At 64.2% G+C, this 57,251-nt stretch carries 52 protein-coding genes and 1 pseudogene (1 of these 53 running past the window's edge); 32 read left to right on the forward strand and 21 right to left on the reverse strand.

What is annotated here, in order from left to right; translation table 11 throughout:
- From GA0061098_RS33100 to GA0061098_RS33110, 3 genes are all read left to right on the forward strand, one after another.
- Positions 1-315 (forward strand): transposase (locus tag GA0061098_RS33100; protein WP_143109032.1); only part of this gene is annotated, 315 nt, incomplete at its 5' end.
- 451 nt (positions 316-766) lie between these two features.
- Positions 767-1,465 carry a cysteine hydrolase family protein gene (locus GA0061098_RS33105; RefSeq protein WP_091965634.1) on the forward strand — a complete coding sequence of 233 codons (699 nt, stop codon included), beginning with the start codon at positions 767-769 and terminating at the stop codon, positions 1,463-1,465.
- Between the two features lie 10 nt (positions 1,466-1,475).
- Positions 1,476-3,143 carry a regulator gene (locus GA0061098_RS33110; protein WP_091965635.1) on the forward strand — a complete coding sequence of 556 codons (1,668 nt, stop codon included), beginning with the start codon at positions 1,476-1,478 and terminating at the stop codon, positions 3,141-3,143.
- Between the two features lie 52 nt (positions 3,144-3,195).
- Here GA0061098_RS33110 and soxA read toward each other — a convergent pair whose 3' ends face one another.
- Genes soxA through GA0061098_RS33145 form a run of 7 tightly spaced genes read right to left on the reverse strand, consistent with a single transcriptional unit; the run spans position 3,196 to position 9,182 of the window.
- Complete coding sequence (gene soxA, locus GA0061098_RS33115; protein WP_165637754.1) at positions 3,196-3,975, reverse strand: sulfur oxidation c-type cytochrome SoxA; 780 nt, start codon at positions 3,973-3,975, stop codon at positions 3,196-3,198.
- Positions 3,972-4,289, reverse strand: coding sequence for a thiosulfate oxidation carrier complex protein SoxZ (gene soxZ / locus GA0061098_RS33120; protein ID WP_091965637.1), 318 nt, complete (start codon positions 4,287-4,289; stop codon positions 3,972-3,974). Before soxZ ends, soxA begins: the two co-directional genes overlap by 4 nt.
- Positions 4,289-4,756, reverse strand: coding sequence for a SoxY-related AACIE arm protein (locus tag GA0061098_RS33125; protein ID WP_091965638.1), 468 nt, complete (start codon positions 4,754-4,756; stop codon positions 4,289-4,291). The genes soxZ and GA0061098_RS33125 overlap by 1 nt, the downstream gene beginning before the upstream one ends.
- Before the next feature lie 8 nt (positions 4,757-4,764).
- Positions 4,765-5,217: a sulfur oxidation c-type cytochrome SoxX gene (gene soxX / locus GA0061098_RS33130; RefSeq protein ID WP_091965639.1), complete on the reverse strand. Its 453-nt coding sequence runs from the start codon at positions 5,215-5,217 to the stop codon at positions 4,765-4,767.
- Entirely contained in the window at positions 5,210-6,481 is a 1,272-nt protein-coding gene (locus tag GA0061098_RS33135; protein WP_091965640.1) for an NAD(P)/FAD-dependent oxidoreductase, read from the reverse strand. Before GA0061098_RS33135 ends, soxX begins: the two co-directional genes overlap by 8 nt.
- A 52-nt stretch (positions 6,482-6,533) precedes the next feature.
- Complete coding sequence (locus tag GA0061098_RS33140) at positions 6,534-8,720, reverse strand: xanthine dehydrogenase family protein molybdopterin-binding subunit (RefSeq protein WP_091965641.1); 2,187 nt, start codon at positions 8,718-8,720, stop codon at positions 6,534-6,536.
- Between the two features lie 12 nt (positions 8,721-8,732).
- A complete protein-coding gene (locus GA0061098_RS33145) occupies positions 8,733-9,182 on the reverse strand; it encodes a (2Fe-2S)-binding protein (RefSeq protein WP_165637755.1) in 450 nt (149 codons plus the stop codon).
- Between the two features lie 332 nt (positions 9,183-9,514).
- Here GA0061098_RS33145 and GA0061098_RS33150 point away from each other — a divergent pair, with 332 nt between their 5' ends.
- Positions 9,515-11,131, forward strand: coding sequence for a B12-binding domain-containing radical SAM protein (locus GA0061098_RS33150; protein ID WP_091965643.1), 1,617 nt, complete (start codon positions 9,515-9,517; stop codon positions 11,129-11,131).
- Positions 11,132-11,316: 185 nt separating this feature from the next.
- A complete protein-coding gene (locus tag GA0061098_RS33155; protein ID WP_091965644.1) occupies positions 11,317-13,512 on the forward strand; it encodes a hypothetical protein in 2,196 nt (731 codons plus the stop codon).
- 38 nt (positions 13,513-13,550) lie between these two features.
- On the opposite strand, the gene GA0061098_RS33160 is transcribed toward GA0061098_RS33155, so the two are convergent.
- Positions 13,551-14,939 carry an MFS transporter gene (locus GA0061098_RS33160; RefSeq protein WP_091965645.1) on the reverse strand — a complete coding sequence of 463 codons (1,389 nt, stop codon included), beginning with the start codon at positions 14,937-14,939 and terminating at the stop codon, positions 13,551-13,553.
- A 173-nt stretch (positions 14,940-15,112) separates the two neighbouring features.
- Here GA0061098_RS33160 and GA0061098_RS33165 point away from each other — a divergent pair, with 173 nt between their 5' ends.
- Positions 15,113-16,174 (forward strand): isocitrate/isopropylmalate dehydrogenase family protein, encoded by a 1,062-nt coding sequence (locus GA0061098_RS33165; RefSeq protein ID WP_091965646.1) that lies wholly within the window; start codon positions 15,113-15,115, stop codon positions 16,172-16,174.
- Positions 16,175-16,476: 302 nt separating this feature from the next.
- On the opposite strand, the gene GA0061098_RS33170 is transcribed toward GA0061098_RS33165, so the two are convergent.
- Both GA0061098_RS33170 and GA0061098_RS33175 read right to left on the reverse strand, forming a co-directional pair.
- Entirely contained in the window at positions 16,477-16,752 is a 276-nt protein-coding gene (locus GA0061098_RS33170) for a hypothetical protein (protein WP_091965707.1), read from the reverse strand.
- Positions 16,753-16,766: 14 nt separating this feature from the next.
- The gene (locus GA0061098_RS33175; RefSeq protein WP_091965647.1) at positions 16,767-17,198 is read right to left on the reverse strand and encodes a pyridoxamine 5'-phosphate oxidase family protein; all 432 of its coding nucleotides are present in this window, start codon (positions 17,196-17,198) and stop codon (positions 16,767-16,769) included.
- 1,199 nt (positions 17,199-18,397) lie between these two features.
- On the opposite strand from GA0061098_RS33175, the gene GA0061098_RS33180 reads away from it, so the two are divergent.
- The 4 genes from GA0061098_RS33180 (at position 18,398) to GA0061098_RS33195 (ending at position 22,352) form a co-directional block, all read left to right on the forward strand.
- Positions 18,398-19,978, forward strand: coding sequence for a coiled-coil domain-containing protein (locus GA0061098_RS33180; RefSeq protein ID WP_129591004.1), 1,581 nt, complete (start codon positions 18,398-18,400; stop codon positions 19,976-19,978).
- A gap of 62 nt (positions 19,979-20,040) precedes the next feature.
- Positions 20,041-21,084, forward strand: a complete 1,044-nt coding sequence (locus tag GA0061098_RS33185) for a TAXI family TRAP transporter solute-binding subunit (RefSeq protein ID WP_091965708.1) — start codon at positions 20,041-20,043, stop codon at positions 21,082-21,084.
- Positions 21,081-21,710: a hypothetical protein gene (locus tag GA0061098_RS33190; RefSeq protein ID WP_245323769.1), complete on the forward strand. Its 630-nt coding sequence runs from the start codon at positions 21,081-21,083 to the stop codon at positions 21,708-21,710. The genes GA0061098_RS33185 and GA0061098_RS33190 overlap by 4 nt, the downstream gene beginning before the upstream one ends.
- Before the next feature lie 24 nt (positions 21,711-21,734).
- Entirely contained in the window at positions 21,735-22,352 is a 618-nt protein-coding gene (locus GA0061098_RS33195) for a DsrE family protein (RefSeq protein ID WP_245323772.1), read from the forward strand.
- Between the two features lie 60 nt (positions 22,353-22,412).
- Here GA0061098_RS33195 and GA0061098_RS33200 read toward each other — a convergent pair whose 3' ends face one another.
- Complete coding sequence (locus tag GA0061098_RS33200; protein ID WP_091965650.1) at positions 22,413-23,156, reverse strand: SDR family NAD(P)-dependent oxidoreductase; 744 nt, start codon at positions 23,154-23,156, stop codon at positions 22,413-22,415.
- 147 nt (positions 23,157-23,303) lie between these two features.
- Here GA0061098_RS33200 and GA0061098_RS33205 point away from each other — a divergent pair, with 147 nt between their 5' ends.
- From GA0061098_RS33205 to GA0061098_RS33220, 5 genes and pseudogenes are all read left to right on the forward strand, one after another.
- Positions 23,304-24,074, forward strand: coding sequence for a methyltransferase domain-containing protein (locus GA0061098_RS33205; RefSeq protein ID WP_091965651.1), 771 nt, complete (start codon positions 23,304-23,306; stop codon positions 24,072-24,074).
- A gap of 198 nt (positions 24,075-24,272) precedes the next feature.
- Positions 24,273-25,274 (forward strand): DctP family TRAP transporter solute-binding subunit, encoded by a 1,002-nt coding sequence (locus GA0061098_RS33210; protein ID WP_091965652.1) that lies wholly within the window; start codon positions 24,273-24,275, stop codon positions 25,272-25,274.
- Positions 25,275-25,429: 155 nt separating this feature from the next.
- Positions 25,430-25,903: pseudogene (locus tag GA0061098_RS46400) on the forward strand (TRAP transporter small permease); the annotation flags it as partial.
- Between the two features lie 261 nt (positions 25,904-26,164).
- Positions 26,165-27,406, forward strand: coding sequence for a TRAP transporter large permease (locus tag GA0061098_RS46405; RefSeq protein WP_430649285.1), 1,242 nt, complete (start codon positions 26,165-26,167; stop codon positions 27,404-27,406).
- Between the two features lie 241 nt (positions 27,407-27,647).
- Complete coding sequence (locus tag GA0061098_RS33220; protein ID WP_091965654.1) at positions 27,648-29,576, forward strand: alkyl/aryl-sulfatase; 1,929 nt, start codon at positions 27,648-27,650, stop codon at positions 29,574-29,576.
- Between the two features lie 182 nt (positions 29,577-29,758).
- On the opposite strand, the gene GA0061098_RS33225 is transcribed toward GA0061098_RS33220, so the two are convergent.
- Both GA0061098_RS33225 and GA0061098_RS45295 read right to left on the reverse strand, forming a co-directional pair.
- A complete protein-coding gene (locus tag GA0061098_RS33225; RefSeq protein WP_091965655.1) occupies positions 29,759-30,829 on the reverse strand; it encodes a glycosyltransferase family 4 protein in 1,071 nt (356 codons plus the stop codon).
- Between the two features lie 110 nt (positions 30,830-30,939).
- Positions 30,940-31,179, reverse strand: a complete 240-nt coding sequence (locus GA0061098_RS45295; protein ID WP_165637753.1) for a hypothetical protein — start codon at positions 31,177-31,179, stop codon at positions 30,940-30,942.
- Between GA0061098_RS45295 and GA0061098_RS33230 the strand changes: the two genes are divergently transcribed.
- The 4 genes from GA0061098_RS33230 to GA0061098_RS33245 are packed head-to-tail and all read left to right on the forward strand — an operon-like array spanning position 31,107 to position 36,982.
- A complete protein-coding gene (locus GA0061098_RS33230; RefSeq protein WP_091965656.1) occupies positions 31,107-32,870 on the forward strand; it encodes an ABC transporter ATP-binding protein in 1,764 nt (587 codons plus the stop codon). The genes GA0061098_RS45295 and GA0061098_RS33230 overlap by 73 nt on opposite strands.
- 58 nt (positions 32,871-32,928) lie before the next feature.
- Positions 32,929-35,133 carry an amylo-alpha-1,6-glucosidase gene (locus GA0061098_RS33235; RefSeq protein ID WP_091965657.1) on the forward strand — a complete coding sequence of 735 codons (2,205 nt, stop codon included), beginning with the start codon at positions 32,929-32,931 and terminating at the stop codon, positions 35,131-35,133.
- 20 nt (positions 35,134-35,153) lie between these two features.
- Positions 35,154-35,672 carry a PRC-barrel domain-containing protein gene (locus tag GA0061098_RS33240; protein ID WP_165637756.1) on the forward strand — a complete coding sequence of 173 codons (519 nt, stop codon included), beginning with the start codon at positions 35,154-35,156 and terminating at the stop codon, positions 35,670-35,672.
- A gap of 23 nt (positions 35,673-35,695) precedes the next feature.
- Positions 35,696-36,982 (forward strand): MFS transporter, encoded by a 1,287-nt coding sequence (locus GA0061098_RS33245; RefSeq protein ID WP_091965658.1) that lies wholly within the window; start codon positions 35,696-35,698, stop codon positions 36,980-36,982.
- Positions 36,983-37,057: 75 nt separating this feature from the next.
- Here GA0061098_RS33245 and GA0061098_RS33250 read toward each other — a convergent pair whose 3' ends face one another.
- From GA0061098_RS33250 to fixL, 4 genes are all read right to left on the reverse strand, one after another.
- Complete coding sequence (locus GA0061098_RS33250) at positions 37,058-37,756, reverse strand: helix-turn-helix domain-containing protein (protein ID WP_026202804.1); 699 nt, start codon at positions 37,754-37,756, stop codon at positions 37,058-37,060.
- A gap of 103 nt (positions 37,757-37,859) precedes the next feature.
- On the reverse strand, positions 37,860-38,282 hold the full coding sequence (locus GA0061098_RS33255) for a response regulator transcription factor (RefSeq protein WP_091965659.1): 423 nt from the start codon (positions 38,280-38,282) through the stop codon (positions 37,860-37,862).
- Between the two features lie 59 nt (positions 38,283-38,341).
- Positions 38,342-38,959, reverse strand: coding sequence for a response regulator FixJ (fixJ, locus tag GA0061098_RS33260; RefSeq protein ID WP_091965660.1), 618 nt, complete (start codon positions 38,957-38,959; stop codon positions 38,342-38,344).
- A gap of 17 nt (positions 38,960-38,976) precedes the next feature.
- A complete protein-coding gene (gene fixL / locus GA0061098_RS33265) occupies positions 38,977-40,494 on the reverse strand; it encodes a sensor protein FixL (RefSeq protein ID WP_091965661.1) in 1,518 nt (505 codons plus the stop codon).
- 209 nt (positions 40,495-40,703) lie between these two features.
- Between fixL and GA0061098_RS33270 the strand changes: the two genes are divergently transcribed.
- The 10 genes from GA0061098_RS33270 (at position 40,704) to ccoS (ending at position 50,137) form a co-directional block, all read left to right on the forward strand.
- The gene (locus tag GA0061098_RS33270; RefSeq protein ID WP_091965662.1) at positions 40,704-41,537 is read left to right on the forward strand and encodes a universal stress protein; all 834 of its coding nucleotides are present in this window, start codon (positions 40,704-40,706) and stop codon (positions 41,535-41,537) included.
- Positions 41,538-41,571: 34 nt separating this feature from the next.
- The gene (locus tag GA0061098_RS33275; protein WP_028143087.1) at positions 41,572-41,997 is read left to right on the forward strand and encodes a CBS domain-containing protein; all 426 of its coding nucleotides are present in this window, start codon (positions 41,572-41,574) and stop codon (positions 41,995-41,997) included.
- A 223-nt stretch (positions 41,998-42,220) separates the two neighbouring features.
- A complete protein-coding gene (gene ccoN / locus GA0061098_RS33280) occupies positions 42,221-43,870 on the forward strand; it encodes a cytochrome-c oxidase, cbb3-type subunit I (RefSeq protein ID WP_091965663.1) in 1,650 nt (549 codons plus the stop codon).
- Between the two features lie 11 nt (positions 43,871-43,881).
- Entirely contained in the window at positions 43,882-44,616 is a 735-nt protein-coding gene (gene ccoO, locus GA0061098_RS33285) for a cytochrome-c oxidase, cbb3-type subunit II (protein WP_018322741.1), read from the forward strand.
- 13 nt (positions 44,617-44,629) lie between these two features.
- Entirely contained in the window at positions 44,630-44,794 is a 165-nt protein-coding gene (locus tag GA0061098_RS33290; protein ID WP_018322742.1) for a cbb3-type cytochrome oxidase subunit 3, read from the forward strand.
- A 6-nt stretch (positions 44,795-44,800) separates the two neighbouring features.
- Positions 44,801-45,676 (forward strand): cytochrome-c oxidase, cbb3-type subunit III, encoded by an 876-nt coding sequence (ccoP, locus tag GA0061098_RS33295; RefSeq protein ID WP_091965664.1) that lies wholly within the window; start codon positions 44,801-44,803, stop codon positions 45,674-45,676.
- Positions 45,677-45,788: 112 nt separating this feature from the next.
- On the forward strand, positions 45,789-47,255 hold the full coding sequence (gene ccoG / locus GA0061098_RS33300; protein WP_091965665.1) for a cytochrome c oxidase accessory protein CcoG: 1,467 nt from the start codon (positions 45,789-45,791) through the stop codon (positions 47,253-47,255).
- A gap of 19 nt (positions 47,256-47,274) precedes the next feature.
- The gene (locus tag GA0061098_RS33305; RefSeq protein ID WP_091965666.1) at positions 47,275-47,766 is read left to right on the forward strand and encodes a FixH family protein; all 492 of its coding nucleotides are present in this window, start codon (positions 47,275-47,277) and stop codon (positions 47,764-47,766) included.
- 11 nt (positions 47,767-47,777) lie between these two features.
- Entirely contained in the window at positions 47,778-49,970 is a 2,193-nt protein-coding gene (locus tag GA0061098_RS33310) for a cation-translocating P-type ATPase (RefSeq protein ID WP_091965667.1), read from the forward strand.
- Positions 49,970-50,137: a cbb3-type cytochrome oxidase assembly protein CcoS gene (gene ccoS, locus GA0061098_RS33315; protein WP_008550618.1), complete on the forward strand. Its 168-nt coding sequence runs from the start codon at positions 49,970-49,972 to the stop codon at positions 50,135-50,137. The genes GA0061098_RS33310 and ccoS overlap by 1 nt, the downstream gene beginning before the upstream one ends.
- Here the strand turns inward: ccoS and GA0061098_RS33320 are convergent.
- Together GA0061098_RS33320 and GA0061098_RS33325 are read right to left on the reverse strand one after the other, a co-directional pair.
- Complete coding sequence (locus GA0061098_RS33320; protein ID WP_091965668.1) at positions 50,134-51,336, reverse strand: MFS transporter; 1,203 nt, start codon at positions 51,334-51,336, stop codon at positions 50,134-50,136. The two genes, ccoS and GA0061098_RS33320, sit on opposite strands and share 4 nt — an antisense overlap.
- A 90-nt stretch (positions 51,337-51,426) precedes the next feature.
- On the reverse strand, positions 51,427-51,909 hold the full coding sequence (locus GA0061098_RS33325; RefSeq protein ID WP_091965669.1) for a cupin domain-containing protein: 483 nt from the start codon (positions 51,907-51,909) through the stop codon (positions 51,427-51,429).
- Positions 51,910-52,263: 354 nt separating this feature from the next.
- On the opposite strand from GA0061098_RS33325, the gene GA0061098_RS33335 reads away from it, so the two are divergent.
- Entirely contained in the window at positions 52,264-52,980 is a 717-nt protein-coding gene (locus GA0061098_RS33335) for a peroxiredoxin-like family protein (protein ID WP_091965671.1), read from the forward strand.
- A 17-nt stretch (positions 52,981-52,997) separates the two neighbouring features.
- Here the strand turns inward: GA0061098_RS33335 and GA0061098_RS33340 are convergent, their stop codons facing one another.
- Positions 52,998-53,879: a LysR family transcriptional regulator gene (locus GA0061098_RS33340; protein WP_165637757.1), complete on the reverse strand. Its 882-nt coding sequence runs from the start codon at positions 53,877-53,879 to the stop codon at positions 52,998-53,000.
- 201 nt (positions 53,880-54,080) lie between these two features.
- Here GA0061098_RS33340 and GA0061098_RS33345 point away from each other — a divergent pair, with 201 nt between their 5' ends.
- Positions 54,081-55,208 carry a DUF3734 domain-containing protein gene (locus GA0061098_RS33345; RefSeq protein ID WP_091965710.1) on the forward strand — a complete coding sequence of 376 codons (1,128 nt, stop codon included), beginning with the start codon at positions 54,081-54,083 and terminating at the stop codon, positions 55,206-55,208.
- A gap of 91 nt (positions 55,209-55,299) precedes the next feature.
- The gene (locus GA0061098_RS33350; RefSeq protein WP_165637758.1) at positions 55,300-56,250 is read left to right on the forward strand and encodes an oxygenase MpaB family protein; all 951 of its coding nucleotides are present in this window, start codon (positions 55,300-55,302) and stop codon (positions 56,248-56,250) included.
- A 288-nt stretch (positions 56,251-56,538) separates the two neighbouring features.
- On the opposite strand, the gene glgA is transcribed toward GA0061098_RS33350, so the two are convergent.
- Positions 56,539-57,251, reverse strand: the 3' portion of a protein-coding gene (gene glgA / locus GA0061098_RS33355; RefSeq protein ID WP_091965673.1) for a glycogen synthase GlgA. Its footprint extends 703 nt past the window's final position; 713 of the gene's 1,416 nt are visible here — the last part of the coding sequence; its start codon lies beyond the right edge, outside the window; the stop codon is at positions 56,539-56,541.

The following is a 57,251-nucleotide window of genomic DNA, read 5'->3' on the forward strand; positions in this document are numbered from 1 at the left end:
GGCGATGAAGCCGCGGTGTGGGCCGATGCGGCCTATGACACCCATGCCAGACGAGCCCGGTTGAAAGCAGAAGGCAAAAAGCCCCGCATCGCGTTCCGTCCCAACAGACATCATCCGGAACTGCCGCCAAGGCTCAAACGCTACAACCGCCTCATCGCGCGCCGACGAGCCCAGGTTGAGACCACCTTCGCCACTCTCAAACGCCGCATGCGACTGACTTGCATCCGCTACGTTGGTCTGATGAAGGCAAGCGGGCAGGTCCTGCTCGCCTCGATCGCCTTCAACATGAGGCGGTGGGCCACGATCGCGGCCTGAGCCGCCCGCCGAGGGCGACCACTTACAGACTTGGCTGGCAATTGCCGTAACCACGGCCCTTCTCCTGCCGTCCTCAACCTCAAAAGCCGATAACGCAACAGGCCCCTTGTGGGAGAGGGTGGCTCGCCGCGCAGCGGCGAGACGGGTGAGGAGTCGCTCTTCGCGGTGACGCTGACTATGGTACGCGCGGATAGAGACCCCTCATCCGGCGCTTCGCGCCACCTTCTCCCACAAGGGGAGAAGGGAAGAATGCTGCCAATCGGCCGCTCATCCCTTAGGCAAATGCTCTTCGCGAAGCCGTCGCACAGGGAATGAGCAGACGTCGATCTGCGTCCTAACCGTCTGAGCGCACTTCAAATTCTCTCGTCGCCCACGCTCCACCGCAATTGTACACAATGGCACGGCGCTTGCAGAACTCCCGCTAAGAGAGTTCTCGCGAGGGGCGGGCGTCATGCTGGACTCGAGCAAGCCGACATTGGGCGTCATCAGCGCCGAGCCCGAGCCGATCAAGCTCGACTGGCCGAGCACCGCACTTCTCATCATCGACATGCAGCGCGACTTCATGGAGCCCGGCGGCTTCGGCGAGACGCTCGGCAACGACGTCAGCCAGCTTGCGCGCGCGGTGAAGCCGATCGGCGCGGTGCTGACGGCGGCGCGCGACACCGGCATGCTGGTGATCCACACCCGCGAGGGCCATCTGCCCGATCTCTCCGACGCGCCGCCAGCGAAAGTCGAACGCGGCGCGCCGTCTTTGCGCATTGGCGACCCCGGTCCGATGGGCCGCATCCTCATTCGCGGCGAGGCCGGTCACGACATCATTCCCGAGCTCTATCCGCTCGACAGCGAGATCGTGATCGACAAGCCCGGCAAGGGCGCGTTCTACGCCACCGAGCTCGGCGACGTGCTGGAGAAATACGGCATCGAGAATTTGCTGGTGTGCGGTGTCACCACCGAGGTGTGCGTCAACACCACGGTGCGCGAGGCCAATGACCGCGGCTACCGCTGCGTCGTCATGTCGGACGGCTGCGCGTCCTACTTCCCCGAGTTTCACGAGATGGGCCTGAAGATGATCAAGGCCCAGGGCGGCATCTTCGGCTGGGTCGCAACCTCGGCCGCGGTTCTGGAGGCAATGAAGGTTTCGACCACATAGGGGTATTGTCATGAGCGCATTGGCGGGGACGACCGGCAAATCTGAGATGAACACGTCTGAGTTCAAGCCGGCACTATGGACATCGGGCGACTGGAATGCGTTTTTCGGCTTCGGCACCAACATCCTCGTCAACATGCTGGTGCTCACGGGGCTGTTGCGCTTCGTCTTGAAGATGCCGGACAGCCTGGTGTTCGGCCGCATCCTGCCCGCGCTCGGGCTGATGATGTGCCTCTCGACCTTTTACTACGCCTACCTCGCCTATCGTCTGGCGCAGAAGACCGGCCGCAACGACGTCTGCGCGTTGCCCTCGGGCGTCAGCGTGCCGCACATGTTCATCGTCACCTTCGTGATCATGCTGCCGATCACGCTGAAGACCGGTGATCCGCTCAAGGGCTGGTCGGCCGGCCTGGTCTGGGTGTTCTTCCAGAGCTTCATTCTCATGATCGGCGGTTTCATTGCGCCGTTCATCCGCAAGATCACGCCGCGCGCAGCGCTGCTCGGCACGCTTGCCGGCGTTTCCGTCACCTTCATCTCGATGCGGCCAGCGCTGGAGATGTATATGACGCCGCAGATTGGTCTCGTCTGCTTCGCCATCATCCTGGTGAGCTGGTTCGGCGGCGTGAAATATCCGCGCGGCATTCCCGCCGGTCTTGTCGCGATTGCCGTCGGCATGATCATCGCCTGGGGTTCGAACCTGTTCGGTCTCGGTCTCGGCGGCTTGAGCGTAAAAGGCGTCGGCGATGCCTTCGCTAATTTCGGCTTCTCGGTGCCGATTCCCGCCGTGGGCTACGTCTTCTCCGGCTTCGAATTCCTCGGCATCATCCTGGTCACCGCCATTCCATTCGGCATCTATGACCTCGTCGAAGCCATGGACAATGTCGAGAGCGCGGAAGCCGCCGGCGACGAATATCCGACCACGCGGGTGCTCACGGCCGACGGCGTCGTCAGCCTGATCGGCTGCCTGATGGGCAATCCCTTCATCAATGCCGTCTATATCGGCCATCCCGGCTGGAAAGCGATGGGCGGCCGCATCGGCTACTCCGCCGCAACCGGCATCATGGTGATCGTGCTGGCCTGGTTCGGCATCATCTCGGTGCTGCTGGCACTCGTGCCCGTGGTCGCGATCTCGCCGATCCTGCTCTACATCGGCATGCTGATCGGAGCGCAGGCGTTTCAGACCACGCCGGTCAAGCACGCGCCCGCGATCGTGCTGGCGCTGACGCCGCATCTGGCCGCCTGGGCCAAGCTGCAGATCGACACGATGCTGGGCTCGACCATGAATGCGGCGGCAACCGTCGGCGGCATGGCGGCCGACAAAGCCGACGCGGTGAAGGCTGCCGCGATCGCCGCGCTGCCGCAGCAGGGCGTGTTCTACCACGGCCTGGAGGTGATGGGCGGCGGCTCCATTCTCGGGGGCCTCATCCTGGGCGCGATCGGCGTCTTCATCATCGAGCGCGACTTCGAGAAGGCCTCAGGCTTCGCGCTGGTCGGTGCGGTCCTGACCTATTTCGGCTTCATGCATGGCGAGGCCGTCGGCATCGGCGGCGGATTCGGGGTCACGCCCGCTGTCGCGCTCGCCTACGCCGCGATGGCCGCCGGCCTGTTCGCGGCCAGCAAGCTCGGCGCCGGCGAACACTATGCCACGCATCCGGAGATGTCCGCCGCGCCGGCGGAATAGGAGGCGGCACGAACTTCTGCGAAGCGGCCGGCCTGTGCCGGCCGCTTTTGTTTCAGGGCCGCACGGCCGGCGTTTCCATCGGCAAGCCGCGTGCCCGCGACATCAGATAAAGCTCGAGCGCGACCAGCTCGGGCGAGCCGTAATCATAGGCCTGGGCGCGGACGCCGCTCATGCAGCTGCGCAGCCGTCGCTCCAGCGATCCCAGCGTTTGCCACTCCAGGCGGTAGAGCGGATAGCCGGTCGGCTGTCCTTGCGTGATCGGCGCGCCGGCGAGGTGTTTGTCGAAATTGTCGTCGTGGCAATTGGTGCAGGCGAGGTTGAGCTGGCCCTCGCGCTGCATGAAGAGGTCGCGGCCCTGCGCCACGAAGGGTTTTGCTTGCGGATCGTCGCCGGCGGTGATCGCGACACCGCGCGATTGGTGGGCGACGAAGGCGGACAGCGCCAGCAGGTCGCGGCTCTCGTAAGGCAGTGGCGACGCCTGCTGATGAGTGGCGCGGCAGAGATTGATGCGCTGGTCGAGCGTGACGGGGCGACTGAGCGCGTTGTCGAAGGCCGGGTAGCGTGCGGCAACGCCCTTCATGCTGCTGCGTGCATCGCCATGGCAATCCGCGCAGGCCTTCTCGGCGCTGCCGGACTTCTTCGTCCAGAGCGACTGGCCGTCGAGCACGAACAGCATGCCCGGGTTGGAGGTGTCGTCATCCTGCATGGCGCGCGTGTCCGGGCCCATGAAGGAGTAGCCGGACCGGCGCGCATCGGGCGGGATTTCACCGGCGAGCAGGGCAGGGGCCGCGGCGAACAAGGCCGCTGCTGCTATCGCGTGCCAAACGCTCATTCGACAGTGATCGACGCCGACGCAGTGGACGAATAGCCGTTGTCGCCGATCCATTCGAACTCGAACTTGCCGCTTTCCTTGGCGACCGTGAAGAACGACAGATAAGGATTGGCCGCGATCGCCGGAAACAGATCGGCGCGAAAGATCTCGGCGCCGTTGTAGCGGCAGGTGAAGCTCGTGATGATGTCGCGCGGCACCAGCTTGCCGTCCACAGTGTGGCGGAAGCCTGTTTCCATAATGTGCGAGGTCAGCGTGCGGATCTCGATGACGTCGCCGCGTCTCGCCTTCGCGGGAACGTTGATGAGCGCGGCCATCAGTTCATCTCCTCGGTGCAGGCGGCCAGCGTCACGACCACGTCGGCGGCGACCTGCCAGAACGTGTCGTCGGACAGGCGCGCGATCGCAACCACCTTCTGGGTGTCTGCGAGCCGGATTCGGGTCGCGACCTGGGCGCGGCCTGAGGAGGGGCCGAGATAGAAATTGCCGATGTTCGGCTGCGGGTTCTTCTCGTTGAAGATGTGGATGCTCTTGACGTGGTCGTCCGCTGTCATCGGGCTCGCAACGCTCACCGTCACCGGCACCGTATTGCCGTTCTCGACCAGCGGCGGAATGTCGAGCTTCACCCTGCCGGTGCGAATCGGCGCTTCGCCGACGACATTGCGGATCGCGGTGTTGAGCATCGCCGGCGTCGCGTGAAGCGGACGCAGGGTGACGATCGGGATCATCCCGGCGGCGGTGACGCCTCCGGCGAGGCTCAAGAATTGTCGTCGCGTGGTTGGCATGAACAGTCCTAGTCGCGAAGCGTTGCAAGAAAAGCCACGATGTCCTCGATCTCCGCCGCCGACAATATCGGCTTGCCGGTGAAATTGCGTCCGACTCGCACGAGGTCGTCATTGCGATAATAGGACGGCATGATGGTCTCAGCGTTGAAGCGCGACGCATCGACCAACCGAAGCCGCAACTGGCTCGCCGACCATCGGTTCCCGGCCCCGGTGAGGTCGGGCGCGAGATCGCCCTGGAACCGCGTTTCCGGGAAGGGGCCGGAATGGCAGAGGATGCAGGTCGTGGTGCGCGCCAGCACTAGCGCGCGGCCGCGCACGGCATCGCCTGGCGCGCCCGTGAGCGATTCCACTATGCCGTCGCCGGCTACCTTGTAGGAGGCGAGTTCGTCCGCGCGCGCAACGCTGACGAAGGCGAGACTGGCGGCGATCAGCGCCACGCCATGGACGAAGGATTTAGCCAAAGGTGTCCGCCGTGATGATTTGAAACCAGCGCTCGGCTTCGGTCGCCTCGCGGGCGCGCAATTCGCGCGGGGCATCGACTGGGCTCGTCGCGCCGCCCTCGACCTCGGCAAAGATGTCGCCTTTCGGCTGATAATTGCCTGCAAGCAAAAATCCATAGCCTGGCGCGACGGTGTTGTAGCAGACGCCGGTCAGCCGTGGCGTCTCGGGTGCTCGGCCCGCGAGCAAAGCGACGATGGCAGCGGCGCAAGCCTTGCCTTGCCCGCTTGCGGCCGACGCCGATTTGGGAATGCCGCCGCCCAGGCAGGCATCGCCGATGACATGGATGTTCTTGACGAGCTTCGACTCGAAGGTCACGGGATCGATCGGACACCAGCCGGTGTGGTCCGCCACGCCTGCGATCTCGGCAATGCGTCCCGCGCGTTGCGGCGGGATGACATTGGCGACATCTGGCGTGTAGTTGCCGAACTCGGTGATGATGGTCCTCGTAGCAGGGTCGACCGAGGTCACGCGGCCGCCTTGCGATAGCGCGACGCGCTCGATCGTGTCGCCGTAGAGCTCCTTCCACGCCTTTTCGAACAGCCGCTGCTGGGAGAAATTGTCCTTGGCGTCGAGGATCAGAACTTTCGAGCGGGGCTTGTTCGTCTTCAGGTAATGCGCGATCAGGCTGGCGCGCTCGTAAGGCGCCGGCGGGCAACGCGAGGGATTGGCGGGGATTGCGATCGCGACCGTACCGCCGTCCGCCATCGCTTGCAGCTGCCGGCGCAGCAGCAGCGTCTGCGCGCCGGCCTTCCAGGCGTGTGGCATCTTCTCCGATGCGGCGTCGTCATAGCCGGGCAGGGCTTCGAAGTGGAAGTCGATGCCGGGCGAGAGCACGAGGCGGTCATAGGCAAACGTGGCGCCATCGGCGGCCGTCACGCTGCGCTTTTGCGCGTCGACGGCCGTCGCAGCCTGAGCGGCGACGGTGATGCCCTCGGCGGCGAGCCTGTCATAGCCGAACTGCTGCGCCTCGATCTCGCGCAGGCCGGCGATCACCTCGTTGCTGAAGGGGCACGACGTGAACGTCTTGTTCGGCTCGATCAGCATCACCTGCAAGCCCGCCTGCGCGCGCTTGAGCGCCCGCGCGCAGGCCGCGCCGCCAAAGCCGCCGCCGACCACGACGATGCGGCCTGCCGATTGCGCGCGCAGGATCGAGGGGACGGCAAACGATGTGGCCGCGGCGGTGATGCCGAGAACGGCATTCCGCCGTGTCACCGGCGCATTCATGAATCTTGTCCGCAAAATGCCGCGGCGGCCGATAGGACCGCCGCGGCTGCTTTTAGGCGAAGGTGATATTCTGGTCCCGCAGCGGCACGGAGCGGATGCGCTTGCCGGTCGCGGCGAAGTACGCGTTGAGCACCGCCGGCGCGGCGACGCCGATGGTCGGCTCGCCGACACCGCCCCAGAATCCGCCGCTCGGCACCATCACCGATTCCACCTTCGGCATCTCGTTGATGCGCATCGAATTGTAGGTGTCGAAGTTGGTTTGCTCGATCTTGCCGTCCTTGACGGTGCAGCCGCCGTAGAACAACGCGGAGAGGCCATAGACGAAGGAGCCCGCGATCTGCCGCTCCACCTGCGCCGGATTGACGACGTAGCCGGGGTCGGTGGAGGCGACGATCCGATGCACCTTGATCTTGCTGCCGTCGGTCACCGAGATTTCGGCGGCGCCGGCAACATAGCTGCCATAGCCCATGACCTGGGCGATGCCGCGATAGACGCCCTGCGGCGCCGGTGTGGTCCAGCCGATCTTCTCGGCGACCGCATTGAGCACCGCCAGATGCTTGGGATGGTTGCCCATCAGCTTGCGACGGAATTCGAGCGGGTCCTGGCCTGCGGCCTGGGCCAGCTCGTCCATGAAGCATTCCATGTAGATCGCATTGTGATTGACGTTGACGCCGCGCCAGAAGCCCGGCGGAACGTGCGGGTTGCGCATCGCGTGCTCGACCAGCAGGTTCGGCACCGAATAGCCGAACGCAGCTTCGCCGGATTGGGCGACGCCCTGGAAGGCGGCCGGATCCATGCCATTCTGCAGCGCTTCGGGGCGCAGCGAGAACAGGATCGATTGCCCGGACAGGCGGTAGTGCAGCGCGACCAGATTGTTGTTGGCGTCGAACGCGCCGGTCATCTTGCATTGGGTGATCGGGTGATACCTGCCATGCGCCATGTCCTCTTCGCGCGACCACAGCAGCTTGACCGGCGTTCCCGGCATCTCTTTGGCGATCATGACGGCTTGGCGGACATAGTCGGTCTGGCCGCGCCGGCCGAAACCGCCCCCTAACATCACCTTGTGCACGTCGCACTTGTCCGCCGGCAGGCCGGACGCCTCCAGCACCGCCGCGAACGCCGCCTCGCCATTCTGCGTGCCGCACCAGACCTCACATTTGTCCGCGGTGTAGAGCGCGGTGGCGTTCATCGGCTCCATCGTGGCGTGGTTCTGGTAGGGATAGCTGTAGATGGCCTCGACCTTCTTCGCCGCGCTCGCAATCGCCGCTTTCGCGTCGCCGTTCTTGTTGCCGACATAGGCCGGCTGGTCGTTGTTGAGGCCTTCGGCCAGCCACTTGGCAATCGACTCGCTGGAGACTTTTGCGTTGTCGCCCTCGTCCCAGACGATCGGCAACGCCTCCAGCGCGGTCTTGGCGTGCCACCAGGTGTCGGCAACGACCGCGACCGCGGTATCGCCGACCTTGACGACTTTTTTGACGCCTTTCATGCTGGCGATCTTGGCTTCGTCAAAGCTCTTCAGCTTGCCGCCGAACACCGGGCAATCCTTGATCGCGGCATTCAGCATGCCCGGCAGCTTGATGTCGGCGCCGTAGATCATGGCGCCGTTGGTCTTGTCGACGGTGTCGAGCCGTTTCACACCCTTGCCGATCAGCTTCCAGTCCTTCGGATCCTTCAGCTTGACGTCCGCCGGCGGCGACAGCTTGGCGGCGGCCTCGGCGACCTTGCCGTAGGTCGTGGTCTTGCCCGATGGCGTATGGGTGATGACGCTGTTCGCGGCCGCGCATTCGGAGGCCGGCACCTTCCATGCATCGGCGGCGGCCTGGATCAGCATCACGCGTGCGGTGGCGCCGCCCTTGCGGACATAGTCCTGCGAGGAGCGGATGCCGCGGCTGCCGCCGGTCGAGAAATCGCCCCAGACGCGCTTGCGGGCGACGCTCTGGCCGGGTGTCGGATACTCGGTCGTGACCTTGGTCCAGTCGCATTCGAGCTCCTCGGCGACGAGCTGGGCTAGACCGGTGAGCGAGCCCTGGCCCATCTCGGAGCGGGCGATGCGAATCACGACGGTGTCGTCGGGCCTGACCACGACCCAGGCGCCGATCTCGGGCGAGCCGTCGGCCGCGCGGACCACGGCGGGGCCGCCGAAGGGGAGGTCGAGGCCGATGGCGAGGCCGGCACCGACAGCGGCCGTGCCGATGACGAAGGCGCGGCGGTTGAGCCGCGGCGAGATATGCTTATTCATGTGGGGATTTCCTTACGCGCTTGCGATCGTGTGGATCGCTTCGCGCACCTGCTGGAAGGTGCCGCAGCGGCAGATGTTGGTGATGGCCTCGTCGATATCGGCGTCGGTCGGCTTCGGCTTCTCGCTCAGCAGCGCCGCCACCGCCATGATCATGCCGCTCTGGCAATAGCCGCATTGCGGCACGTCCTGGGCGATCCAGGCCTCCTGTACCTTGTGCAGCGTATCCCCGGAGGCGAGCCCCTCGATGGTGGTGATCTTCTTGCCCTCGGCTTCGCTGACCGAGACGCCGCAGGAGCGGGTGGCGACGCCTTCGATGTGCACGGTGCAGGCGCCGCATTGTGCAATGCCGCAACCGTATTTGGTGCCCGTCAGGCCGGCATTCTCGCGAATCGCCCAGAGCAGCGGCGTATCCGGCTCGACGTCGAGAGTGAAGGTTTTTCCGTTGATTGTTAGGTTTGCCATCGCAGTCCCCTGATTGGCCCAATCCACCGATTGAACTCAGGGGCGCAATGTGTCCGGCAAACTGGAACTGTTCAAATCAACAGTCCGAGGGGTGAAATACGAAGAATTACGCCGCCGAGGGAAGATTGTAGGGAGGGTGGTGTTTTGTCTCGTCCTCCATCATGGTTGATTCGGTCGTCCTTCCGCGGGCGCCAATCCATGGGTCTGAGGCGACGCCCAGCTGTGAACGCCGGTTCCATGGCCGGTCGAGGCTACGGCGACAGTTTGTCCCTTTTGCCGGGGTGCAAGACGCGGGCGCTTTGATACACTGCGCCGACGCCAGAAGGAGTTCCATGAACGTGCCGAGTCCCAACGTGCTGATGCTGTACCCGCTGTTCTCGGCAGAGTCCTTCTGGACCTTTGGCGAATCCTGCAAGGTATTGGGCGTAAAGCGCCCGGCCGCTCCTTTGGGCCTGATCACCGTTGCCGCGATGCTGCCCGAAAGCTGGACCGTCCGGCTGATCGATTGCAACACGGCGCCCTTCAACGACGAGGATCTCGCCTGGGCCGATGTCGTCTTCACCGGCGGGATGATGCCGCAGCAGGCCGACACGCTGCGCCTGATCGAGCTCTGTCGTGCCGCAGGCAAGCCGGTGGTCGTGGGCGGTCCCGACCCGACTTCAAGCCCCCACATCTATGAGCGGGCCGATTTTCGGGTGCTCGGCGAGGCCGAGAGCGTCATCGACGAATTCATTGCGGCCTGGGAGGGTGGCGCGAGGTCCGGCACCTTTACCGCACCGAAATTCCAGGCGGACGTGACCAAGACGCCGGTGCCGCGTTTCGACTTGCTCAAGTTCGAGGACTATCTCTATCTCGGTGTGCAGTATTCGCGCGGTTGTCCCTTCACCTGCGAGTTCTGCGACATCATCGAGCTCTATGGCCGCGTGCCGCGGACCAAGACGATCGAGCAGATGTTTGTCGAGCTCGAGAGGCTCTATCAGATGGGCTACCGCGGCCATCTCGACTTCGTCGACGATAATTTCATCGGCAACAAGAAGTCGCTGCGGCAGTTCCTGCCGAAACTCGCAGAATGGCAGCGGACCCACGGCTATCCGTTCGAATTGTCGACCGAAGCCTCGGTCAACCTGGCCGATGATCCCGAGCTATTGGAGTTGATGGGGGCGGCGAATTTCTTCGCTATCTTCGTCGGTATCGAGAGTCCGGATCCGGCGACGCTGGTCGCGATGCGCAAGAAGCAGAACACGCGGCGCAACATCGCCGAGAGCATCCACAAGATCTACGCCGCCGGCATGCTCGTCACCGCTGGCTTCATCGTCGGCTTCGACAATGAAAAGGTCTCCATGGCGGACGCCATGATCGATTTCATCGAGGAAGCGGCGATTCCCGTCAGCATGGTCGGACTGCTCTATGCCTTGCCGAACACGCAGCTGACGCGCCGCCTGGAGCGCGAAGGCCGGCTCCACGCGGGCCACGATGTGGCGCCGACCATCGGCGCCGATCAGTGCACGGCTGGAATCAATTTCGATCCCGTGCGCCCGCTCCGCGACATCCTGACGGACTACAAGCGGGTGCTGGAGCACGTCTACAGCCCGGCTGCCTATTCAGGACGCGTCGACCGCCTCATGACGCTGCTCGACCGGTCCCGGCAGCGCCACGAGCTCGCCGAAGGCGATATCCGCGCCAAGCTCGGTGCGATGGAGACGGTGCACAAGGTGGTCACCGCCCTTCCCGAGGCGCGTGGACCGTTGTGGCAAACTTTCATGAACTGCGCCAAGCGCGACACGACATCCGCGCGCATTGCGGTCCAGATGATCGCAGCCTATGCCCATCTCGGACCGTTCTCGCGCAAGGTCATCGCCGCCATCGACGCGCGCCTGGCGGCGCTGGACGAGCAAATCCCGAATCCAGCCGTGGTTGCGGGCGCGACCGAGGCTCGACATCTGGCCTGACATCCGGAGCGATGGAACCGCCCACGACGCTGTGATGCGCTGCCCGGCGCGCCATCGGCAATCAAACTGGCTGTCATGTGTGAGATCCCCGCTTGACAGCAGGACAACCTCAAGCTGATCGTCATCAGGACGACACCGGGCCTGCCGCGATTTCGGCGTCTGGCCGCGCGGGTATGGGGTGGGCCATGTTCAGGAAGGTGATCCGCTGGTCGGTTGCGCTGATTGTCGTAGCGGTGCTGGTCCTCGCGTATCTGCCTTCCTTCATCGCCGACTCCATCTACAAGAACGTCGACGACATCACCGACGGTGAGATGCCCGCAACCGTCACGGCCTTTCAATCGGGACCGGACGTCGTAAGTACCATCGGTGGCAGCGGCGAGGGCTTGAACTGCAGCCTGCCGCCCTGGGCCAACATATTTTTCGACGGCGGCAGGGATTCCAACCAAAAGCGCCATCTCGTCCTGCAGCGCTTCAGGCAGGCGTGCGTCTTTCACGACCTGTGCTATCGCCACGGCCTTGCGACCTACGGCTATAACCAGAACGATTGCGACCGCATTCTGCAGAACGCGGCTTTTCGACTCTGTCTCTACATACGAAACGGCAGCCAGGAGAGCAGCGCGGCGCGCTGTCAGACCGACTCCAAGATGGTTCTGGCGGGCGTGAGCCTCGGCGGATACGACGCCTATCGCGGCTGGGACCGATCGACCTATTTCGAATTCGATTCGGACCCGTCGCGGTCGAACGGATTTCTGGTCAGCCGTGTGGTGGATCATCCGTTCAAGGCGGCCGCGCCGGCCAAATACGGCAGCGACCCCGATCAGGTCATTCTCATGTTCGAGAACGTCCGCTCCAATCTTGCGGTGACCTGCATCACCTGCGCAAGTGTTCCCGTCCTCGACTGGACGACCGATCCCAACGCCGTCAGCGCTGAGTTGCGCTCGGTCGGTGTGACGCGGTTGCCGGAAGCGCTGCTCAAGCGCGAGCCCATGCTGTCCGAGACCATGCCGGTCTGGTTGCCGCCACGCCGTCGACACGCGGCACCGCATCTCCTGGTCGACGGAGCGGGCAAGGACCATCTGATCTGGATGAGCCGGAACAACCCGCAAGACAGCATGTCGTGTATCGTGGGCGCCGATGCGGCGCGCCTTCTCACCAATACCCTGCCGTCCCGGGATCTCTGCTCGGTCGATGCGGGCCCGTCGCTCAGCAGGGTGGAGGTCGACATGTTCGCGACCTCTCCGCTTCCGATGGAAGTGCCCGGAAGTCCGGATCTCGTCTACGCGACGTCGATCAGCACACAGAAGACAAAGGAGCAGCATCTGAGCTTCTGCTCCCGCTCTGCGTCCAGGAAGGTCGAGGAGTCCGGAGGCGACGACCAGTCCAAATGCGTCACCTTCCCCGAACCGGAGGTTCGCAAGGGCGCGGCGCTCGGTGCATTTCAGAACTTTCCACTGGTTCGCGCCGGACAGCAGATTTATTTCGCGCGGGACATCGATCAGCGGACGGATTCGCTGCTGACCGCCGCCTGGCAGCGCGCCTTCGGCAACAGCTTTTCACCCGACGGTGCCCTGCTTGTGATCGACGTGGCACCGCCGCTCGCCGCCAAAGGGCCTCTCTCGGCCAAGCTGAAGAAGATCGTCCGGTTCAACATCGACGATCGCTTCGATCCGATGATGCCGATCACGCGCAAGGTGGACGATTTGCGATTCCTGAGCCTTGAGGCGTCGAAGTCGAGCGTGCACCTTCGCACGATCGATTTCGCCAGGGACAACCCTTCCGTTGGCAATGCGCGGCTGACGATGGGTAACGGCGACGTGGACCTGGACCGCTCGTGGGCGGAGAGACCCATTCTGGTGCTGGAGACGAGGGAGGCGCGACCGAAGACCAAACTGGTGTTCTCGCGAGGGGAAATAGCGATCGAGCCGGGCAAGCCCGACGTGTCCCACGCGACGACCGAAGTGTTGACGCTGCAGACCCTGGTTTTCGAACGCGATGCCGCCGCGCCGTTGGATGCGCCGTTCGTGAAATCGGCTGGCGCGGCTTGCCGGATCGTCTATGAGTTCGAAGCGAACCACACCGATTGGCCGTGCTACCGCGCGTTCGACCCCGACCGAACGATGCGGGCCTCGCCGGCGACGCGGATGCAGGCCTCCCAGATGCTGGTTGGGCGGTTCAGTCAAGGCGGCCGCCATGGCCTCGCATTTCCGGATCTCTGTCTGAAGTCGGAGCCGATCATTCTGGCGCCGCAAGGAGGCACGTTTGCGCCCCTGAGCGAGACCGCGGGCTGGAACGGCCCGCCAAAGCTGACACGGACGATCAAATGCGAGCCGCTCGATGCCGCGGCAATCGTGAGCCGTCCCATCGCGCAGAAGGCTCCGTGAAGGCGGGCCGGCCGATGAGGCGCGCCAGCGCGTTCGGTCTACTTCACCGCCAGCCGCAGGAAGCTCATCACGCTGCCGAGTGCGGCAAAGCCGGCGCCGAGCGCCAGCGCGACGGTTGCGCCGTCGTGGCCGGCGAGCGCGAAGCAGAGCGCCGCGAGGGCCGCCCCCGTCGTCTGTCCCGTCAGGCGCGCGGTCGCGACGATGCCTGAGGCGCTGCCGCTGCGATGCGGCGGCGCGCTTGACATCACCGCCTTCATGTTCGGCGCCTGGAAGAAGCCGAAGCCCATGCCGCAGATCACCATCCGCCAGATGATGTCGGCAATGGCGGGGTTGGCCGGAAGCGTCGCAAGCAGCGCCATGCCGAGGCCGAGCAGCACCAGGCCGATGCCGCCGAGCAGGCCGACCGCGTGGCGGTCGGACAGGCGTCCCGCGATCGGCGCCATGATGCCGACCACCAGTGGCCACGGTGTCATGAAGAAGCCGGTCTCGACCTGCGAGCGCCCGAGCACGTCCTCGAAATAGAACGGCAGCGAGACGAAGGCGAGGCCCTGCACGGCGAAGGAGCACACTGCGGTCGCGGCCGACAGCGCGAACATCGGCCGGCTGAACAGGTCGATCGGCAGCATCGGCGCCGGGTGGTCGGCGTGACGGCGCATCAGGATGATGCCGAGCGCGAGGGCCGTGACCAGCTCGATGCCCACGACCACCGGCGACAGATTATGCGCGGCACTGCCGATGCCGGTGATGAACAGGCCGAGGCAGGCCGACGCCAGGATCGCGCCGAGGAAGTCGAACCCGTGATCGGCGCGCGGCGTCTTCGGCAGCATCGCAAAGCCGATGCCGATCGCGACGAGGCCGAAGGGGATGTTGACGGCGAACAGCCACGGCCACGGGCCGATGGCCAGGATGGCGGAGGCGATCGTGGGGCCGAAGGTGAAGGCGGTTGCGACCACCAGCGCGTTGTGGCCAAAACCGCGGCCCAGCATCCGGCCGGGATAGACGAAGCGCACCAGCGCCGTGTTGACGCTCATGATGCCGCTGGCACCCAGCCCCTGCAGCGTGCGCGCGACCAGCAGGCTGTCCAGCGACCACGCCACCGCGCAGAACAGCGAGGCGATGGTGAACAGGATGAGGCCGCCGAGATAAATGCGCTGGTGCCCGACGATCTCGCCGAGCGCCCCCAGCGGCAGCAGCGTTGCCACCAGCGCGATCTGGTAGACATTGACCACCCAGACCGACTGCTCCGGGGAGACATGTAGATCGGCGGCAATGGCGGGCAGGGCGATGTTGGCGATCGCGGTGTCGAGCGAGGCCATCGCCAGCGCGGTGAAGATCGCGGCGATCGCCCAGCGCCGTTGCGCGGCGGGGAGGCCGTCAGAGATGGTGTGGTCGGGCTCGCGCGCGGCGGCAGGTAACGTGATCGTCATTGCTTTGGCGCGTGGCTCCGGCGGCGCGGCTCAAGTCGGTCATTTCGCATGTACTACGGTGGGGCCGCCTTCCACAGGCATATGCTTGCATGCTGTGTATGCGTGAAGGTGGGGCGATGCCGCCTCGCGCTGCCGTATGATCGCGCCGCTGCTGCAAAAATCAGGGGATCGCCATGCAAATCGTCGTTCTGCCCGGTGACGGCATTGGACCCGAGATCACGACCGCGACATCGGGCGTGCTGCGCGCGGCCTCCGAGCGCTTCCAGCTTAATTTGCGCCTGGAGGAGCACGCGGTCGGGCATGCGAGCCTGAAGCTATCAGGCACGACCGTGCGCCCCGAGCTGCTCGACATCGTCCGCGCCGCCGACGGTCTGATCCTGGGTCCGACCGCGACGTTCGACTTCAAGGACGAGGTGCATGGCGAGATCAATCCGTCCAGATACTTCCGCAAGAACCTCGACCTCTACGCCAATATCAGGCCCGCGCGCACCTATGCGGGGCGGCCCGGCCGCCTCGGTGATTTCGACCTCGTTGTCGTCCGCGAGAATACCGAGGGGTTCTACGCCGACCGAAATCTGGAGCAGGGCAATGGCGAGATGCTGGTCACGCCCGATGTGGTGATCTCGCTGCGAAGGATCACACGCCTTTGCTGTGAGCGCATCGCGCATGCCGCATGCCGCCTCGCCATGAAGCGGCAGAGGCACCTCACCATCGTGCACAAGGCCAATGTGCTCAAGATCGGCGACGGCATGTTTCTCGAGATCTGCCGCGCGACGGCGAAGGCCTATCCAGGACTGAACGTCGACGACATCCTGGTCGATGCCATGATGGCGCATGTGGTGCGCAGTCCCGATCGTTTCGACGTCATCGTGTCCACCAACATGTTCGGCGACATCCTGTCCGATCTTACCGCCGAACTTTCGGGGAGCCTCGGCCTCGGCGGCTCGCTCAATGTCGGCGAGCGCTACGCGATGGCGCAGGCCGCGCACGGCTCGGCCCCCGACATTGCAGGCCAAGACGTCGCCAATCCCGTTTCGTTGATCCTGTCGACCGCGCTGCTGCTGGCCTGGCACGGCGAGAAGACTGGTGCGGTCCGCTATGAAGAGGCCGGGCACGCGATCGAGGCGGCGGTGGCGAAGGCGATTGGCGAGGGCAGGGCGACGCGGGACGTCGGCGGTAAGCTCGGCACCATCGCCGCAGGCGCGGCGATTGCGGAGATCCTGCAGGCGGAGTGAGCGGTGCACATTTTTCTCGGGGCCCAAGACAAAAAGTCGAAAAACAAGCCCATGCACAGTAGAAGTCTCCTTGATTGATAACGGATTTTCGAACCGCATTGCGACGGCAGTCGCGGCTGCGATCAAGTTGACCCGTCGGGCAAAACGCTGGCAGAATGCTAACGTGCCAGCGATCCTGAAAGAGACTTGGATGCCGGTCCGTTACGGAAGACCAATTCGAAGGCGGCCAAGGCTTTTGACCTCGTGATCCCCGAAAGTTTTCTGATCGGTGCCGATCAGGTGATGGACTGAAGTTCGTGGATTCACGGCAGAAGCGTCATGAACTCATAGACGACTACGGCAGCGCCGAGACAGCGCCGCCAGGGATTCACGCCGCGGAAGACCTCGTCGGCGCCCCAGACGACGAGTCCGCCCTTCATGACGTTCGTCAAGCCGGCGCTGACTTTGCCTGCGGAAGGCCAGATCCAAAGCAGAAGGCCCGCAACGATAACGATCCAAAGAAGAAGATTCGGCCACTGCGCGATGGTGATGGCACCTGTTTCGCGGCCCCGGAAGAACCAATCAACGAATCGCCGCACCGTCACGGAGTCGATCAGAGCGCAACCTCACCCTCTTCACGGCCCTTCCAATAAGTGATGCGGTTGGCTTTGACCTTGATCAGCACGATGCCCGGCGTACCGATGCCGCGGTCGAACCATTTGTCGAGATCGCTCGTCCAGTGCTGTTGGAAAGCCGCCTTGTCCCGGATCAGTTCGGCCGTCCCCTCGACGGCGACGTAGATCCCCTTCGAGAAGAGGCCCGCTTCCGACGAAAACCCGAGCGCGACTTTCGGATTTTGTTGGATGTCCGATACGGTGCGGGTCTGTTCATAGGCGAAGTAATAAGACGTGCCGTCGTAGGCGACATCGCCGTTGTTGCTCATGGGACGGTTGGCGATTTCGCCGTTCTCGGTGTGGGTCGAAAGAATGGCGATGTCGATGTCGGCCATTTCCTTCGCGATCTCGGCGAGCGATGTCTTGGACATGAACTTTCCTCCCGTGGGGCTGGAGCAACGGCGGGATGCAGACCATGTTCCTTGGTGAATAGAGCGGGGGGCCATGCCGATTTGCCGTTGCATCGCTGATGCTTTGGGCAGGCTTGGCGGGTTTGAAGGAAAGGCGGTCGGCTTGGGTCTGAGGGCAGTCTCTCTATTGCCATTCTACACGCCGCCGCTGACGCGCTATCTCGACATGCTCGCGTGTGACGAGAAGATCGCGTGCGAAGCCGCCGCGTTGCCAAGGCCTATCCGAATGCGGTGGGGCAGACCCTGTTCCCGTTTCGCCGTCTCTTCATGGTCGCCCAGCGCAACGGATGTTGCATTGCCGCGATGCGACATGAGCGCTCGTTCCCAAAGACGGGCGCGAGTGCCGGGTTGCACAGGACGACATCCGCCGTTGCGACGACGTTGACACGTGGCGCAAAACACCCGCAAGCCTGTCATGCTGACGCGCGCCTCGCGAGCACGATTGGCCGCCTTTGAAGGCGAGGAAGATGCTCGGCGCGCTGTCGCCGACATTGTTGCCGGCGCCTCCTGCACGGTATTGCCTTAGCAGGCGAGCCCAAGCTGACGAAATAGGGGGCCGGGTGGCCGGGTAGTCCCGAATGATAAATTGCGCGAGGTCGCGGCAAGACGGCTGGTAAGAAACCGGCGGAATAAGTGACGTGGAGATCAACGCTCGTGGTGGAAAACCGTCACTCGAATACAAGCCCCACCGCCAGCCAGGTCGCAAGAGACAAGCAGACGCCAATTCCCAAATAGGGCAATGCAAGGCGCATCGGTTACTCCTCAGCTCCGAGACGCTGCGAAAACGTCAGCTTCGCATGTTCGCCGTGCCCTGCCCATATTCCATACGATGTACGAGCTTTGGTTTACCGTGGACGGCAACGTACCCGACTGGGCAGTGAAGACGATGCCAACAGGGAGCCAGCGCGCCTGATTTGACGCCCTCCTGCCGTACCAGGCTGATTTAATTTGACTCCGCATTTGGTTCAAAATATATAATTTATTTAATTATTTAATTTCGGGCGCGGTGTCTGCCAGGTCTTTCCGATCTAAAGGATTTTTCTTCCATGCCGAACTGCGAAACAGGCGGGGTAATCGCACCGCTCTAGCCGTTATCTAAAGAGGCGTGATCGATGCGCCGACCGATTGATACTGCACCCAGGGACGGAGAAGACATCTGGGTGGAAGATGCGACCGGGGTTGTTGACCTCGCTCGCTGGTCGCCTCAAGCAGGCAAATGGGTCTCCAAAGACGGTGCTCCAATCAACGCCGAGCCGACCCATTGGTATCCCGAAACTGAGGACATTGACCCAGAGGGCGAACCATTGGGCAATCCGCTCGCAGCGGCTGTCATTTTGCTTCCCGCGATCCTGATTGGAGCGGCCTTACTGGGTGTGTTCGACACTTTCGGCGCACGAACGATTCCGGAAATGGCGCAAATCGGCGGCGAGAATGCCCTCCGCTTCGACCAACGGCCGGAAATAGGGGCGGGGTCGCAAGCGCTCCTTCAGCGCGAAGCGAGCGGAGCCCTGACGTACACGGTGCCGGCAGGCATGGTGCAGCCTGAGCCAGGGCCCGATCGAGATGCTTTGCACAGTCATGCGCGCGCCAGTGAACTGGACGAGGCGCGCAGGGAACTTGACGAGGCGGTCCAGCACGCGCACGCGGCAAAAAATGCGGCGGACGAGTTGCGGCAGTCGCTGCAACAGGAGCAAGCGCGCAACGCTGCGCTTGCGAACGAAGTTGCCGAATTCCGCCGCGAGATCGATGCCCGCGACGCAGGATCGCGGAAGGCGGAGGATGTGGCCGCGCAGCAGAGAGAGGCGGCGCAGCGGGAGATCGCAGAACTAGAGCAGTCTCTGCAGCGCGAGCGGGAAAATAGCGCCGTCCGCGCAAGGCAGGTGAACGCCGCGCAGGCAGCGGCGGCGAGCGCTGAGCAGGAACGCCACGAGGCGCAGTCGCGCGCCGCCGCGCTCGCGAGCGAACTCGCCGGAATGCCTCGCCGCTTGCCTATGACGGAAGCTGCGACCGCGGAGCAAAGCCCGACGGCGGGCCTGGAGATTGCGGAACTGCGGCAGTCCCTGCAGCAAGAGCAAGAAAAGAATGCCGTTCTCGTCACGGAAGCCAAAGCAGCACAGGCAGCAGGTGTCGATGCCGATCGACAACGCCGCGCTCTCGAAGAGGCTCAGGCGCACGCCGCTGCGCTGGAGAGCGAACTTGCCGAAGTGCGCCGGGAGATCGAAACCCGCAACGTGCAATTTCGCGAGGCCGAAAATGCGACCCGGCAGCAGAGACAGGCAGCCGAACGAGAGATCAGTGAACTGCGGCAGTCGCTGAAACAGGAGCTGAGCAAAACCGAGGCCAGGGAGAGAGACCTTGCACGGCGCTCCACCCATGAGCGCGTCCTCGCCGAGCGAGCAAATGCCGCCCCGGTCTCGCCGGCGACGCGGAGCGTGGAAGTGGCGGCGCCACCGACCGACGCAGTCAAGAACGAGGCGGAGGCCCGTTTGATGCCGCGTGCCAGGGCGCTGCTCGATCAGGGAAATATTGGTGCAGCACGCATTGTACTCGAGCTCGCGGCTGAGAAAGACATTGCGCAGGCAAGTTTCATGCTCGCCGAGACCTACGATCCGGCGGTTCTATCCGCCTGGGGTACTTATGGAACTCGCGGCGAAGCGGCCAAGGCGCGCGAACTCTACGCGAAGGCATACAGGGGCGGTATTCGCGAAGCAAAGGAACGGCTGGATGCGTTGCGACCCTGAGAATGGGCTCCTTGCAGTCCGAGAGACGAAAGCTTGCGGTGGCTGAGCCGGAAGGGAACGACATGAACAAGGCGCCAAAGTCACGTTCGTTGCTCCAGCTCACTTGGTTGGTGCCGGTCGCTATGATGCTTCAAACGGCCTGCCTGGAATCGCAAACGGCGAGAAATGCCAAGGCCGATGCCCAATTCGACCAACGGCCGCTTCCGAAAGAGAGCGAAAAGGACCGGATGAACGCCTGGACGGTCGGGCTCGCCGGAGGCCTGCTCGAGGGCGCGCCGATCCGCCTCGCCGCAGAAATGGCTCGCGTCGTCGACGACGGAGCAGACCTGCATCTCCTGCCGATCGTCACCCGGGGCGCAACCGACAATCTGAATGCGCTGCTCTATTTGCGCGGCGTCGATACTGCCATCATCAATTCCGACGCGTTCGAGGAGTATAAGATTCAGGCACCGCAGATCAAAAGCCGCATCACCTATCTGCTCAATCTCTTCCCATCCGAGCTGCACATTTTTGTGCGGCCTGAAATCACAAGCCTGCAGGATCTTGTCGGCAAGAAGGTGAACTTCAACACCCTGGGCACCGCGGCCGCCTATTCAGGACCACTGATCTTCAGCCGTCTCGGGCTCGATGTCGAAAAGACATTCATCCCGCATCAGGTTGCCCTGGAACAGATGCGCAAAGGCGAAATGTCGGCCGTGGTGTTCATCACCTCGAAACCCGTCGATGCCTTCGTAAAGGGCCGCTGGGAGGCTGGATTCAAGTTCCTCCCGATCGGTTACGACAAGAAGTTCGAGGACTATTATCTGCCCGCGACCTTGGACGCCAATGAGTATCCCAACCTGATCAAGCAGGGTGAGCGGATCTCGACCATCGCGGTCCCGACAGCGCTTGTCGCTTTCAACTGGTCGCCGGGCTCCAATCGCTACCAACGCGTGGCTCGCCTTGTCGAGTACCTGTTCTCGCGCATCGATCGCCTGCAGGCACCAGGCTTCGATCCGAAATGGCAGTCGATCAATCTTGCGGCATCCGTCCCGGGTCTCACACGCTTCCAAGCCGCGCAGGAATGGCTGGATCGCAAAGCGCGCAGCGTACAGGCGAGGCCATGAAGACTGCCGCTCCGCCGCTCGCTGTCGCCTTCAACGTCGCCTGCGGTATCGCCTACGCGCAAAGTACGAGCGATCCCATGGAAACACTTAGGACTTGTTCGGCGATGGAGGGACAAGCCCGGCTGGAATGTCTGCAAGACGTATCGCGCAAGAACCCACCGTCCAGTCGGAGTAGCCGGGATACTGCGTGGATCGTCAGCGAGACGACTTCGCCAGTCGATTATCTGCCGGTCGTCACCGCCACCGCCACTTCGGTCGGCAGCTCGGATGGCGCCGCGATGCAGCTCGCGATCCACTGCCGCAGAGGCCGCACGGAAGTCATAGTCGCCGGACCGGCGCTGTCACGCAGCGCCAACGAATACGTCATCTCCTTTCGGCTGAATGCGGATACGCCAATGCAACTCGCAGCAGCGTCGCCGTCATTTGGCTCCGGCGTCGCTTTCGGGGGCGACGTCGTAAAGTTGTTGAGCTCACTACCCGACGACGGCCACATCGTTGTGAGCCTTTTCACCCGTACTGGCCCGGTGCAAGGCGGACAATTCCTGCTCAGCGGATTCGAAAACGTGCGCAAGAAAATGGCGGCTGCATGCAAATGGCCACATGCCGTCGCCAGACCGGGTAGGTGATGGTCAGGAAATGGGAAACACGAGATGATCACTCCAAAATTGGTGATGGCAGTCATCGGCGGCTTGACGATAGGGTTTCTGCTCGGACCAAGCGCGCAGGCGCAGCAGGACAACCAGTGGATCCCGCAGGCGCGCGAGAAGAGCCAAGCGAGCAGCGCGAAGCATCAGGGTGGACAGAAGCAGGTAAGCAAGCCGCGGCAGAATCACGCGATCAGGCAGGATCCTGCGAACAACACGAAGATGGCTCAGGCCACAAAAACCGAGAGCGCGAAAAAGCCGCACCGGCTGGTGCTGCAGGTCAATTCCAACGAACCTGCGATGATGAACCTCACGCTCAACAATGCGAGCAACGTCGCGCAATACTATCGCGATCTCGGTGAACCGGTGTCGATCGAGGTTGTCACCTTTGGTCCCGGCCTTCACATGCTGCGCGATGACACCTCGCCGGTAAAGCCGCGCATCGAGGTGCTCGCGATGAGCCATCCCGAAATCTCCTTTAAAGCCTGCGGCAACACGCAGGAAAACATGCGCAAGGCGGAGAACAAGGACATAAGCCTGATTCCACAGGCCACGATCGTCAAATCCGGCGTCGTCCGCGTCATGGAGCTGCAGGAGCAGGGCTGGAGCTACGTCAAACCGTGAGGTCCGGCGGCAAACGGGACGTGGCGTGCGTTCGCGGGCCGTGGATTCAGGAGGCCAACCCTAGAACTGATACCGCCGCAGGCCGCCATCCACCGGGATCACCGTGCCCGTGATGTAGCGTGCCACCGGTGAGGCCAGAAACACTGCCAGTGCCGCAAGGTCTTCCGGCTCACCCCAATAGCCGACCGGAATCTCTTCCTCCGCAAAGCGCTCGCGATAATCAGGCGCGTAGTTGCGGCGGATCTGCTCGCTCATGATGCGGCCGGGCGGGATGCAGTTGATGGTGATGCCGTGCTCGCCGATCTCGCGCGACAGGCCCTTGGCCCAGGCGTGCACGGCGGCCTTGGCGGCGAACGCCGCGTTGAGGCCTTCTGGCTCGGACTTGCCGGTGATGTTGACGATGCGGCCCCATTTGCGTTCGATCATCTGCGGCAGCAACGCATGCGCGATGCGGCGGTAGCTGGTGAAATTCAGCGCGATCGCCTCGTCCCATTTGCTGTCGGGGGCATCGACCGGCAGCGGCCGGCTGCCGCCGGCATTGTTGATGAGGATGTCGACATGGCCGAGCTCCTTCACCGCAAAGGCCGCGATCCGCTCCGCCGCGTCCTTGGCCATGACGTCCTGCTCGAACGGCGTGATCAACCCGCCATCGACCTGTTTCACCAGCTCGGCGAGAAGATCGGTGCGCCGCGCCACGCCGACCACGCGCACGCCCTCGGCGGCGAGGCCCTTGGCGATGGCGCGGCCGATGCCGATGCTCGCGCCGGTGACGACAGCGGTTTTCGATTTGAGCCCGAGGTCCATGGTGACACGCTCTCTTGTTTGGTTCTTGCTTATTGCTGTCCGCTTCCTGCCCGTCCCGCGGGCCTTGCGAATTGCCTGAGCGGGACGAGCAGTGGTAACCAAGAGCGACGTTGAAGGAAACACGAAAAAGAAAAAGGCGTTGGGACGATGGTCTGGGATCCGCAGCAATACTTAAAATTCTCCGGTCACCGGCTCCGGCCCGCCGTTGACCTCTTGATGCGGATTCCGGATTTTGCCCCGCGCGAGATTGCTGATCTCGGCGCCGGCGCCGGCAACGTGACAAAACTCATCAAGGAGCGCTGGCCGGAGGCGAGCGTGACCGGCGTCGAGGGCTCCGCCGAGATGGTTGACGCCGGCCGCAAGGCTGCACCCGATGTGGAATGGTCCCACGAGGACCTCGGCCATTGGCGCCCCGCCAAGCAATACGACTTGATCTATTCCAATGCCGCACTGCACTGGCTGCCCAATCATGCGGCGCTGATTCCATCGGTGATGGAGAAGGTGAAGCCCAGCGGCATGCTTGCGGTGCAGATGCCGCGCAACTTTCTGGCGCCGTCGCATGTGCTGATCGGCGAGACCGCGCTCGATGGTCCGTGGCGATCCAAGGTCGAGCATCTCGTGACGCCGCCGCCGGTCGAGGGGCCGGCGTTCTATCACGATCTTCTTGCGCCGATGTCGGCCAACACCGACATCTGGGAGACCGAATATCTGCAAGTGCTCGAAGGCGAGAACCCAGTCAAGGAATGGACCAAGGGGACCTGGCTGACGCGCTATCTCGACGTGCTCGCAGGCGAGGAGAAGATCGCATTCGAAGCCGCCTATGGCGCGCGGGTTGCGAAGGCCTATCCGAAGAATGCGACGGGGCAGACCATGTTCCCGTTCCGCCGCCTCTTCATGGTCGCGCAGCGCAAGAGCTGATGCACTGCCGCAATGCGACATAAGCGCTCGTTCCCCTGGACGGAAGCAGGTGCCGGGTTGCGTAGACAGCGCTCGTCAAGATAGCTTGGCTGCGGCAAATTGGGCTTAGGTCTAGTTGTTCGGCCTGCGGATTGCTGCCACTACTCAAACCGGAAAACAAAAAAGCACCCGGTTTGTCGAGGTTGTTGGGAGGTCTTGATGCGCAAACTGCTTCTTGCGGTCGCGGCGGCCGCGCTGATTCTGGCCCCTGCCGCTGCGCAGGCCCAAACTCCGATCGTCATCAAGTTCAGCCACGTCGTCGCCAACGACACCCCGAAGGGGAAGGGTGCGCTGAAGTTCAAGGAGCTCGCCGAGAAATACACCGACGGCAAGGTCAAGGTCGAAGTCTACCCGAACTCCACGCTCTATAAGGACAAGGAGGAGATCGAGGCGCTGCAGCTCGGCTCCGTGCACATGCTTGCCCCTTCGACCGCCAAATTCGCGCCTCTTGGCATCAAGGAGTTCGAGGCGCTCGATCTGCCCTGGCTATTCAAGGACGACCAAACCTATTCCAGCGCGATCAAGGGCACTATCGGCAAGTGGCTATTCCAGAAGCTCGAGGCCAAGGGCATAACCGGGCTCGCTTACTGGGACAACGGCTTCCACATGGTCTCCTCGAACCGTCCGCTGATAAAGCCGACGGATTTCCAGGGCCTCAAGTTCCGCATCTCCGGATCCAAGGTCGCCGACCAGTATTTCCGTCTGGTCGGCACGATCCCACAGATCATGGCGTTCTCCGAAGTCTACCAGGCGCTGCAGACCGGCGTGGTCGACGGCTGCGAGAACACAGCATCGAACTATTTGACGCAGAAGTTCTACGAGGTGCAGAAGGACATCACCGTGTCTTATCATGCGCACCTGCAATATGCCGTCATCGTCAATTCAAAGTTCTGGTCTGGTCTGCCGCCCGATATCCGCACCCAGCTTGACAAGGCAATGACGGAGGCGACCGATTACACCAACTCGATCGCGCGCCAGGAGAACGAGGACGCGCTGGCCGAGATCAAGAAGACGGGCAAGACCAATCTGCATTACCTTACCGACGCCGATCGCAAGGCGTGGCAGGAGGCGATGCAGCCGACTTACAAATGGGCAAAGGGCAGGGTCGGGCAGGAAGTGCTCGACCTCGTCGCCAAGGAACTCGACGTCAAGATGAACTGACGGCCGCGCCCTGACAAGAACAATAGCAACGGTCGGGGGTGATCGCACTCCCGGCCGTTTCGCTCTTGAATGGACGAGCCAATGCTGGGGGAACGAAGTTGCTGCGTGTGCTGAATCGTGTGCTCGATCATCTCGAGGAATGGCTGATCGCGACGATGATCGCGGCTGCGACGTCGCTCATCTTCGTCGCCGTGCTGCACCGCTACGGCGCCGGGCTGTCGATCGACATCGCCAAATGGGCGGAAGCCCGCAACCTGACTTTCCTCGCCGTCCCGGCGCGCGCGGCATTCGTCTGGCTTGCCGCGCTCGATTTGTCCTGGGCGCAGGAACTCTGCATCTACATGTTCATCTGGATGGCGAAGTTCGGTGCCGCCTACGGCGTGCGGACCGGCATCCATGTCGGCGTCGATGTACTGGTCAACATCCTGCCCGGCGGATCGCGCCGTCGCGTCATCACCTTCGGTCTGTTGTGCGGCGCTCTCTTCACCGCCATCGTCGCCTATTTCGGCGCGGCGTTCGTCGGGCAGATGTGGCAGACCGGCCAGCAGTCCAACGATCTGGAAGCGCCGATGTGGATGGTGTATCTCACCATCCCGCTCGGCTCCGGCCTGATGTGCTTCCGCTTCCTGCAGGTCGCCTGGGCCTTCCATCGCACCGGCGAGCTGCCGCATCACGACATGGCGGGTGTCGAGGGCGTCGAGGCGGATCCGGTGCATCCGGCGCCGGTCACGCATAGCCAGGTCGTCCGCGACGAGCGCAGCCCGCTCGGCTGGATACTGATGCTGCTGCCGGTCCTGATCGTCGCGCTGTGCTTCGCGCATGCGGGTCACGTCATCACGCTGCCGCAGGGCTTGCGCGTCCTCATCGTGTTCGCGCTTCTGCTCTCCTTGATGCTGACGGGCATGCCGATCTCGATCGCGCTTGGCCTCACCGTGCTCAGCTTCATGTTCACCTTGACCGACGTGCGCACGGAATCGGTGGCGCTGAAGCTGTTCACCGGCATCGAGAATTTCGAGATCATGGCGATCCCGTTCTTCATCCTCGCCGGCAACTTCCTGACCCATGGCGGGGTGGCGCGGCGGATGATCACCTTCGCGACCTCGCTGGTCGGCCATTGGTACGGCGGTCTCGCGCTGTCGGGGGTGGTCGCCTGCGCGCTGTTTGCCGCCATTTCCGGCTCGTCGCCGGCGACCGTAGTGGCGATCGGCTCGGTGATCCTGCCGGCGATGGTCGCGCAAGGCTTCCCGAAGCGGTTCGGCGCGGGCGTGATCACGACGTCGGGCTCGCTCGGAATTCTCATTCCGCCGTCGATCCCGATGGTTCTCTACGCCGTCTCCACCAACAGCTCGGTCGGCAAGCTCTTCATCGCCGGCATCGTGCCGGGATTGGTCCTGGCCACGCTTCTTGGCGCAACCACATTTTATCGGGCCTGGCGCAACGACTATCCGCGGATGCCGAAGGCAACGCTGCGCGAGCGCTTCGATGCCTTCCGCAAGTCGATCTGGGGCATCCTGCTGATCGTGATCGTGATCGGCGGCATCTACAGCGGCCTGTTCACGCCGACCGAAGCTGCCGCCGTCAGTGCGGTCTACGCCTTCATCGTCGCCGTGTTCATCTACAAGGACCTGAAGCTGAGCGACGTGCCGCGGGTGCTGCTATCGTCCGCGAACCTCTCGGCGATGCTGCTCTATATCATCACCAACGCCGTCCTGTTCTCGTTCCTGATGACTTACGAGAACGTGCCGCAAGCGCTGGCGCAATGGATGATCGACCAGGGCCTGGGGTGGATCGGCTTCCTGCTCCTCGTCAACCTGCTGTTGCTGCTGGCCGGTAACGTGATGGAGCCGTCTTCGATCATCCTGATCATGGCTCCGATCCTTTTTCCGGTCGCGATCAAGCTCGGCATCGACCCGATCCATTTCGGCATACTGATGACAGTCAACATGGAGGTTGGTCTCTGCCATCCGCCTGTCGGCCTCAACCTCTACGTCGCCTCCGGCATCGCCAAGATGGGGATCACCGAGCTCACGGTCGCGGTGTGGCCCTGGCTGTTGACGATGCTCGGATTCCTGGTGGTGGTGACGTATTGGCCGGGTCTGTCGTTGTGGCTGCCGCGATTGTTGGGGATGTAGCCACGAGTTCTGAATCCCTCTCCCCTTGTGGGAGAGGGTGGCTCGCCGCGCAGCGGCGAGACGGGTGAGGGGTATCTATCCTCGCGGACGCTCTCGCGAGCGGAGAGATACCCCTCATCCGGCGCTTCGCGCCACCTTCTCCCACAAGGGGAGAAGGGAAGAGCATCCGTATTGCCGCCGGCGATGGCAATCACCCGCCAGATGCGGTTAGATGCCGCGCAACTGGCGGGGAGGAGCAAACATGACAGAACCCAGCAGCGAGCCAAAGGACGCGACGCCGTCCGTCATCGCGCAGCAGACGGCGATGCTGAACGCGCTGCCGTTTTCCGACACGCGGGATTTCGACGACGCCGCGCGTGGCTTCCTCGGAACGATCGAGAATGCGACGATCACGAACCCGCAAGGGAGGACGGTCTGGAGCCTCGAGCCTTACGGCTTTCTGTCCGACGAACAGGCGCCGCCCACGGTCAATCCGAGCCTGTGGCGGCAGTCGCGGCTCAACATGCAGCACGGCCTATTCGAGGTCGTGCCCGGTGTCTATCAGGTACGCGGGCTCGACATCGCCAACATGACGCTGATCGAGGGCGACAGCGGCGTCATCGTGGTCGACACGCTGACCTCGATCGAAGGGGCACGGGCCGCGCTGGAACTTTACTTTACGCATCGCGGCCTGAAGCCCGTTGCTGCCGTGATCTTCACCCACACCCACACCGATCATTGGGGCGGCGCGCGCGGCGTGCTGGAGGAAGACGCACTCGCAACCGGCCGCGTGCCGATCATCGCTCCGAACCTGTTCATGGAGCACGCCGTCTCCGAGAATATCATCGCAGGCCCCGCGATGCTGCGCCGGGCGCAGTACCAGTTCGGGCCGCTGCTCGCCAAGGGGGCGCGGGGGCAGGTCGATTGCGGGCTCGGCAAGTCGATGGCGGCAGGATCAGTAGCTCTGCTGCGCCCGACCGATTTGATCATGGCGACCGGCGACAGGCGCGTCATCGACGGCGTCGAATTCGAATTCCAGATGGCGCCGAACAGCGAAGCACCGGCGGAGATGCATTTCTTCATTCCGCGCTACAAGCTGTTGAACCTCGCCGAGAACTGCACGCACAATTTCCACAATCTGCTGCCGTTCCGTGGTGCCGACGTGCGCGACGCGCTGGCCTGGTCAAAATATCTGGGCGAGGCCTTGCAGCTCTGGGACGGCAAGGCGGAGGCGATGTGCGGCCAGCATCATTGGCCGGTGTGGGGAGCTGAGCGCATCGGCACGATGATCCGGCAGCAGCGCGATCTCTACAAATTCGCGCATGACCAGACCATCCGCCTGATGAATCACGGCCTCACCGCGGCCGAGATCGCCGAGACGATCCAGCTGCCGAAGAGCCTGGAAGGCGCCTGGCACGGCCGCGGCTATTACGGCCACATCCGGCACAATGTGAAGGCGATCTACCAGAAATATCTCGGCTGGTACGACGCCAACCCGGTCAATCTCGATCCGCTGCCGCCGGTGGAGTCAGGCAAGAAGTACGTCGTGTATATGGGCGGGGCGGATGCGATCCTCGCGCGGGCGCGTGCGGATTTCGACAAGGGCGAATTCCGCTTTGTCGCCCAAGTGCTCGGCCATCTCGTCTTCGCCGAGCCTGACAATGCGGCGGCGCGCGGTCTGCTGGCCGACACGCTGGAGCAGCTCGGCTACGCCGCAGAAAGCGCGACCTGGCGCAACGCCTATCTGTTCGGTGCGCAGGAATTGCGCCAGGGCATGCCGAAGGTGCCGGCGCGCCCGCCGATGCCGCGCGAGACGCTGGCGGCGCTACGCACCTCGCAGCTCTGGGACGTGCTCGGCATCCGCCTCAACGGTCCGAAGGCGGAAGGCAAGCACATCGTGCTGAACTGGAGCTTTTCCGATTCCGGCGAGACCTTCGTGCTCAATCTGGAGAACTGCGCGCTGACCTATACCGAGGGCGTGCAGGCAGAGGGCGCCGATGCCAGCTTCACGCTGGCGCGCGCAACGCTTGACGAGGTGATCGCCAAGCTGACGAGCTTTCCGGAGGTGGTGGCTGCCGGCAAGGTCAAGCTGTCGGGCAACCCGATGAAGCTCGCCGAGCTGATGGGCCTGATGGACGAATTCCCGCGCATGTTCGAGATCGTGGAGCCGAAGCGGGCGGTGGTGAGGTAGGCGCTTTCGCAACAATCCCGGTGTCGTCCCGGCGAAAGCCGGGACCCATAACCACAGGATTGCGTTTTTGCGCGAGCTGGCAACTCCGAGTCTTCGCAAAATTAATACTGCGAAGTATGCGTCCCGGATCGGCGCGCGCTTAGGGCGCGCTTGTCCGGGACGACAGTTGTGATTGTGGCAGCCTACTCCGCGCTGCTCACCAGCTTGATCCGCGGCGACTGTTCCTCGGCGAGGCTGCGATAGGCGGCGAGGTAATCCAAAGCCATTCGCCGCGCCGTGAAACGCGTCTCGAACTGCTTGCGGATCGCGGTGCGGTCGAGTTGCGGAAGGCGATTGACGACGCCGGCTGCGCTGAGGACGTCCTCGACGACGAAGCCGGTCAGCCCCTCGTCGATGATCTCCGGCACCGAGCCGCGGTTGAAGGCGACCACCGGCGTTCCGCAGGCCATGGCTTCGATCATCACGAGGCCGAACGGCTCCGGCCAGTCGATCGGCAGCAGAAGGCCGAGCGCGCCGCTCAGAAAGTCCGACTTCTCGTGATCGCTGATCTCGCCGATGAACTCCACCAGCGGATTGTTCTCGATCATCGGCCGGATCAACTCGTCGTAGTAATCCTGGTCGGCACGATCGACCTTGGCCGCGATCTTCAGCGGAATGCCGCAATGGGTCGCGATCTTGATGGCACGGTCGACGCCCTTCTCGGGCGCGATGCGGCCGAGCACGGCGAGATATTCCTGTTTCGCCGGCTTCGGCGTCAGCAAATTCTCCGGAAGACCGTGATGAATCGTCGTCACCCAGTTCGCTTGCGGCACCGGCCGTCGCTGCGCATTGGAGATCGAAATGACGGGCATCTTCGAGAAGGTGTTGAACACCGGCTGATGCTCCGGCAGGTCGAGCCGGCCGTGCAGCGTGGTCAGGAATGGCGTCGGCTGGCGGTGGAACAACGACCACGGATAATAGTCGAGATGGAAGTGGAGGAAGTCGAACTCCTCGTCGTCACATTTTTGCCGCACACGCTCCAGCAGCACCATGTGCAGTGCATTGGGGTCACGCACGGAACCGTCGAGACGGAGCGCCTTGGGCCACAGCGCATCCAGCTTGGCTGATGTCTGCGAGTCGCCGCTGGCGAAAAGCGTCACGTCGTGCCCGAGGGCCACCAGCTCTTCCGTCAACCAATGCACCACCCGCTCGGTGCCGCCATACAGCTTGGGTGGAACAGCCTCCGTCAACGGAGCAACCTGCGCGATGCGCATCTCACCATCTCCTTTGTGCGATCATGATCGTAGAAAGCCCCCGCTTGTCGGCACCGGCAATGCCAGCCAAGGGAACGTTCCCGCACTTGCGAAGTTCCTTCCTCCGAACGTTACTTATTCGACACGTCCGGTGTTCGTCGCGATGCTGCCATCACATCTTCGCAGATCGTCCGCATCCGCATGTCGTGATGACATTGCCCGGGAACCGAGGCGAACTGGTCGATGTTCAATCGATCAGTAACAAATTTGAAGATCAGCAAAACGGGGCGATAGCCATATGGATCATCTTTCTGGATACGCGCGCAGGCCATTTGCCTTTGTCTTGCGCTATCTTCGGATGCGAATGACATCGCATCTGGTGATCCTGGCCGCGGTCGTCGCAGCGGTTGCCTGCTCCGTAGGCACCCAATACGGGGTCAAATCCCTCGTCGACGCCTTGTCTGCGGGTCCTTCGCAAGGCGGCGGCGTATGGCTGGCATTCATTTTACTCATGTCGCTGATCGCCGCTGACAACTTCCTGTGGCGGATCGCGAGCTGGACGGCGAGCTTCACCTTCGTTCGTGTCACGGGTGATTTACGGCGTGACATATTTCGTCATCTGACCGGACACGCGCCCAGTTACTTCTCGGACCGGATGCCCGGCATGCTGACGAGCCGTATCACCGCGACGTCGAACGCGGTGTTCACGGTTGAGAACATGTTCGTCTGGAACGTGTTGCCGCCCTGCATTGCCACAATTGCGGCAATCGCCCTGATTGGAACCGTCAGTCCTTATATGGCGCTTGGCCTGACCGTGATTGCCGGCGGCATGGTGATTGCGATGTTCCGCCTCGCCGCCGCGGGCAAGCCGCTGCATGACGACTTCGCCGACAAGGCCGCCGTGGTCGACGGTGAGATGATCGACGTCATCAGCAACATGCCCCTGGTGCGGGCCTTCTGCGGTATCGGCCACGAGCATGAGCGGTTCGACGCGACCGTGAGCCGGGAACTGACCGCGCGAAGCCGCAGCCTGCGTTATCTGGAAAAGCTGCGACTGTTGCATGCCGCTGTGACCGTGCTTCTGACGATCGCGCTGATGGCCTGGGCAGTCACGCTCTGGCAGCAGGGCGAGGCGACCACCGGCGACGTGGTGCTGGTCTGTACGCTCGGCATCTCCATCCTGAGCGCGACGCGCGACCTCGCGGTGGCGCTGGTCGACGTCACCCAGCACGTTGCGCGGCTGACCGAGGCGATCGCCACGCTGCTGGTGCCGCACGAATTGCGAGATCACCCCGAGGCGGAACCCCTGGTCAAGAGCGGCGCCGCGATCGCGTACAATAACGTCACCTTTGGCTATCCCGGCGGCGAGAAGATTTTCGAGCGCTTCAGCCTGCGGCTCCAGCCCGGCCAGCGCGTCGGCCTGGTCGGCCAGTCTGGCGGCGGCAAGTCCACGCTGTTCACGCTGCTGCAGCGCTTCTACGATACCGACGAGGGCAGCATCACGATCGACGGCCAGGACATTTCGAAGGTTACGCAGCAGAGCCTGCGCGAGGCGATCTCCGTGGTGCCCCAGGACATTTCCCTGTTCCACCGTTCCATTCGCGAGAATATCCGCTATGGTCGGCCCAACGCGACCGATGACGAGGTGCTGCGCGCGGCGATCGCGGCGCGCTGCGATTTCGTCGAGAGCCTGCCCGAGGGCCTCGATACCATGGTCGGCGACCGCGGCGTCAAGATGTCCGGCGGCCAGCGCCAGCGCATCGCGATCGCGCGCGCCTTCCTGAAGGATGCGCCGATCCTGCTGCTGGACGAGGCGACCGCCGCGCTCGACAGCGAATCCGAGGAGGCCATCCGCGAGGCGCTGTCGCGCCTGATGCGCGGCCGCACGGTGATCGCGATCGCGCATCGGCTGGCGACGCTGCGCAATTTCGACCGCGTGGTGGTGCTGAGGGCCGGTAAGATCATCGAGGACGGCGCGCCCGACCGACTGATGCAGGGTCACGGTCCCTACCGTGAGCTGGTGACGCAGGAGATGAGCCGGCTCGCGAAGTTCGCCGCGTAAACCCAACAGTCGCGTTCGCGTTGGTTGCGTTTCGAAACAAGCCGCAGGGGAGCAGCTCATGGCAGCCGAAGCCGTAACCAAGATCGTCTCCGTATCGCAGACGGTGGAGGCCGTCGCGGAGCAGACGTTCTACATTCCGATGACGGGGCCCGCCGCGCGGCCGCGGCGGTCCCTGAAACATGACGACACCTTCATCGTGCTCGACAGCCATGGCGACATCGGCGCGTCGGCCGGCGGGCCGGACGGCCTGTTTCACTACGACACCCGCTATCTGGCGCGGCTGGAGCTCGTGCTCGAGGATGTCCAGCCGCTGCTGCTCGGCTCCAACCTGCGCGACGACAATTCGGCGCTCACCGTCGATCTCACCAATCCCGACATCTATCGTCAGGGCCGCCTCGTCTTCCAGAAGGACCTGCTACACATCGTGCGCACGATCTTCCTGTGGCACGGCACGGCCTATCAGCGCATCGGCGTGCAGAACCATGGCGACGGACGGGCCAGTTTCGAGCTGACGCTGCTGTTCGACAACGACTTTGCGGACCTGTTCGAGGTGCGCGGCGAGCGGCGCCCGCGGCGCGGGACCGGCACGAGCAAATTGCTTGGGCCGACCGACGTGCTGTTCGAATATCGCGGTCTCGACGACAACGAGCGCACCACGGGGCTGCATTTCGACCCGCGTCCGACGCGGCTGTCGGTGAATGCCGCGACCTGGCAGATCGAGCTGGACCCGCATGAATCGAAATCGCTGTTCGTAGCCGTATCCTGCAATCGGCCGGTCGCGGAGAAGCCTGCACGCTTTTTCAGGGGCCTGCTAGCCCATCGCCGGGAGATGCGCCAGTCCACGATGGGCGCCGCCAGCATCGAGACCTCGAACAACATCTTCAACGAGGTGCTGTGCCAGGCCATGGCTGACCTCAACATGCTGATGACGGAGACGCCGCAAGGGCGTTATCCCTATGCCGGCATTCCCTGGTACTCGACGACGTTCGGCCGCGACGGCCTGATCACCGCGCTCCAGATGCTGTGGGTCGATCCGCGCGTCGCCAAGGGCGTCTTGCGCCGGCTCGCGCATTTCCAGGCCAAGGCGACAGATCCGCTCGCCGATGCCGCGCCCGGCAAGATCCTGCATGAGATGCGCGGCGGCGAGATGGCGGCGCTCCGCGAGGTGCCGTTCGCGCAATATTACGGCAGCGTCGATTCGACCGCGCTGTTCGTCCTGCTCGCCGGAAGCTATGTCGAACGGACCGGCGACGAGAAGACCTTGATCGAGCTATGGCCGGCGATCGAGGCGGGGCTGGCCTGGATCGACGGTCCCGGCGATCCTGATAAGGACGGCTTCGTCGAATACCAGCGCGCCACCGAGAAAGGACTTGCCAACCAGGGTTGGAAGGATTCCTACGACGCGATCTTCCATGTCGACGGCCAGCTTGCGGAAGGCAATATCGCGCTCGCCGAAGTCCAGGGCTACGTCTACGCCGCCAAGCTGCTCGCCGCGCGTTGCGCGCAGCGGCTCGGCAAGCCGGACCGCGTGCGCAAGCTCGAGGCCGAAGCCACGGCGCTGGCCGAGCGGTTCGAGAAGGCATTCTGGTGCGAGGAGCTCGGCACCTATGCGCTCGCCCTCGACGGCAGGAAGCGGCCCTGCAAGGTACGGACCTCGAACGCCGGCCAGGTGCTGTTTAGCGGCATGATCCGCGAGGACCGTGCCCGCCTTGTCGCCGCCGATCTGATGCGGCCGCATTTCTTCTCGGGCTGGGGCATCCGCACCGTCGCGCAAGGCGAGGTGCGCTACAACCCGATGTCCTATCATGACGGGTCGATCTGGCCGCACGACAACGCGCTGATCGCGCTCGGGCTCGCGCGCTACGGCCTCAAGCATTCGGTCGCGCATGTCTTCAAGGGGCTGTTCGACGCCGCCACCTATATGGACCTGCGCCGATTGCCCGAATTGTTCTGCGGCTTCCGGCGCGAGAAGCGGCGCGGCCCGACGCTCTATCCGGTCGCCTGCGCGCCGCAGGCCTGGGCCAGCGCGACGCCGTTCACGCTGCTGGAGGCGGCGCTCGGCATCGAGTTCGACGTGGCGCGCAGCGAGATTCGCCTGCGCAACCCGCATCTGCCGGCGTTCCTCAACGAGGTGATCCTGCGCGATCTCAGGCTCGGCGAATCCAGCGTCGATCTTCGCGTCAGCCGCCACGGCGACGACGTGGCGCTGGAAGTCTTGCGCACGCGCGGCCAGATCCAGGTGTCGATCGTGCTGGCGCGCTAGCGGCGCGCAGGGAGAGTGTCATGCGTGCGATCGGAGCGTTGATCCTAGGCATAGCCATCGTCGCGGGCCTGGCGGTGGCCACGTCGCGCGCCGCAGAGGAGCCGCCTGCAGGGCAGAGCGAGGCGAAAGCGCCGACGGCACCGTCGCCGACCTCGGCCGTTCCGGTCACGCCGAAGGACGCCGCGCCGCCGCCGTCGGTGACCATCATCGGCGCGAGCGAGGCCCATGGCGTGCTCGGCCGCGACGTGCGTAGCGCCGCGGATGAGGACATGGGCCGGATCGTCGACGTCATCGTCGACCGCGGCGGCCATGTCCGCGCCGCGGCCATCGATTTCGGCGGATTTCTCGGCGTCGGCAGCCGCAAGATCGTGGTGGATTGGAACGCATTGCGCTTCGGCAAGATTGCCAACAAAAAGGACAGCATCACGCTGGAATTGACCAAGGCGCAGGTCGCGGCCGCGCCGGAATACAAGGAAGACACGCCGATCGTCGTGCTCGGCGCGTCCGGCAGCCTTCAACCGCTGCAAGCGATCCAGTGAGGTGCCGGGAGGGCTGACCGCCTGTGCTGTTGTCGAGGAAGCCGAACCATGTAGATCGTGACGGCCGCGCCGAACAGGACGACGTCGCCGCGCCATCGGCCGCGGGCATTCCTGCGCCGTCGCGCCAGAGCCTGCGCGGCCTGGACTGGTTCATCTTCTTCCTCGCCGACGTGCAGACCGGATTCGGTCCCTTCATCGCGGTCTATCTGACGACCCAGAAATGGACCCAGGTCGAGATCGGCCTCGTGCTGTCGATCGGCGGTATCGTCGCCCTGATCGGGCAGATGCCGGGCGGGGCGATCATCGATGCCGCGAAATCGGAGCGGCTGGTCGCCGCCCTCGCGATCGCGACCATCGGCGCTTGCGCGCTGGCCTATGCAGCAATGCCGATCTTTCCCGTGGTGGTGGCCGCGGCCACCTTGCATGCGGCGGCGAGCTGCGTGCTGGGACCGGCGATTGCGGCGATCAGCCTTGGCCTCGTCGGCCCGCTCGCCATCGGCGAGCGGCTCGGCCGCAACGCGCGCTTTGCCTCGCTCGGCAACGGCGTCGCGGCCGCGGTGATGGGCACGGCGGGCTATCTGCTGTCGAGCCGTTCGGTCTTCCTGGTTACCTTCCTGCTCGCGATTCCGACCCTGATCGCCCTCTCGCGCATCCGCGAGCACGAGGTCGACATTGCGCGCTGTCACGGCGAGATGCCGCGCGAAGCGGCCGACCGTGGTGACACCAATATCTGGCACCTGATCCGGCAGCGGCCGCTCATCGTCTTCGCCCTGAGCGTGCTGTTGTTGCAGCTGGCGAATGCCGCGATGATGCCGCTGATGGCGAGTGCGGTGACGGCGCGGTCCGCCCAATGGGCGACGGTGCTCGTCGCCTTTTGCATCGTCGTTCCGCAAGCGATCGTGGCGCTGCTGTCGCCGACGGTCGGGCGCAAGGCGCAAGCGTGGGGCCGGCGGCCGTTGCTCCTGATCGGATTCGGCGCGCTGACGATTCGCGGCCTGCTGTTTGCCACCGTGCGTGATCCGTATCTGCTGGTCGCAGTGCAGGTGTTCGACGGCCTCACTGCGGCGGTGTTCGCGGTGATGATTCCGCTGATCGTGGCCGATGTCGCCTTCGGCAGCGGCCATTTCAACCTGGCGCAGGGCATCGTCGGCACTGCGATCGGCATCGGCGCGTCCTTAAGCACCGCGCTCGGAGGCTATGTCAGCGACAAGTTCGGCAATGCGACCGCCTTCGTGGGGCTGTCCGGCGTTGCCGCGACCGGGCTCTTGCTGATTCTTTTCGTGATGCCGGAGACGCGGCGCACGGCATGATTCGCGGCCCAAAGAAAATGGCCGGCCGAAACGCGTTCGGCCGGCCAAGTGGGTAGGAGGAAGATCAGGCGGAGATCAGGCGTCGAGATGTTGCAGGCGCTGGCGGTTGCGCAGCACGATCTGGCGGGCGCCGGAGAAGCCCAGAATGCCCTGGGCGTGAAGCTGCGACAGCGCGCGCGACACGGTTTCGAGGGTGAGGCCGAGATAGTCGCCGATGTCGCGGCGGCACATCGGCAGCGCCATCATGCCGGCAACGGCGAGGCGGCGGTCCATTTCGAGCAGGAAGGTCGCAACACGCTCCATCGCGGTCTTGCGGCCCAGCAGCAGCATGTGATCCTCGGCATGGCGCAGCTCCGAGGCGGTCATTGCCCAGAGCTTGCGGGCGACCTGGACGTCGGTGCCGGCGGCCTTCTCGAGGCTGGCGCGCTTCACGAGGCGCACGGTGGTGTCGATGATGGCTTCGGCAGCAAGGCGGTGAGCCGGACCGGATTCGAGGCCGAACACGTCGCCGGGAAGATGGAAGGCGCCGATCTGGCGGCGGCCGTCGGACAGGAGCTTGTAGCTGCTCACTGCGCCGGACACGACCTGGTAGACATATTCGGCCGGCTCGTCCTCGCCATAGATCTCCTCGTCCTTGCGGTAGGAGAACTCGGTGGCGACGAGGCCGACATGGCCGGTGATGGCGCCGAACTGGTCGGTAACGGGATGGCCTGGGGCGATCTTGCCAACAATCTGTGTGTTGATCGCCTGGGTGTTGAGGGTCTGGGTGAGCATCTGCGCCATCTCCGTTGTGATGGAGCATTGCTACGCGGGATCGTGCAATCCGGAAATTTCGAGCGATATCTTAAGGACGATTACCTACGTAGAATTCCGTAGGTCAGGTGTGGGGACGGTCCTGGATGGCGTGGCGGATGCACTTGACCAGGTTTTCGTCCAGAAGCGGCTTCAAAACCACGTCTTTGATGCCCGCAGTCGCAGCCCGGGCCGAGATGTTCTCGTCGGGATAGCCGGTGATCAGGATCACGGGCGTGTCGCCATCGGCCTGGCGCAGGCGGCCAGCCAGCTCGATGCCGTTGATGTCGGGCATCTTGTAGTCGATCACGTAGCAATCCGCGGCGGGCGCGCCGGCGGCATTGAGCAGCGCCGTGCCGCTCCTGAAGGTCCGCACGGCGAAGCCGTCGGTTTCCAGCAGGAATTGCAGGGAGCCCAGCACGGCGGCATCGTCGTCGACCACGTAGACGGTGGGCCTTGCCGGTGACGCCATAGGGAGCCGTTGAGGGTGCGAGCCGATCTCGATCATGCCGCCTTGGCTAGCACAGCCATGCGGAGCGATCTTGACTTGCCTCAATCCGGTTTGGCTCAATCCTTGAGCATGCCGGCGCGCATCGCCAGCCGGACCAGCTCCGACAGGCTGTTGGCCTGCATCTTGGTCATGACGTTGGCACGGTAGACCTCGATGGTGCGCGGGCTGATGTCGTATTCGCGGGCGATCAGCTTGTTGGACAAGCCTGCGATCAGCCCTTCCATGACCTGGCGCTCCCGGGGGCTCAAAGAGGCGACGCGGGCGGCGATGTCCTGCGTGACGGCCTCGCTCTTGGCGGCGGGCTCGGCCTGGCGGATCGCCGATTCGATCATGGTGGTGAGGCGGTCGTCCTCGAACGGCTTTTCCAGGAAGTCGACCGCCCCCAGCTTCATCGCCTCGACCGCGAGCGGCACGTCGCCGTGACCGGTCATGATCAGGATCGGAAACGGGCTTTGCTGCGCCTTCATCCGCTTGAGCAGCTCGATCCCGTCGAGTCCCGGCATGCGCACGTCGGAGACGACGCAGCCGAAGGCGAGGCCGGGCAGGGCGTCGAGGAAGCTCTGCGCATTGTCGAACAGCGTGACGCCGAAGCCGGCGGAATCCAGCAGGAAGTTCAGCGAATCCCGCATCGCCGCATCGTCGTCGATGACGTAGATATGTCCCTTGGTGGTCATGTATCGGTTCTCGTCAGTCAGTTCTCGGCGGTCGCCGGCAGGGTGAAACGGAATGTCGCGCCGCCCGATGCATTACTCTCGGCCCACATGCGGCCGCCGTGAGCCTCGATGATCGAGCGGCTGATGGACAGTCCCACGCCCATGCCGGTTTCCTTGGTGGTGAAGAAGGTCTGAAACAGGTTTGGAATGACGTCGCCCTGGAAGCCGGAGCCGGTGTCGGAGACCTCCACCTCGATCATGTCGTCGGCGACGCGGGTGTTGGCGACGACGAGCTCGCGGCGCGGCGACTGCGCCATCGCCTCCAGCGCGTTGCGGAACAGATTGACCAGCACCTGCTGGATCTGCACCCGGTCGGCGAGGACGAGATCGGAGTCGGGATCGAGGCTGAAGCGGAGCTGCACGTTCTGCTCGCGCGCGCCGGCGAGCCCGAGCGCGCCGGCCTCCTCGATCAGCTTGGACAGGCTCTCGACCCGCTTCTCCGACTCGCCGCGCGAGACGAAGTCGCGCAGGCGCCGGATGATCTGGCCGGCGCGCAAGGCCTGCTCCGCCGCGCGATCCAGCGCGCTTTCGATCTTCGGCGTGTTCGCGTCGGTGCTGCCGGCGAGCAGCCGCCGCGATCCCTTCATGTAGTTGCTGATCGCGGCCAGCGGCTGGTTGAGCTCGTGGGCGAGCGCGGAAGCCATTTCGCCCATCGCGGTCAGTCGCGAGACGTGGACGAGCTCGGATTGCAATTCCTGGAGCCGGGCCTGGGTCTGCTGGTGCTCGGTGAGGTCGCGGACGAATCCGGTGAAATAGGGCTCGCCGGCGGATTCCATCTCGCCGATCGACAGGTGCATCGGAAAGGTCGTGCCGTCGCGGCGCTTGCCGGTCACGATGCGGCCGATGCCGATGATGTGCGGATCGTTCGTGGAGCGGTAGCGGGCGATGTAGCCGTCGTGGCGGGTGCGATCGGGCTCCGGCATCAGGATGCTGACGTTCTGGCCGATCGCCTCGTGCTCGGACCAGCCGAACAGGCGCTCCGCAGCCGTGCTGAACAGCTGCATGATGCCGTGGCCGTCGATGACGATCATGGCGTCGGGAATAGTATGGAGAATCGAGCGGAGATGGGTCTCGCGCGTGCGCAGCGCCTCCTCGACCTGCTTTTCCTCGTCGATGTCGAGAAAGATGCCGCTGAGATGGCGGGCGACACCGACCTCGTCCCTGATCAGTCCGGCGCGGGCCCTGATCCATTTGCCCCGGTCGGCCTTGCCGGAGATCCTGAAAGAGACGTCAAAGCCGCCGCCATGTTCGGCAACCTGTTTGATCGCGGTCTCGACACGCGCGCGGTCCTCGGGCTCGAGCCGCGACAGGAAGAGGTCGTAGCTCGCCGGCTGGCCACGCTCGATACCGAGCAGCGTCCTCGCGGTTTCCGACCACTCCAGTTCTTGCGTCGAGAGGTCGAGATCCCAGGTGCCGACGCCGAACCCCTCGATCCGGACCCGGAAATGCTCGCCGCGACCATCGTCTGGCGGATGCGTTACTCGGGTCGGCGACAATCGGTTGCTCCTCTTTTCTCCTGCGACGAGCGTGGCGCCGCGAACATGGCGGCAATTTCGCCTAAGGCCGGGCCGGAGGCAAGTTCGGATGTCTGATTCCATTGGCGGATTTGCCGCAACTCGGCAGGCGGCGATTTGATCTACCTCATCCTGCCCGGTCACGGCGAGGCTAGATTTCGCACCAGTTCATTGCCGTTCGGAGATTCCCGATGACATATGCGACCGTGATGGTCAGCCTCGCGCTGGATCAGCCCAACCAAGCGCGTCTTCAGGTCGCGGGCGAGCTCGCCGAACGATACGAGGCCACGCTCGTCGGGGTTGCCGCAGCCCGGTTCGCGCCGCCGCTTTATTTCACCGACGGTGCGGAGGCCCAGCGCCTGATCGATCAGGAGGAGGCCTCAGTCAAGCGGTGTCTGGGCGATCTGGAGGCGGAATTCCGCGCCGCGACCCGGACTCGCGGCGGGCGCGTGGAATGGCGCTGCGCCACGGATTTTCCCACGCGGTTCGTCCCGGCTCAGGCGCGCTGCGCCGACATCATCGTCAGCGGCGGGCAGAGTCCGGCCTTCTCCGATGCCTTTTCGCTCGCAAGCCCCAGGGACTTGGTGATGCAGGTCGGCCGACCGCTGCTGGTGGTGCCTGATCGAATCAACTGGCTCGATCTGCGCAGCGTGCTGGTGGCCTGGAAGGACACGCCCGAGGCGCGGCGGGCGGTGGCGGACGCGCTGCCGATGCTGCGCAAGGCGAGGGATGTCACCATCGTTGAAATCCCGGAGCGCGATGATGACCGTTCGGTCGTGATGGCCGGCGTCACCGACGTCGCCGCCTGGCTCGCCCGCCACGGCATCACCGCGACCGCGCGCGTCTGCGAAGGCGACCGGAACGAAACCGCTGCCGCGCAATTGGAAAAAGTCGCCGGCGACGTCGATGCCGGCCTGATCGTTGCGGGCGCCTATGGTCATTCGAGGTTTCGTGAACTGATCCTGGGAGGCGTCACCCAATATCTGGTCACGCAGACCGCCCGCAGCGTGCTGCTGTCGCACTGACGGCCGGCCAGAATCGAATCGAGGAGGACGCGCCGTGTACAGATTTCTTGAACAGACCGTCGACGGCTACATGACGCGCAACGTCAAGGCGGTGCAGCGCGACCGTGACCTGCTCGAGCTCAGCGAGATGTTCGAGACCGACGATTTCAACTCCTATCCGGTCGAGGACGACGGGCAGGTGGTCGGCATCGTCACCAAATTCGACATCCTGAAGTGCTTCGCCTTCACGCCGAGCCAGATGCTGCCCCGCTATCACGACCTGATGAGCCGCAAGATCGGCGACGTCATGACGCCCGAGTTCATCTATGTCAGCCCCGACACGCGGCTGACGCGCGTGCTCCAGATCATGGTGGAGCACCGCATCAGGAGCATCATCGTGCTCGACGGTGCGCAGAAGCTGGTCGGAATCATCGCCCGCGAGGATGTCATCGCGGCGCTGAAGGCGACCGCGCGCGACTGACAAACCATTCTGATCGAATTTCATTATCGCCTCCGTGATTATACGGAGGCTATTCCCGTTTGCGCGTCACGCCGGGCCGGCCTTCTCGTGTGTCGAGATTTCGAGGGAACCAGCAAGATCATCGCCGGGCTCCGAAGAACTTAAATGCCTGTCTTGATTTCAATCAATTCCGAGTGAGGGTGAATGTGGTTTCTGGCGCTGTGTTCTTTCAGAGAGAATCCGCATGAGCCAGCCCTCCATTTCCAAATCCATGACCATCGGTGAAAGCGGCCTGGCTGTCGTGTTCGCAGTCACCGCCTTCCTCTGCGTGATCGCCTCGGCCAAGGCGCTCGATGCGCCGTTCGCCTTCCATGCCGCGCTCAGCGCGGCGGCGAGCCTTGCTGCGGTGTTCGTCATCGTCAACCGCTACCTCGATCGCCCGGCCACGCTGCCGCCAGCGGAGATCAACGGCCGCCCGAACTACAACATGGGGCCGATCAAGTTCACCGCCTTCATGGCGATGTTCTGGGGCATCGCCGGCTTCCTCGTCGGCCTCATCATCGCCTCTCAGCTGGCCTGGCCCGCGCTGAACTTCGATCTGCCCTGGACCAGCTTCGGTCGGCTGCGGCCGCTGCACACCTCCGCCGTGATCTTCGCCTTTGGCGGCAATGTGCTGATCGGCACGTCGTTCTACGTGGTGCAGAAGTCCTGCCGCGCGCGCCTCGCCGGCGACCTCGCGCCCTGGTTCGTCGTGGTGGGCTACAATTTCTTCATTCTGATCGCCGGCACCGGCTATCTGCTCGGCGTCACCCAGTCGAAGGAATATGCCGAGCCGGAATGGTATGCCGATCTGTGGCTGACCATCGTCTGGGTCGCTTACTTGCTCGTCTTCCTTGCCACCGTCATCAAGCGCAAGGAGCCGCACATCTTCGTCGCGAACTGGTTCTATCTCGCCTTCATCGTGACGATCGCGGTGCTGCATCTCGGCAACAACCCGGCGCTCCCCGTCTCGGTGTTCGGCTCGAAGTCCTACGTCGCCTGGGGCGGCATCCAGGACGCCATGTTCCAGTGGTGGTACGGCCACAACGCGGTCGGCTTCTTCCTGACCGCCGGCTTCCTCGCCATCATGTACTACTTCATTCCGAAGCGCGCCGAGCGGCCGATCTATTCCTACCGGCTGTCGATCATCCACTTCTGGGCGCTGATCTTCCTCTACATCTGGGCAGGTCCCCACCATCTGCACTACACGGCGCTGCCGGACTGGACGCAGACGCTGGGCATGACCTTCTCGATCATGCTGTGGATGCCCTCCTGGGGCGGCATGATCAACGGCCTGATGACGCTGTCGGGTGCCTGGGACAAGCTGCGCACCGATCCCGTGCTGCGCATGCTCGTGGTCTCCGTCGCCTTCTACGGCATGTCGACCTTCGAAGGCCCGATGATGTCGATCAAGGTGGTCAACTCGCTCAGCCACTACACCGACTGGACCATCGGCCACGTGCACTCCGGCGCGCTCGGCTGGGTCGGCTTCGTGTCCTTCGGCGCGCTCTACTGCCTGGTGCCGTGGGCCTGGAATCGCAAGGGCCTCTACAGCCTGAAGCTCGTCAACTGGCACTTCTGGGTCGCGACCCTCGGCATCGTCCTCTACATCTCGGCGATGTGGGTGTCCGGCATCCTCCAGGGCCTGATGTGGCGCGCCTACACCTCGCTCGGCTTCCTCGAATATTCCTTCATCGAGACCGTCGAGGCGATGCATCCCTTCTACATCATCCGCGCCGCCGGCGGCGGGCTGTTCCTGATCGGCTCGTTGATCATGGCCTATAACCTCTGGATGACCGTTCGCGTCGGCGAGGCGGAAGTCCAGATGCCCGTCGCTCTTCAGCCGGCGGAATGAGGAGCTCCACCATGTCGTTCTGGACACGCCACCAAATCTTCGAAAAGAACTCGATCATCCTGATCGTCGGCATCCTGCTGGTGATCGCGATCGGCGGTCTCGTCGAGATCACCCCGCTGTTCTATCTCAAGAGCACGATCGAGAAGGTCGACGGGGTCAGGCCCTACACGCCGCTGGAGCTGGCGGGCCGCAACGTCTACGTTCGCGAGGGCTGCTATCTCTGCCACTCGCAGATGGTTCGCCCGCTGCGCGACGAGGTCGAGCGCTACGGCCACTTCTCGCTCGCCGCCGAGAGCATGTACGACCATCCGTTCCAGTGGGGCTCGAAGCGCACCGGTCCCGACCTTGCCCGCGTCGGCGCCAAATATTCCGACGACTGGCACGTCACCCATCTGACCAACCCGCGCGCGATCGTGCCGCAGTCGGTGATGCCGGGCTATCCGTTCCTCAGCCAGACCGAGGTCGACCCGGACACGATCGCCGACCACATGCGCACGCTGAAGGCCGTCGGCACGCCTTACACGGACGACCAGATCGCCAACGCGGGCGCCGACATGAAGGCCCAGGCCGACCCGGACAATTCAGGTGGCGACGCCTTCAACAAGCGCTACGCCAAGGCCGTCGTGCGCAATTTCGACGGCAAGGCCGGCACGCCGACCGAGATGGACGCGCTGGTCGCGTACCTGCAGATGCTCGGCACGCTGGTCGACTTCAAGATCTACAACGAGAAAGCCAATCTTCGCTGAGAAGGCATGAACGATGAAAGCTATCCTGTCAGTCCATAATCTAGCGTCCGAGCTCGTGACGACGATCTGGACCCCGGTGTTCGTCGCGATCTTTCTCGCGATCATCGCCTACGCATTTTGGCCCCGTAACAAGGCTGTCTTCGACGAAGCAGCGCACCTGCCGTTGCGGGAGGAGTGAGAGACCATGACCGATCATCATAGCGACATCGATTCCGTCTCCGGCAAGTCCACGACCGGGCACGAGTGGGACGGTATCAAGGAGCTCAACACACCGCTGCCGCGCTGGTGGGTGATCTCGTTCTACCTCACCATCATCTGGTCGATCGGCTACTGGATCGTCTATCCGGCCTGGCCGCTGATCCAAGGCAATACCACGGGCATGTTCGGCTACTCCTCGCGCGCCGACGTCGCGGTCGAGCTCGCCAACCTCGAGAAGATCCGCGGTGACAAGATGGCGGCGCTGGGCGCAGCCTCGCTCGCCGACATCGAAAAGGACCCGGCCCTGCTGGCGCTCGCCCGCGCCAAGGGCAAAACCGTGTTCGGCGACAATTGCGCGCCCTGCCACGGGTCCGGCGGCGCCGGCGCCAAGGGCTATCCGAACCTGAACGACGACGACTGGCTGTGGGGCGGCACGCTCGACCAGATCATGCAGACCATCCAGTTCGGCGCGCGCTCCGGTCATGCCAAGACCCATGAGGGCCAGATGCTCGCCTTCGGCAAAGACGGCGTGCTGAAGTCCGACGAGATCGTCACGGTCGCCAATTACGTGCGGTCACTGTCGGGCCTTTCGACCCGTAACGGCTTCGATGCCGCCAAGGGCGAGAAGATCTTCGCGGAAAATTGCGTCGCCTGCCACGGCGACGGCGGCAAGGGCAACCAGGAGATGGGCGCCCCGAACCTGACCGACAAGATCTGGCTCTACGGCTCCGACGAGGCGGCTCTGATCGAGACCATCAGCCAGGGCCGTGCCGGCGTCATGCCGGCTTGGGAAGGGCGGCTCGATCCCGCCACCATCAAGGCAATGGCGGTCTACGTCCATTCGCTGGGCGGTGGAAAATAGCAGATCTCGCTGCAGACGGGGGTGAACAAAAATGCCCCCGTTTGCGCTGGATCAACTGACGCGGCGGTGTCGGGTCTAGGTTCAATCGCACCTTTTCGAGAAGCTCCAGGCGATGAACAAGACCGTGAACCCCAAAGACCTCACATTGGACGATGACAACGGGCCGCTCTACGCAGCCCACAAGAAGGTCTATCCCCAGAGCGTCTCCGGCACGTTCCGCCGGATCAAATGGGGCCTGATGGCATTCTGCCTCGGCGTCTATTATTTCCTGCCCTTCGTGCGCTGGAATCGCGGTCTCGGCGCCCCCAGCCAGGCGGTGCTGATCGATCTTCCCAACAGCCGCTTCTATTTCTTCTTCATCGAGCTGTGGCCGCAGGAGGTCTACTACTTTACCGGCCTGCTGATCGTCGCCGCGGTGGCGCTGTTCCTGATGAACTCCGTCGGCGGCCGCATCTGGTGCGGCTATCTCTGCCCGCAGACGGTGTGGACCGACCTGTTCTATGCCGTCGAACGCCTGATCGAAGGTGACCGGCGCGAGCGGATGAAGAAGGACAAATCGTCCGACCCGCTGAAGCTCGAGCGGATCTCCGAGATCGTGCTCAAGCATTCGATCTGGCTCATGATCGCCTGGTGGACCGGCGGCGCCTGGGTGCTCTATTTCAACGACGCGCCAACCCTGGTGAAGGAGCTCGTCACCTTCCAGGGCCCGATGATCGCCTATGTCTGGATCGGCATCCTCACCGCGACGACCTATCTGCTCGCCGGTTACATGCGCGAGCAGGTCTGTACCTATATGTGCCCGTGGCCGCGCATCCAGGCCGCGCTCACCGACGAATGGGCGCTGAACGTCACCTACCGCTACGACCGCGGCGAGAAGCGCACCTCGGTCAAGAAGGCCGCCGAACTGCGCGCGCTCGGCGAGCAGGTTGGCGATTGCGTCGATTGCTACCAGTGCGTCGCGGTTTGCCCGACCGGCATCGACATCCGCAATGGACCGCAGATGGAATGCATCCAGTGCGGCCTCTGCATCGACGCCTGCGACAACGTGATGACCAAGATCGGCCGGCCGAAGCGGCTGATCGGCTACGACAACGACATCAATATCCATCGACGCCAGGAGGGCAAGGCGCCGATCTATCGCATCGTCCGGCCTCGCACCATCGTCTACAGCGCGATCATCGCGGCCATCGGCGGCTTCATGATCTACACGCTGGCGACGCGCAGCCTGCTCGACGTCAACGTGCTGCACGATCGCAATCCGGTCGCGGTCAAGCTCAGCGATGGCTCGATCCGCAACGCCTACACGGTGCGGCTGCTGAACAAAAGCGGCTATGACCGCGTCATCGCGATCGACGCGAACGGCCCGGCCAACGCGACCATCCACGTCATCGGCATCGATTCCGTGACGCCTGATAGGCCGATGATCGTGATCCCGCGCGACTCTACCAGCGAGCTGCGCCTGCTCGTCACCGCGCCGGCCGAGAACAATCCGGAGAAGTCGGTCCCCGTCCGCTTCCACGTTACCGATATCGGGCTCGGCGAGGTCGCGTCCGCCACCGACAATTTCGTCTCGCCTTGAGAAAAGTCTGGAGTTAGTCATGGCATCCGCCCCGAAGCCGCTGACCGGAACGAAAGTCTTCCTGATGCTGGTCGCCTTCTTCGGCCTCGTGATCGGCGTCAACGTCACCATGATGAAGCTCGCGATCGCGACGCTGCCCGGCACTGAGGTCGACAGCCCCTATGCCGCGGGCCTGACCTATGATCGCGAGATCTCGGCAGCGCACGAGCAGACCGCGCGTAAATGGAAAGTCAACGCCCGTATCGAGCGCCGCAACGACGGCGGTGCCATGCTTCAGGTCGAAGCACACGATGCCAGCGGCCAGCCGATCGCCGGACTGAAATTCGGCGGCCGGCTGGAGCGGCCGACCGACAAGCGCGCCGATCTCGCCGTCGAGCTCACCGAGGCCGGCATCGGCCTCTATCGCGGCCATGCCGCGTCGGTCGCGCCCGGGCAATGGGATCTGGTGATCGAGGGCGAGGCGCGGGGGACGCGTGTGTTCCTGTCGCGTAATCGCGTGATCCTGAACTGAAGGACTTCGACATGCACGTCACGCGGGATTTCTCGCACTACGTCCGGGCAGCGGGCGAGGGCGTCCAGCACATCGATCTCGCGGTCGAAGGTGTTCACTGCGCCGGCTGCATGGCCAAGATCGAACGCGGCCTGTCCGCCATTCCCGACGTCACGCTGGCGCGCGTCAACCTCACCGACCGCCGCGTCGCGCTGGAATGGAAGGCGGGCACGCTCGACCCCGGCCGCTTCATCGATCGCCTCGAGGAGCTCGGCTACAAGGCCTATCCGTTCGAGACCGAGAGCGCGGAAGTGGCAGAGGTCGCCGAATCGCGCTTCCTGCTGCGCTGCCTCGGTGTCGCAGCGTTCGCCACCATGAACGTGATGATGCTGTCGATCCCGGTGTGGTCGGGCAACGTCTCTGACATGCTGCCCGAGCAGCGCGACTTCTTCCACTGGCTGTCGGCGCTGATCGCGTTGCCGGCGGCGGCCTATGCCGGCCAGCCGTTCTTCCGCTCGGCCTGGCGCGCGCTGTCGGCGAAGACGACCAACATGGACGTTCCGATCTCGATCGGCGTGATCCTCGCGCTCGGCATGTCGGTGGTCGAGACCATCCACCACGCCGAGCACGCCTATTTCGACGCGGCGATCATGCTGCTGACCTTCCTGCTCGTCGGCCGCTTCCTCGACCAGAACATGCGGCGGCGGACCCGCGCGGTCGCCGGCAATCTCGCAGCGCTGAAGGCGGAGACGGCCGCGAAGTTCGTCGGGCCCGATGAGATTTCACAAGTGCCGGTGGCCGCGATCCATCCCGGCGACATCGTGCTGCTCAGGCCCGGCGAGCGCTGTGCGGTCGACGGCACCGTGATCGAGGGCCGTTCGGAGATCGACCAGAGCCTGATCACCGGCGAGACGCTCTATGTCACGGCCGAGCAGGGCACGCCGGTTTATGCGGGCTCGATGAACATCTCCGGCACGCTGCGGGTGCGGGTTTCGGCGGCGTCCGAGGCGACGCTACTCGCCGAGATCACGCGGCTGCTCGACAACGCGCTGCAGGCGCGCTCGCGCTACATGCGGCTCGCGGACCGCGCCTCGCGGCTGTATGCGCCGGTGGTGCACGCGACCGCGTTCATCACCATCCTCGGTTGGGTCATGGCCGGCGCCTCTTGGCATGATGCGATCGTGACGGGCGTCGCCGTGCTGATCATCACCTGTCCCTGCGCGCTGGGGCTTGCCATTCCGACCGTGCAGACCATCGCCTCCGGCGCGATGTTCAAGTCCGGGGTGTTGCTGAATTCCGGCGACGCGATCGAGCGGCTGGCCGAGGCGGACCGCGTCATCTTCGACAAGACCGGCACGCTGACGCTGCCCGATCTCGAAGTGATGAATGCCGCCGATATCCCCGCCGAGATCTTCGAGCTCGCCGGCCGGCTCGCGCTGTCGAGCCATCACCCGGTCGCCGCCGCCGTGGCGCAGGCCGCGAGCGCGAGATCGCCGGTCGTCGGCGCGGTCGAAGAGTCAGGGCAGGGCGTGCGTGCCGTGGTCGACGGCATCGAGCTTCGTCTTGGCCGTCCGTCCTTCTGCGGTGCCGAGGCGCTGGTTGCGGACGCCACCCGTCTCGACCCCGAGGCCTCGATCGTGGCGTTCGGCAAGGGCAGCGAGAAGTTCATCCTCTCGGTCCGCCAGGGCCTGCGTCCGGATGCGCAGGCTGTGATCGCGGCGTTGAAGGCCCGCAACATCGGCATCGAGATTCTCTCCGGCGATCGGGAGCCGGCAGTGAAGGCGGCAGCTCATGCGCTTGCAATCCCCGAGTGGCGCGCCGGCGTCACGCCGGCCGACAAGATCGCACGGATCGAGGAATTGAAGCAGCGCGGCGCCAAGGTGCTGATGGTCGGCGATGGCATGAACGACGCGCCTTCGCTCGCGGCAGCCCATGTCTCGATGTCCCCGATCTCGGCCGCGCATCTGAGCCAGGCCACCGCCGATCTCGTCTTTCTCGGCCGGCCGCTGGCCCCGGTGGTCGCCGCCATCGACGCCTCGCGCAAGGCGCTGCATTTGATGCGGCAGAACCTCTGGCTTGCGATCGGCTACAATGTGCTCGCCGTGCCGGTTGCGATCAGCGGTGTCGTGACGCCCCTGATCGCGGCTGCGGCCATGAGCGGATCCTCGATCCTGGTCATGCTGAATTCGCTGCGGGCGCGCAGCACCTCGCGGGAGATCGCGTGATGGAAATCCTGGTCATCCTGGTCCCGCTGGCGCTGATGCTCGGAGGCGCCGGTCTCGTCGCCTTTCTCTGGTCGCTCCGGAGCGGCCAGTACGACGATCTCGACGGCGCCGCCTGGCGCGCCATCGCCGACGACGAGCCGCCGCAGGAGGCGCCGGCCAAGCGCTAGCGCTTCAAGTTCAGCGCGAGCAGGCCAGCGGCCGCAAGGGCTATGCCCACGCCGGTCACGCAAGCGTGCCAGCCGAAGGCATCGAACAGTCGGCCGAGCACGGCTGTGCCGACGAGCCCCCCGCAGAAATAGCACGCAAGATAGGTGCCGCTGGCGACGCCACGGTTCTCAGTCGCGGTCTGCCCGACGAAGCCCGTGGCTACCGCCTGTGCAAAGAAGGTCCCGACCGCGACCAGCACCAATCCGGTGAGCACTTCAGGCAGCCGCGCAGTCAGCATCAGCGGCAGCCCGATGCCGGCAACGGCGAGCGAGCCCCAGATCGTCGGGCGTGCTCCGATGCGTGAGGCAACCCGCCCCGCCAGCAAGGTCGTGACGACCGAGGGCAGGAACACCAGATAGACGAGGCCAAGATCCATCATGCCGAGCGACAGCGGCGGTCGGACCAGAACGAAATTGACGAAGGTGAAGGTGCCGATGAAGGCGAACAGGATGCAGAAGCCGATGCCGTAGGCCGCGCGCAATCGCGGATTGCGCCAGTGCGCGATGATGGCGGCCAGCGGCGAAGCAGCCGGCATCATCGCATGCATCGTCTGCACGCGTCGAATCGTGAAATAGACCAGCACCGCGCCGGCCAGATTGAGCACTGCGAACAGATAGAAATTCCAGGCAAGGCCCAGGCCGTCGGCGACGGCGGCCGAGATCAGCCGGCCGACGAGATTGCTGGCGACATTGCCGGTGACGTAAGCCGCGAAGGCGCCGCCGGCGTCCATCGCGCTGCATTGCTCGCCGAGATAGGCGAGGGTGAGCGCGAAGGCGGATGCCATGCACAGGCCCTGCGCGACCCGCAAGGCCGTGAAGACGGCGAGATTTGGCGCGATCGCCAGCAGGCTTGTCGGGATCGCGAGCAGCATCAGGCTGACCAGGATGCCGGTGCGGCGGTCGATGTGCGGGCTGAAAAAGCCGACGACGAGGCTAGCTGTGGCCATGCCGAATGTGCTGGCGTTGACGGCAAAGCTCATCGCCGCCGGCGTGACGCCGTAATGGCGCGTCAGCGAGGGCAGGATCGCTTGCGTTGCAAAGAGATCGACAACGGTCAGGAACGCGGTCAGGCCGATGACGAGCGAGCGCAGCCCGAGACCCGGCGAGTGCGCTTCCATCGTCATCGCGACCGGTTTGATCGGCGCGGAAAGGTCGGTCATGGCGATTGTCCTGTGGGGATGCGGGGCCCGGAGTGGGGAGTTCCGGGCGCCACATCTCGTAACGAGTGCGCTGGGGCTGGAATGTGCTCGTTACATGTGGTGGTCGTTGGAATCCCTGCGGACGTCGCCGACATAGAGAATGACGGTATCCTTGCCGAGGTTCTTCCACCAATGCGAGGTGCCGTAGACCTCGGGGCGGATGTCGCCGGCCTTGTGCACGATCGGATCGACGCAGTTGGAGGCGTATTCGACGATTTCGCCCTGCTGCACGAAAATGAGAGCGGGACGGTCATCATGGCTGTGCCAGGGCACGATGCCGCCGGGCTCGATGGTCAGCTTGCGGAAACGCAGCTCGCGCCCCTCGATATGCGCCGGCTGCTTGCCAAGGTCGATCGCGCCCAGCGTGACGTCGGTAACGCCGACGGGTTTGTAGTCGACCATCTGCTGGGCGTTCGGCTTGATCTTGCCGGCCGGACATTCCCCGGCAACGACCGGCTGCGCCGAGAGTGTCAGCGCGCTGACCATGGCAAGGCTCGGCCAGATCAGACGCGATAAAGCGTAGCTCTTGAACATGGGGAGGTCTCCTGTGTTGGCCGCAACCCCGCTGGTCGCCGGCGATGACAGAAGCTTCATCGAGATCGCGTCGATCCTGAAATGCCGGCTTGCTCTCGATGCGATAGCGGCGCGCTATGTTGATGCGCGGCGGCTATCGATCCGATTGGCCAATGGCATTTCCGCTTTCGCGGCATTCGGCGTCCGATGGCAAGGCGCCCGATGATGGGCGTTCACGTCAATCCACAGGAGCGCCTTATGCCGAATTTGTCCAAGACCCTACGTGACTGAACGGGCCCTGGCATCGCGGCCGCCCCTTGCGGACGGCCGGACCGGGAAACTAATATTCGCCGAAGGGAATGCCGGAGCAGAAAGATGACAGCTCTCTCGCCAGCCGACGCCGAGCAGCTCAGGCTTGCCTTCCAGCGCTGCCGCGATATGGACGGCACGCTGAACGAACAGCTCCGCGCCTATGCCGATGCCAGCCGTGCGGTGTTTCCGGCCTATGGCGAGGCCGTCGATCGCCTGGTGGCGAGATTGGACGGGAATGGTGGTGGCGAGGCCGCGCCACGCCCGGGCGATGCGATGCCGCCGTTCATGCTGCCGGACGACGCCGGGCGTCTCGTCACGCTGCCTTCGCTGCTGGAGCGCGGTCCGCTCGCCGTGATGTTCTTCCGCGGCCATTGGTGTCCCTATTGCCGGCTCAATGTCCGTGCCGTGGTCCAGGCGCTCGATCGCATCGAGGCCATGGGTGCGCAGATCATTGCGGTCATGCCGGAGGCGCAGGAATTTACCCGCCAGCTCAAGGCTGAATCCGGCGCGCCGTTTCCGATCCTGACCGATCTCGACAACGGCTATGCGCTGTCGCTCAATCTCGCGATCTGGCTCGGCGCCGAGATCCAGGACCTGTTGTCCTATCAGGACATGGCGAAATTCCACGGCAATGACGGCTGGATGCTGCCGATCCCGGCCGTGTTCGTGGTCGGCCGCGACGGCATCGTGAAGGCCCGCTTCGTCGATCCCGATTTCCGCAAGCGCATGGAGATCGATGATCTGCTCGCGGCCCTGCAGAGCGCGGGCAGGGAGAACTGAGCGCTCGCGACGCGGGCTTATCCTGCAATTTCCCGCCAGTCGGCGCCGCGCAGCATGCGCATCACGGCGTTGGCCACCGCCGTGCGTTGCCGGCCGGCGACCCCGTAAAGGCTGACGGTGCGGCGGGCGTCCAGGCCGGCGACGGCGGCACGCGTCAGTGTCTGCGGCAGGGGCGAGCTGTGCGGCATCATGGCGACGCCGATGTCGGCCTCGACCAGCTCGATCAGGTCGCGCTCGCTCGAAATCTCGTGGCCATGCTCGATGCCGTGCTCGCGCAGGCTCGCGGAGATGCGGCGCGAATGCTCGCAGAACGTCCGGCTCAACAGTTGCTCCGAGCGCAGATCGTCCAGTTCGATGCTGCTGCGGCCGGCCAGCCGATGTCTGTCGCCAACGACGAGCTCGAAGCTCTCGGTGAACAGCGGCCAGACGTCGAGCCGTTCCCAGGCCTCATCGATCTCGGCGGCGATGCCGAGCTCGGCTTCACCTTTCTTCAAGAACTCGCCGACCTCGCGGCTCGTCCCGCGCAGGAAGCGGAATTCGAGCTGGTTGAATTGCCGTCTGATCTCGTTGAGATGCGGAATGAGCAGCGCTAGGTCGATCGAATGCGTCAAGGCAACGCGCAGGGCGCCGACCTCTCCGCTTTTGAATGAGGAGGCGAGCGAGCGCGCGCCGGCGGCAGCGTCAAAACACTGCTTCAGGAGCGGATGCATGCGCTGGCCGAGCTCGGTCAGTTGCGCGGCCGGCCGTTCTCGGCGGAAGAGGTCGCCGCCAAGCTCGGCCTCGAGCTGCTTGATTGCGCGTGTCAGCGAGGGCTGCGTCACGTTGCACTCCTCGGCTGCGCGCGTGAAATTGAGCAGCTGCGCCACCGCGAGGAAATAGCGGACCTGGTGCATTTCCATGGATCGGCTCCCAGCGAAATCGACCTCAAATCTAGCCGATCGAACCCAGAAATGACATCCCACGCGCGATAGCACGGACGTATGGACTTGGAAGCCAACTGGCATTTCAAAAGGTCCCGGGATCTCTTAAAACGATCGCGGGTAACAATGCCGCCGCGTCCGACGAAATTTCGGCCGGTGCAGGCTCACCAGGAGCGAACCATGAAGGGCAAAGGTGCGGATATCCCAGGTCAGGTCGTGCTGGTGCTTCAGGGCGGCGGTGCGCTTGGCTCCTATCAGGCGGGCGTCTACCAGGCGCTGCACGAGGCCGGAATAGAGCCGGACTGGGTCATCGGCACCTCGATCGGCGCCATCAATGCGAGCCTGATTGCCGGCAACGTGCCGGAGCAACGGCTTGCGCGCCTGAAGGAATTCTGGAAGCGGATGGAGCAGACCCCGGTCTGGACCCTGGGCGGCGCCTTTCCCGACTTCAACGACAGGCTCGCTTACTGGTCGACCGTCACCGGCGGCATTCGCGGCTTCTTCCAGCCCAATCCCCTGGCGCATGCGGGCGATGCCTATCCGCTCGGTGCCGACAACGCGGGCTATTATTCGACCGCTCCGCTGGAGAAGACGCTGAGCGAGCTGGTCGATTTCGATCTCGCCAATCGCTGTGCGCCGCGCCTGACGGTCGGTGCGGCTCATGTCGGCACCAGTGAAATGCGCTATTTCGACAGCCGCAACAGTGAACTGACGGTGAAGCATGTGATGGCGTCGGGCGCGCTGCCGCCGGCTTTCCCGGCGGTGCGCATCGACGGCGAGCTCTATTGGGACGGCGGCATCCTGTCGAACACGCCGACGGAAGCGGTGTTCGACGACAATCCGCGCAGGGATTCGCTGATCTTCTCCGTGCATTTGTGGAATCCCGTCGGGGCCGAGCCGAACACGATCGCGGAGGTGCTGAACCGGCACAAGGACGTGCAATATTCCAGCCGCATTTCGAGCCAGATTGCGCGCCAGCAGCAGGCCCATCGCCTGCGCCATGTCATCAACCAGCTCGCGGCACGGCTTCCGGAGAGCGAGCGCAGCGATCCTGCGGTGAGAGAGTTGATGAGCTATGGCTGTCCGACCCGCATGCATGTGGTACGGCTGCTGGCGCCGCAGCTCGAGCGCGAGACCCATACCAAGGATATCGACTTCAGTCCGTCGGGGATCACACGGCGCTGGCACGCTGGTTACGCTCACACGCGATCGGTCCTGGCACGCAAGCCCTGGATCGGCGAATTCGATCCGCTTGCCGGCGTGGTGCTGCACGAGCACACGGACGAGATGCCGATTGCGGCGGAGTGAGGGCTTTGCGCGTTATTGTCTTGCGCAGTGATGATTTCCCGACAGCGCGGTCTGGGCTATTGTTGCCCCGTCTTCGTCGCGAGGCTAGCAATTGGTCGCTGAGAAAGATCTCGAGGCAACGCTCGATCTGGTCCGCGCCAATGCGGCGGGACCGGTGGCGGGCGTGTTCGGTCCTGATACGCTGACCTGGCGGATCGACCGGGAGGCGGTCATCTTTCTCGGTGCGGGACGCGCGTTGTTGCTGCAACTGGCGCATCCCTGGGTCGCCGCCGCCATCGCCGAGCATTCGAAAACCCTTGCCGATCCGATCGGCCGCTTCCATCGCACCTTCGACATCGTCTTTGCCATGGTGTTTGGCTCGCTCGACCGTGCCTTGCTCTCCTCCCGGCAGCTGCATCGGCGGCACAGCATGATCGTCGGAGAGATGCCCGAGACGGTCGGTCCCTTTGCGGCAGGCTCGCGCTACAGCGCCAACGATATCCCCTCGCTGCGCTGGGTCCATGCGACGCTGGTCGAGACGGCGCTGATGGCGCACGAGCTGGTTCTGCGGCCATTCTCGGTGGAGGAGCGCGAACGCTACTGGACCGAGAGTCGGACGTTCGGTGCATTGTTCGGATTGACGGCGGATGATCTGCCCGCGGACTGGTCGGGCTTTACGGCCTACACCGCGACGATGGAGCAGTCGGACACGCTGACCGTGAGCCCGGCGGCGCGCGAGATCGCGGCGCAGATTTTTAGCGGTGCGCGACCGTGGTTGCGGCCGCCACGATGGTATCGCGCGCTGACGGCGAGCCTGCTGCCGGAACGCTTGCGCGCCGGCTTCGGGTTTGAGCTCGGCGAGCGGGAGCTCAGATCGGCCGACAACGCGCTACGTTGGATCCGGCGCATCTATCCGACATTGCCGGACCGGCTGCGCTATGTCGGCCCTTACCAGGAAGCGCAGGCGCGCTTGCGGGGCGAGCCGCAGCCCGACTGGATGACGCGCTGTCTCAACAGGGCGTGGATCGGGCGGCCACAGATGGACGTGCGCGGGAGAGGGTGAGAGCGAAACTCTCGTGTCCCGGACGCGCTGCGGCGCGTAGCGCTGCTGCGCAGAGCCGGGACCCAGAGGCTGCTGACTCCGCTGCAACATGGGCCCCGGACGCAGCGCACCACGTCGCAAGCGCGACGCGCTGCGCTGCGTCCGGGGCACGAGAGGAGAGTGAGGCGCACACTTTTTCCGCACCGTCATTGCGAGGAGTGCTTGCGACGAAGCAATCCAGACTGTCGCTGCGGAAGGATTCTGGATTGCTTCGCTGCGCTCGCAATGACGGAGCACGCCGTCGCGGCGTCACACCGATGCCAGCTTCCGGTAGAGCGCGCTGTAGGTCCCCGCCGAGATGCTCCAGGAGAACGAGCGTCCCATAGCGCTGCGGCGCATGGTGTCGAGCTGGTCTTGCGCCATGAAGGCGCAGAAGGCCCGGCGGACACCGCCAAGGAAGGACTCGCGCGAGGGCCTCGAGAACAGGAAGCCGGTCTCGCCGTCGGTGATGGTTTCGGCAAGGCCGCCGGTCTGGTGCCCGATCGGCAGCGAGCCGAAGCGCTGGGCGTACATCTGGCTGAGCCCGCACGGCTCGAAGCGCGACGGCATCAGGGTGAAATCGCTGCCGGCGAAGATGCGGCGCGCCTGGGCTTCGTTGAAGCCGATCACCACGCCGATGGCGTCGGGGCGGCGGCGATGCGCGTCGATCAAGGCCTGCTCCAGCGCCGGCTCGCCGGAGCCGGTGACCACGATCTGTCCGCCAGCATCGACGATCTCGTCGGCCGCCGACAGCACGAGGTCGATGCCCTTCTGGTGCACGAGACGCGCGACGATGCCGAACATCGGGCCGCGCGACACCGCTAAGCCGAACTGCTTGCGGACGTAATCCGCATTGGCCCTCTTGCCGATCCAGTCGCCGGCGCCGAACTGCTGGGCGAGCTGGGCGCAGGAGCGCGGGTCCCAGCTCTCGTCGATGCCGTTGAGAATGCCGGTGAGCTCGGACGCGTCCGAACGCAGGCGGA

The organism is Bradyrhizobium shewense (genome assembly GCF_900094605.1).
Classification (GTDB): Bacteria; Pseudomonadota; Alphaproteobacteria; order Rhizobiales; family Xanthobacteraceae; genus Bradyrhizobium; species Bradyrhizobium shewense.

Bases quoted from the DNA above. Each gene is read 5' to 3' on its own strand.
- GA0061098_RS33125 (WP_091965638.1), bottom strand. From the start codon at position 4,756: ATGCCAACCACGCGACGACAATTCTTGAGCCTCGCCGGAGGCGTCACC.
- ccoS (WP_008550618.1), top strand. From the start codon at position 49,970: ATGGAAATCCTGGTCATCCTGGTCCCGCTGGCGCTGATGCTCGGAGGC.
- GA0061098_RS33165 (WP_091965646.1), top strand. From the start codon at position 15,113: ATGCAAATCGTCGTTCTGCCCGGTGACGGCATTGGACCCGAGATCACG.
- GA0061098_RS33145 (WP_165637755.1), bottom strand. From the start codon at position 9,182: ATGGCAAACCTAACAATCAACGGAAAAACCTTCACTCTCGACGTCGAG.
- ccoN (WP_091965663.1), top strand. From the start codon at position 42,221: ATGAGCCAGCCCTCCATTTCCAAATCCATGACCATCGGTGAAAGCGGC.
- GA0061098_RS33345 (WP_091965710.1), top strand. From the start codon at position 54,081: ATGAAGGGCAAAGGTGCGGATATCCCAGGTCAGGTCGTGCTGGTGCTT.
- GA0061098_RS33195 (WP_245323772.1), top strand. From the start codon at position 21,735: ATGATCACTCCAAAATTGGTGATGGCAGTCATCGGCGGCTTGACGATA.
- GA0061098_RS33250 (WP_026202804.1), bottom strand. From the start codon at position 37,756: ATGCTCACCCAGACCCTCAACACCCAGGCGATCAACACACAGATTGTT.
- GA0061098_RS33200 (WP_091965650.1), bottom strand. From the start codon at position 23,156: ATGGACCTCGGGCTCAAATCGAAAACCGCTGTCGTCACCGGCGCGAGC.
- soxZ (WP_091965637.1), bottom strand. From the start codon at position 4,289: ATGGCCGCGCTCATCAACGTTCCCGCGAAGGCGAGACGCGGCGACGTC.
- fixJ (WP_091965660.1), bottom strand. From the start codon at position 38,959: ATGACCACCAAGGGACATATCTACGTCATCGACGACGATGCGGCGATG.
- GA0061098_RS33335 (WP_091965671.1), top strand. From the start codon at position 52,264: ATGACAGCTCTCTCGCCAGCCGACGCCGAGCAGCTCAGGCTTGCCTTC.
- GA0061098_RS33270 (WP_091965662.1), top strand. From the start codon at position 40,704: ATGACATATGCGACCGTGATGGTCAGCCTCGCGCTGGATCAGCCCAAC.
- GA0061098_RS33175 (WP_091965647.1), bottom strand. From the start codon at position 17,198: ATGTCCAAGACATCGCTCGCCGAGATCGCGAAGGAAATGGCCGACATC.
- GA0061098_RS33155 (WP_091965644.1), top strand. From the start codon at position 11,317: ATGTTCAGGAAGGTGATCCGCTGGTCGGTTGCGCTGATTGTCGTAGCG.
- GA0061098_RS33290 (WP_018322742.1), top strand. From the start codon at position 44,630: ATGAAAGCTATCCTGTCAGTCCATAATCTAGCGTCCGAGCTCGTGACG.
- GA0061098_RS33190 (WP_245323769.1), top strand. From the start codon at position 21,081: ATGAAGACTGCCGCTCCGCCGCTCGCTGTCGCCTTCAACGTCGCCTGC.
- GA0061098_RS45295 (WP_165637753.1), bottom strand. From the start codon at position 31,179: ATGTCATTCGCATCCGAAGATAGCGCAAGACAAAGGCAAATGGCCTGC.
- ccoP (WP_091965664.1), top strand. From the start codon at position 44,801: ATGACCGATCATCATAGCGACATCGATTCCGTCTCCGGCAAGTCCACG.
- GA0061098_RS33225 (WP_091965655.1), bottom strand. From the start codon at position 30,829: ATGCGCATCGCGCAGGTTGCTCCGTTGACGGAGGCTGTTCCACCCAAG.
- GA0061098_RS33220 (WP_091965654.1), top strand. From the start codon at position 27,648: ATGACAGAACCCAGCAGCGAGCCAAAGGACGCGACGCCGTCCGTCATC.
- GA0061098_RS46405 (WP_430649285.1), top strand. From the start codon at position 26,165: ATGCTGACGGGCATGCCGATCTCGATCGCGCTTGGCCTCACCGTGCTC.
- GA0061098_RS33325 (WP_091965669.1), bottom strand. From the start codon at position 51,909: ATGTTCAAGAGCTACGCTTTATCGCGTCTGATCTGGCCGAGCCTTGCC.
- GA0061098_RS33310 (WP_091965667.1), top strand. From the start codon at position 47,778: ATGCACGTCACGCGGGATTTCTCGCACTACGTCCGGGCAGCGGGCGAG.
- GA0061098_RS33210 (WP_091965652.1), top strand. From the start codon at position 24,273: ATGCGCAAACTGCTTCTTGCGGTCGCGGCGGCCGCGCTGATTCTGGCC.
- GA0061098_RS33140 (WP_091965641.1), bottom strand. From the start codon at position 8,720: ATGAATAAGCATATCTCGCCGCGGCTCAACCGCCGCGCCTTCGTCATC.
- GA0061098_RS33205 (WP_091965651.1), top strand. From the start codon at position 23,304: ATGGTCTGGGATCCGCAGCAATACTTAAAATTCTCCGGTCACCGGCTC.
- ccoG (WP_091965665.1), top strand. From the start codon at position 45,789: ATGAACAAGACCGTGAACCCCAAAGACCTCACATTGGACGATGACAAC.
- GA0061098_RS33240 (WP_165637756.1), top strand. From the start codon at position 35,154: ATGCGTGCGATCGGAGCGTTGATCCTAGGCATAGCCATCGTCGCGGGC.
- GA0061098_RS33110 (WP_091965635.1), top strand. From the start codon at position 1,476: ATGAGCGCATTGGCGGGGACGACCGGCAAATCTGAGATGAACACGTCT.
- GA0061098_RS33305 (WP_091965666.1), top strand. From the start codon at position 47,275: ATGGCATCCGCCCCGAAGCCGCTGACCGGAACGAAAGTCTTCCTGATG.
- GA0061098_RS33255 (WP_091965659.1), bottom strand. From the start codon at position 38,282: ATGATCGAGATCGGCTCGCACCCTCAACGGCTCCCTATGGCGTCACCG.
- GA0061098_RS33135 (WP_091965640.1), bottom strand. From the start codon at position 6,481: ATGAATGCGCCGGTGACACGGCGGAATGCCGTTCTCGGCATCACCGCC.
- GA0061098_RS33230 (WP_091965656.1), top strand. From the start codon at position 31,107: ATGGATCATCTTTCTGGATACGCGCGCAGGCCATTTGCCTTTGTCTTG.
- GA0061098_RS33105 (WP_091965634.1), top strand. From the start codon at position 767: ATGCTGGACTCGAGCAAGCCGACATTGGGCGTCATCAGCGCCGAGCCC.
- GA0061098_RS33235 (WP_091965657.1), top strand. From the start codon at position 32,929: ATGGCAGCCGAAGCCGTAACCAAGATCGTCTCCGTATCGCAGACGGTG.
- GA0061098_RS33340 (WP_165637757.1), bottom strand. From the start codon at position 53,879: ATGGAAATGCACCAGGTCCGCTATTTCCTCGCGGTGGCGCAGCTGCTC.
- soxA (WP_165637754.1), bottom strand. From the start codon at position 3,975: ATGAGCGTTTGGCACGCGATAGCAGCAGCGGCCTTGTTCGCCGCGGCC.
- GA0061098_RS33185 (WP_091965708.1), top strand. From the start codon at position 20,041: ATGAACAAGGCGCCAAAGTCACGTTCGTTGCTCCAGCTCACTTGGTTG.
- GA0061098_RS33150 (WP_091965643.1), top strand. From the start codon at position 9,515: ATGAACGTGCCGAGTCCCAACGTGCTGATGCTGTACCCGCTGTTCTCG.
- GA0061098_RS33160 (WP_091965645.1), bottom strand. From the start codon at position 14,939: ATGACGATCACGTTACCTGCCGCCGCGCGCGAGCCCGACCACACCATC.
- ccoO (WP_018322741.1), top strand. From the start codon at position 43,882: ATGTCGTTCTGGACACGCCACCAAATCTTCGAAAAGAACTCGATCATC.
- GA0061098_RS33320 (WP_091965668.1), bottom strand. From the start codon at position 51,336: ATGACCGACCTTTCCGCGCCGATCAAACCGGTCGCGATGACGATGGAA.